43 protein-coding genes (1 of these 43 running past the window's edge) are annotated in these 57671 nt (G+C 71.0%); 12 read left to right on the plus strand and 31 right to left on the minus strand.

The window, feature by feature from the left end; genetic code table 11:
* Positions 1-109 precede the first annotated feature (109 nt).
* Both gmd and JOF37_RS06645 read left to right on the plus strand, forming a co-directional pair.
* Entirely contained in the window at positions 110-1135 is a 1026-nt protein-coding gene (gene gmd, locus JOF37_RS06640) for a GDP-mannose 4,6-dehydratase (RefSeq protein ID WP_210006129.1), read from the plus strand.
* Positions 1132-2109: a GDP-L-fucose synthase family protein gene (locus JOF37_RS06645; protein ID WP_210006130.1), complete on the plus strand. Its 978-nt coding sequence runs from the start codon at positions 1132-1134 to the stop codon at positions 2107-2109. The genes gmd and JOF37_RS06645 overlap by 4 nt, the downstream gene beginning before the upstream one ends.
* On the opposite strand, the gene JOF37_RS06650 is transcribed toward JOF37_RS06645, so the two are convergent.
* Positions 2041-3534 (minus strand): hypothetical protein, encoded by a 1494-nt coding sequence (locus tag JOF37_RS06650; RefSeq protein WP_210006131.1) that lies wholly within the window; start codon positions 3532-3534, stop codon positions 2041-2043. The two genes, JOF37_RS06645 and JOF37_RS06650, sit on opposite strands and share 69 nt — an antisense overlap.
* Before the next feature lie 101 nt (positions 3535-3635).
* Here JOF37_RS06650 and JOF37_RS06655 point away from each other — a divergent pair, with 101 nt between their 5' ends.
* Positions 3636-5114, plus strand: coding sequence for a tyrosine-protein kinase domain-containing protein (locus JOF37_RS06655; RefSeq protein ID WP_271174974.1), 1479 nt, complete (start codon positions 3636-3638; stop codon positions 5112-5114).
* 15 nt (positions 5115-5129) lie between these two features.
* Here JOF37_RS06655 and JOF37_RS06660 read toward each other — a convergent pair whose 3' ends face one another.
* Positions 5130-7142: a glycoside hydrolase family 71 protein gene (locus JOF37_RS06660; protein ID WP_210006133.1), complete on the minus strand. Its 2013-nt coding sequence runs from the start codon at positions 7140-7142 to the stop codon at positions 5130-5132.
* Positions 7143-7797: 655 nt separating this feature from the next.
* On the opposite strand from JOF37_RS06660, the gene JOF37_RS06665 reads away from it, so the two are divergent.
* Positions 7798-11739 (plus strand): IPT/TIG domain-containing protein, encoded by a 3942-nt coding sequence (locus JOF37_RS06665; protein ID WP_210006134.1) that lies wholly within the window; start codon positions 7798-7800, stop codon positions 11737-11739.
* An 81-nt stretch (positions 11740-11820) separates the two neighbouring features.
* Here the strand turns inward: JOF37_RS06665 and glmM are convergent, their stop codons facing one another.
* Genes glmM through rplM form a run of 3 tightly spaced genes read right to left on the minus strand, consistent with a single transcriptional unit; the run spans position 11821 to position 14152 of the window.
* The gene (gene glmM, locus JOF37_RS06670; protein ID WP_210006135.1) at positions 11821-13179 is read right to left on the minus strand and encodes a phosphoglucosamine mutase; all 1359 of its coding nucleotides are present in this window, start codon (positions 13177-13179) and stop codon (positions 11821-11823) included.
* A 5-nt stretch (positions 13180-13184) separates the two neighbouring features.
* Entirely contained in the window at positions 13185-13676 is a 492-nt protein-coding gene (rpsI, locus tag JOF37_RS06675; protein ID WP_023954328.1) for a 30S ribosomal protein S9, read from the minus strand.
* A gap of 29 nt (positions 13677-13705) precedes the next feature.
* A complete protein-coding gene (rplM, locus tag JOF37_RS06680) occupies positions 13706-14152 on the minus strand; it encodes a 50S ribosomal protein L13 (protein WP_112617876.1) in 447 nt (148 codons plus the stop codon).
* A gap of 231 nt (positions 14153-14383) precedes the next feature.
* On the opposite strand from rplM, the gene JOF37_RS06685 reads away from it, so the two are divergent.
* A complete protein-coding gene (locus JOF37_RS06685) occupies positions 14384-16060 on the plus strand; it encodes a sensor histidine kinase (RefSeq protein ID WP_210006136.1) in 1677 nt (558 codons plus the stop codon).
* 5 nt (positions 16061-16065) lie between these two features.
* Here JOF37_RS06685 and JOF37_RS06690 read toward each other — a convergent pair whose 3' ends face one another.
* The 9 genes from JOF37_RS06690 to JOF37_RS15765 form a co-directional block, all read right to left on the minus strand.
* Positions 16066-18648 carry a helix-turn-helix transcriptional regulator gene (locus JOF37_RS06690; RefSeq protein WP_210006137.1) on the minus strand — a complete coding sequence of 861 codons (2583 nt, stop codon included), beginning with the start codon at positions 18646-18648 and terminating at the stop codon, positions 16066-16068.
* Positions 18649-18687: 39 nt separating this feature from the next.
* Entirely contained in the window at positions 18688-19746 is a 1059-nt protein-coding gene (locus tag JOF37_RS06695; protein ID WP_210006138.1) for a hypothetical protein, read from the minus strand.
* A complete protein-coding gene (locus JOF37_RS06700; protein ID WP_210006139.1) occupies positions 19743-20675 on the minus strand; it encodes a signal peptidase I in 933 nt (310 codons plus the stop codon). The genes JOF37_RS06695 and JOF37_RS06700 overlap by 4 nt, the downstream gene beginning before the upstream one ends.
* Positions 20676-20786: 111 nt before the next feature.
* Entirely contained in the window at positions 20787-21596 is an 810-nt protein-coding gene (locus JOF37_RS06705; protein WP_210006140.1) for an alternate-type signal peptide domain-containing protein, read from the minus strand.
* 80 nt (positions 21597-21676) lie between these two features.
* The gene (locus JOF37_RS06710) at positions 21677-22579 is read right to left on the minus strand and encodes a hypothetical protein (protein ID WP_210006141.1); all 903 of its coding nucleotides are present in this window, start codon (positions 22577-22579) and stop codon (positions 21677-21679) included.
* Positions 22576-23307 carry an alternate-type signal peptide domain-containing protein gene (locus tag JOF37_RS06715; protein ID WP_210006142.1) on the minus strand — a complete coding sequence of 244 codons (732 nt, stop codon included), beginning with the start codon at positions 23305-23307 and terminating at the stop codon, positions 22576-22578. The genes JOF37_RS06710 and JOF37_RS06715 overlap by 4 nt, the downstream gene beginning before the upstream one ends.
* Positions 23304-26126 carry a right-handed parallel beta-helix repeat-containing protein gene (locus JOF37_RS06720; protein WP_210006143.1) on the minus strand — a complete coding sequence of 941 codons (2823 nt, stop codon included), beginning with the start codon at positions 26124-26126 and terminating at the stop codon, positions 23304-23306. Before JOF37_RS06720 ends, JOF37_RS06715 begins: the two co-directional genes overlap by 4 nt.
* A 171-nt stretch (positions 26127-26297) precedes the next feature.
* Positions 26298-27974 carry a sensor histidine kinase gene (locus JOF37_RS06725; protein ID WP_210006144.1) on the minus strand — a complete coding sequence of 559 codons (1677 nt, stop codon included), beginning with the start codon at positions 27972-27974 and terminating at the stop codon, positions 26298-26300.
* Between the two features lie 93 nt (positions 27975-28067).
* Complete coding sequence (locus JOF37_RS15765) at positions 28068-28904, minus strand: CPBP family intramembrane glutamic endopeptidase (protein WP_210006145.1); 837 nt, start codon at positions 28902-28904, stop codon at positions 28068-28070.
* Between the two features lie 54 nt (positions 28905-28958).
* Here JOF37_RS15765 and JOF37_RS06735 point away from each other — a divergent pair, with 54 nt between their 5' ends.
* From JOF37_RS06735 to JOF37_RS06745, 3 genes are all read left to right on the plus strand, one after another.
* Positions 28959-29567, plus strand: a complete 609-nt coding sequence (locus JOF37_RS06735; RefSeq protein ID WP_210006146.1) for an arsenate reductase/protein-tyrosine-phosphatase family protein — start codon at positions 28959-28961, stop codon at positions 29565-29567.
* A 95-nt stretch (positions 29568-29662) separates the two neighbouring features.
* A complete protein-coding gene (locus tag JOF37_RS06740) occupies positions 29663-31222 on the plus strand; it encodes a tyrosine-protein kinase domain-containing protein (RefSeq protein ID WP_210006147.1) in 1560 nt (519 codons plus the stop codon).
* A gap of 6 nt (positions 31223-31228) precedes the next feature.
* Positions 31229-32152 carry a hypothetical protein gene (locus tag JOF37_RS06745; protein WP_210006148.1) on the plus strand — a complete coding sequence of 308 codons (924 nt, stop codon included), beginning with the start codon at positions 31229-31231 and terminating at the stop codon, positions 32150-32152.
* Positions 32153-32154: 2 nt separating this feature from the next.
* Here JOF37_RS06745 and JOF37_RS06750 read toward each other — a convergent pair whose 3' ends face one another.
* The 4 genes from JOF37_RS06750 to JOF37_RS06765 form a co-directional block, all read right to left on the minus strand.
* A complete protein-coding gene (locus JOF37_RS06750; protein ID WP_210006149.1) occupies positions 32155-33807 on the minus strand; it encodes an alpha-amylase family protein in 1653 nt (550 codons plus the stop codon).
* Positions 33804-34811, minus strand: coding sequence for an LLM class flavin-dependent oxidoreductase (locus JOF37_RS06755; protein WP_210006150.1), 1008 nt, complete (start codon positions 34809-34811; stop codon positions 33804-33806). The genes JOF37_RS06750 and JOF37_RS06755 overlap by 4 nt, the downstream gene beginning before the upstream one ends.
* A gap of 138 nt (positions 34812-34949) precedes the next feature.
* Positions 34950-35120 carry a CsbD family protein gene (locus tag JOF37_RS06760; protein WP_210006151.1) on the minus strand — a complete coding sequence of 57 codons (171 nt, stop codon included), beginning with the start codon at positions 35118-35120 and terminating at the stop codon, positions 34950-34952.
* Between the two features lie 142 nt (positions 35121-35262).
* A complete protein-coding gene (locus JOF37_RS06765) occupies positions 35263-35466 on the minus strand; it encodes a hypothetical protein (protein ID WP_210006152.1) in 204 nt (67 codons plus the stop codon).
* Positions 35467-35568: 102 nt separating this feature from the next.
* On the opposite strand from JOF37_RS06765, the gene JOF37_RS06770 reads away from it, so the two are divergent.
* Complete coding sequence (locus JOF37_RS06770; RefSeq protein ID WP_210006153.1) at positions 35569-36468, plus strand: hypothetical protein; 900 nt, start codon at positions 35569-35571, stop codon at positions 36466-36468.
* Between the two features lie 24 nt (positions 36469-36492).
* Here JOF37_RS06770 and JOF37_RS06775 read toward each other — a convergent pair whose 3' ends face one another.
* From JOF37_RS06775 to JOF37_RS06800, 6 genes are all read right to left on the minus strand, one after another.
* On the minus strand, positions 36493-36966 hold the full coding sequence (locus JOF37_RS06775; RefSeq protein ID WP_210007702.1) for an ASCH domain-containing protein: 474 nt from the start codon (positions 36964-36966) through the stop codon (positions 36493-36495).
* A 103-nt stretch (positions 36967-37069) separates the two neighbouring features.
* Positions 37070-40066, minus strand: coding sequence for an alpha-mannosidase (locus JOF37_RS06780; RefSeq protein ID WP_210006154.1), 2997 nt, complete (start codon positions 40064-40066; stop codon positions 37070-37072).
* Between the two features lie 48 nt (positions 40067-40114).
* Positions 40115-41404: a glycoside hydrolase 5 family protein gene (locus JOF37_RS06785; protein ID WP_210006155.1), complete on the minus strand. Its 1290-nt coding sequence runs from the start codon at positions 41402-41404 to the stop codon at positions 40115-40117.
* Positions 41405-41504: 100 nt separating this feature from the next.
* Complete coding sequence (locus tag JOF37_RS06790) at positions 41505-42416, minus strand: carbohydrate ABC transporter permease (protein WP_245338112.1); 912 nt, start codon at positions 42414-42416, stop codon at positions 41505-41507.
* The gene (locus JOF37_RS06795) at positions 42413-43390 is read right to left on the minus strand and encodes a carbohydrate ABC transporter permease (protein ID WP_210006156.1); all 978 of its coding nucleotides are present in this window, start codon (positions 43388-43390) and stop codon (positions 42413-42415) included. The genes JOF37_RS06790 and JOF37_RS06795 overlap by 4 nt, the downstream gene beginning before the upstream one ends.
* Positions 43391-43399: 9 nt before the next feature.
* Positions 43400-44671, minus strand: a complete 1272-nt coding sequence (locus tag JOF37_RS06800) for an ABC transporter substrate-binding protein (protein ID WP_210006157.1) — start codon at positions 44669-44671, stop codon at positions 43400-43402.
* A 142-nt stretch (positions 44672-44813) separates the two neighbouring features.
* Here JOF37_RS06800 and JOF37_RS06805 point away from each other — a divergent pair, with 142 nt between their 5' ends.
* Complete coding sequence (locus JOF37_RS06805) at positions 44814-45875, plus strand: LacI family DNA-binding transcriptional regulator (protein ID WP_210006158.1); 1062 nt, start codon at positions 44814-44816, stop codon at positions 45873-45875.
* Here JOF37_RS06805 and JOF37_RS06810 read toward each other — a convergent pair.
* From JOF37_RS06810 to JOF37_RS06840, 7 genes are all read right to left on the minus strand, one after another.
* Complete coding sequence (locus tag JOF37_RS06810) at positions 45845-48949, minus strand: glycoside hydrolase domain-containing protein (RefSeq protein ID WP_210006159.1); 3105 nt, start codon at positions 48947-48949, stop codon at positions 45845-45847. The two genes, JOF37_RS06805 and JOF37_RS06810, sit on opposite strands and share 31 nt — an antisense overlap.
* Before the next feature lie 76 nt (positions 48950-49025).
* Positions 49026-49940, minus strand: coding sequence for an endo-beta-N-acetylglucosaminidase H (locus JOF37_RS06815; RefSeq protein WP_210006160.1), 915 nt, complete (start codon positions 49938-49940; stop codon positions 49026-49028).
* A 127-nt stretch (positions 49941-50067) separates the two neighbouring features.
* Positions 50068-51078: an SDR family oxidoreductase gene (locus tag JOF37_RS06820; RefSeq protein WP_210006161.1), complete on the minus strand. Its 1011-nt coding sequence runs from the start codon at positions 51076-51078 to the stop codon at positions 50068-50070.
* Positions 51079-51212: 134 nt separating this feature from the next.
* Entirely contained in the window at positions 51213-51584 is a 372-nt protein-coding gene (locus JOF37_RS06825; RefSeq protein ID WP_210006162.1) for a hypothetical protein, read from the minus strand.
* A gap of 30 nt (positions 51585-51614) precedes the next feature.
* Entirely contained in the window at positions 51615-53084 is a 1470-nt protein-coding gene (locus tag JOF37_RS06830) for a UDP-N-acetylmuramoyl-L-alanyl-D-glutamate--2,6-diaminopimelate ligase (protein ID WP_245338113.1), read from the minus strand.
* A 132-nt stretch (positions 53085-53216) separates the two neighbouring features.
* A complete protein-coding gene (locus JOF37_RS06835) occupies positions 53217-54710 on the minus strand; it encodes a UDP-N-acetylmuramoyl-L-alanyl-D-glutamate--2,6-diaminopimelate ligase (protein ID WP_307803443.1) in 1494 nt (497 codons plus the stop codon).
* Positions 54711-54812: 102 nt separating this feature from the next.
* Positions 54813-55109, minus strand: coding sequence for a DUF7882 family protein (locus JOF37_RS06840; protein ID WP_210006165.1), 297 nt, complete (start codon positions 55107-55109; stop codon positions 54813-54815).
* Positions 55110-55234: 125 nt separating this feature from the next.
* On the opposite strand from JOF37_RS06840, the gene ulaA reads away from it, so the two are divergent.
* Both ulaA and JOF37_RS06850 read left to right on the plus strand, forming a co-directional pair.
* Positions 55235-57052, plus strand: a complete 1818-nt coding sequence (gene ulaA / locus JOF37_RS06845) for a PTS ascorbate transporter subunit IIC (RefSeq protein ID WP_210006166.1) — start codon at positions 55235-55237, stop codon at positions 57050-57052.
* Positions 57043-57671 carry the 5' portion of a sugar isomerase domain-containing protein gene (locus JOF37_RS06850; protein ID WP_210006167.1) on the plus strand. It continues 73 nt past the right edge of the window, so 629 of the gene's 702 nt are visible here — the first part of the coding sequence; its start codon is at positions 57043-57045; its stop codon lies beyond the right edge, outside the window. The genes ulaA and JOF37_RS06850 overlap by 10 nt, the downstream gene beginning before the upstream one ends.

The raw sequence follows: 57671 nt of genomic DNA on the forward strand, positions 1-57671 counted from the left end.
CCCTATACTCGCAACACCGTCGATTTGGGGATCGGCACGCGCCGAGCGGAGGGGTCCGCTCGGGTCGCGCGACGGTGCTGCAGCGCCGAGGCTTTGGGGGAGAACGCTCATGAAGCGTGCATTCATCACCGGTATCACGGGCCAGGACGGTTCCTACCTCGCCGAGCTGCTGCTCGCGAAGGGGTACGAGGTCCACGGCCTGGTCCGCCGAGCGTCGACGTTCAACACGTCGCGCATCGATCACCTGTACGTCGATCCGCACGAGGTCGGGGCACGGCTGTTCCTGCACTACGGCGACCTGAGCGACGGCGTCCGCATGACGACGCTGCTCGCGCAGATCCAGCCCGACGAGGTGTACAACCTCGGCGCCCAGTCGCACGTGCGGGTCTCGTTCGACGAGCCGGAGCACACCGCCGACACCACCGGCACCGGATCGGTGCGACTGCTCGATGCCGTCCGCATGGCCGGCATCCAGACCCGGTTCTACCAGGCCTCCTCGTCGGAGCTGTACGGGGCCACTCCCCCGCCGCAGAACGAGAGCACGCCCTTTTACCCGCGTTCGCCGTACGCCGCGGCGAAGCTGTACAGCTACTGGATCACCAAGAACTACCGCGAGGCGTACGACATGTTCGCCGTCAACGGCATCCTGTTCAACCACGAATCGCCGCGACGCGGTGAGACGTTCGTGACCCGCAAGATCACGCGGGCCGTCGCAGCGATCGCGTTGGGGACACAGGATCACGTGTACCTCGGCAACATCGACGCCGTGCGCGACTGGGGGTACGCCGCCGAATACGTCGAGGGCATGTGGCGGATGCTGCAGGCCGACGAGCCCGAGGACTTCGTGCTCGCGACCGGCATCGGCATCACGGTGCGCGATTTCCTCGAGGCCGCGTTCGGGCACGTCGGCCTTGATTGGCGACGCCACGTCCGCTTCGACGAGCGCTACCTGCGTCCGACCGAGGTGGACGCCCTGATCGGGGACCCGAGCAAGGCCGAGGAGAAACTCGGCTGGAAGGCCACCGTCGGGCCCCTCGAGTTGGCGCGCATCATGGTCGACGCCGACATCCGCGCCCTGGAGTTCGCGGGTCGGCCGTGGATCGACACCGTCGCCCTCTCGGGCTGGGCCGCGTGAGCGACGATCTCGCCTTCGTCCCGAGCCGCCTCGACCGACACGCGCCGTTCTACGTCGCAGGTCATCGCGGTCTCGCCGGCAGCGCCGTCGTGCGCCGCCTGGCATCGGAGGGCTTCGACCGCATCGTGACCCGGAGCTCCTCCGAGCTCGACCTGACCGAACGCCAGGATGTCTTCCGGTTCTTCCGGGAGCAGCGGCCACGCTACGTCGTGCTGGCGGCGGCGAAGGTCGGCGGCATCCTGGCCAACAGCACCTACCCCGTCGACTTCCTCAGCGTCAACCTCCGTATCCAGGCGAACGTCATGGACGCGGCGGCGGAGACGGGCGTCGAACGGCTGGTGTTCCTCGGCTCGTCGTGCATCTATCCGAAGCTCGCCGCTCAGCCCCTACGCGAAGACAGCCTGCTGACCGGTCACCTCGAACCGACCAACGACGCCTACGCGATCGCGAAGATCGCCGGCATCCTGCATGCCCAATCGGTGCGCCGCCAGTACGGGCTGCCCTGGATCTCGGTCATGCCGACCAACCTCTACGGGCCGAACGACAACTTCTCGCCGCTCGGATCGCATGTGCTGCCGGCACTCATCCGCCGGTACGACGAGGCGGCCGCATCGGGCAGCGCCGTCGTGACCAACTGGGGGTCGGGCAACCCGCGGCGGGAGTTCATGCACGTCGACGACCTGGCCTCGTCCATCGTGCACCTGATGGAGCACTACGACGGCGCCTCGCACGTCAACGTCGGAACCGGTCGGGACCTGACCATCCGGGAGGTCGCCGAGATGATCGCCGAGCTCGTCGGCTATCGCGGCGAGACGCGCTGGGACACCTCTCAGCCCGACGGCACACCGCAGAAGCTGCTCGACATCTCCCTGCTGCGCTCGACCGGATGGACGCCGGGCATCGGGCTACGCGGGGGGTTGGCCCGCACGATCGCGTGGTACCGGCGCACCGACGCCGAACTCCGCGTCGCCTGATCCCTCGTCGCCGGGCGTACCCGACCGCCCGGCGACGAGCAGGAGGCACGCGATCATCACGGTCGTCGCACCGGTGGCCTGCAGGAGCGATCCGCGCATGAGGATCGTCATGTACACCGGGAGCACGGCACCGACGATGGCCCAGACGCCGCCGGTCGCGAATGCCGGCACGACCCGCACGTCCATCGCCCGCAACACCATGCCGAGCCCGATGAAGACAATCACGACGGCGATGACGCCGCCGTTCACCATCGCCTCGGCCCACAGCGGTGCCGACAGGTTGTCGAAGGCATACCCGCGATACTCCGCCAGCACGATCCCCGTGTCGGTGGGCTTGTCGGGCCAGATCGTCCGTGGCACCCAGAACAGGATGCTGCCGAGGAACTGCCGCGCCGGCTCGACGAGACCATCGAGCCAGTACGCGAGCGAGTTGGCGATCTGCCAGAACGCGTCGTAGTCGGGGTTGGCGAGGTATTCGCCGAAGAAACTCGTGCGGTTGACGCGCACCTCGTCCGTGCGGAACGCGTCGGCGATCGGGAAGACGAACAAGAACGCGACGATCGCCAGGACCATCGTGACCCGCGCCCGCAGCCGCGTCGCCGCGGCGCCCGCGAAGATGGCCAGCGCGACGGCGACGGTGCCGAAGGTGTAGCGGGCGCTCGCGATCGGATTGACGATCAGCAGCAGGACGACCGCAGCCGCCACGGCGGCCGCGGAATAGGCGACGCGGCTGGCGCGGGAAATGGCGGCCCGCCGCAACTGGGTCATCGCCCCCGTCGCGATCAGCAGCGGGTACACCGCCGCGGCATACATGACGGCGCGGATCGACGGGTCGGGCCAGCGTGCCTCGCGGGCGGCGAACGCGGCCTCGCGACTGCCGAGGGCCGCGGCCGGTCCGAGCTGAGCGACGAAGAACGCGCTGATGCCGAGGCCGACGACGGCGAGCCCGATGGCCCGAGCCGGACTGACCGCGCGCGGCGCACCGGGGGCCTGCGGCGGATGCGCGTGCTGCCGGAGCATCCAGATCGCCCGTGCGACCTCGTAGCATCCGATACCCAGCGCGACGATCCCCGCCGTCGGGAGGTCGAACGCCGGATCGATCCCGGGCGTGGTGGTCGACACCGCGTCCGCGCGGATCTGCGCCGTCGGCGCGAGCCCCATGAAGATGTAGCCGAAGACCCAGAAGAAGAAGTCGAAGAGATGGGGCCGTCCCGACACCCACGCCACCGACAGACGGATGCCGCCGTAGATCATGATCAGCAACGTGACGATCCACGCGTCGCTGCGGCCGCGATCGGGGATGTCGGAGACGAGCGCCACCGGCAGGACGACGCTCAGCACGCCGACCGATACGGCGAGCAGGGCGATGCGAGCACCGACGGCGCGTATCTCCGCGCCGTCGAACATTCCGGTGTGCTTCCCCACGAGCCTCCCCCTCGCATATCATGACAGACGGGGGTCCGCGTGTCTTACGCGCGGCATATTGGGGCCGCGTCGACGCAGTCGATGCGCGAATGGGGGACGCTATGGAGTCCAACCGTGTTCTGCGGGTGATTCGCTATCACTGGATGACGGTGATCGTACTGATGGCGTTGGGCGCCGCGGGCGCGCTCGCTTATGCGTGGTCGGTGCCACGGGAGTACACCGCCCGCGCCGACGTGTTCGTCGCGGTGACCGGCAGCTCGACGACGGGCGAGCTGGCTCAGAGCAGCAACTTCTCGCAGCAGCAGGCACGCAACCTCAGCACCGTCGCGACTCGCGAGATCGTGCTGGCGCCGGTCATCGACGAGCTGGGGCTGGAGGATTCCACCGTGCAGCTTCGCGCGCGGGTGTCGACCGCGGTTCCCCTGAACACGTCGATGATCTCGATCTCCGCCGTCGACCCGTCTCCCCGCGAAGCGGCCCGCATCGCGAATCTCGTCGCGGCCGAGCTCGCCGAGGTCGTCCCGACGCTCTCTCCGCAGGTCGACGGCAGCTCGCCCATCCGCCTGCGCGTGATCGAGAACGCCGTGCCCCCGAACCTGCCCTCTGCACCGCAGACGCCGATGCTCGTCATCCTCGGAGCGCTCGGCGGTCTCGTGGTGGCGGCGGTCGTCGTGCTGCTGCGCCTGATGTTCGGCACACGCGTCCGCACGGTCGAGCAGGCCCAGGAGACCGTCGGAGCCGCCGTGATCGGAACGGTGAGCGCCGACCGCACCGCGGACCGGGCACCACTGGCCCTCGTCACCGCGCCGCACTCGTTGCGCGCGGAGGACTATCGCCGGCTGCGCGGCAACCTGCGTTTCGTGCAGGCCTCGCAGGAGCACCGGGTGTTCGTGTTCACCTCGTCCGTTCCGAGCGAGGGCAAGAGCACGACGGCCGCCAACGCCGCCGTCGCGCTCGCCGCCACCGGCGCCTCGGTGTGCCTCGTCGAGGCGGACCTGCGGCGTCCGAGCCTGAGCCGCATCCTGGACCTGCCGCCCGACCTCGGTTTCACCAACGTCATCGCGGGTGAAGCGACGCTCGACGACGCGCTCGTGGCGTGGGGGCCGGACCGGCTGCACGTGCTGCTGGCGGGCCCGGTGCCGCCTAACCCGTCGGAGCTGCTCGAGTCCGATCGAGCCCTCGACGTCCTTGAGAGCCTGCGCGCAGCCCACGACATCGTGCTGATCGACGCTCCCCCGGTGCATCCCGTCGCCGACGCCGCCGTCCTCGCGCGCCTGTTCGGCGGGGTCGTGCTGGTGGTCGGCGCCGGCCGCGCCCGAGAGCGGGACGTTCGACGCGCCGTCGCGCGGTTGACCTCGGTGGGCGCCACCATCCACGGCATCGTGCTGAATCTCGCGCGCCCGTCGCGCGCGGATCGACGCAGCTACGCGACCTACGCCGTCGCTCCCGACGCGGGCCGCCCGGCACGCGTCAACCGCGGAACCACCCCCCGCTCCGGGCCCGGTACGTCGACTGCTGCACACGAGCGCCCCGCGGCCGACGGGCTCCGAGAGGAACCGTCGACCGCGGGGCGGCGGTGACCCGGTCGCCGTGCGTCAGCGGACGCTGCTCACTCCGTAGTAGCTGAGATCCTGCACCGGTGGGGTTCCGACGACCCGGTACGGGGAGGTCAGCGAGATCACCCGTGAGCCGGCGCGGTCGATGCTCGCCGACACCGAGCCGGCCCGCAGCGGCACCGTGTACACCGACCGACCCGCCGGGGCCTCGAATCGGGTCGCCGTGTCGCCGACCGTGACCGTGAGGGTCGCCGGAGCGGTGAGGTAAACGACGGCCTCCACCTCGTCGGTCGGAGTGGCGGAGGTTCCCCCGAGCGTCGGCGTGGCCAGCAGGTGGCTGAGGCTCGGTCGGGCACCGACCGCCTGCGTGCGGTGCACGAGGAAGGCCTGGTCCTGAGCCACCTTGGGCTGCGTGCCGCTGTGGAACCAGTCAAGGTAGGGCCGGCTGATGTCCAGGAACGTGTCGCCGTGGTCGGCCGACGGCGCGAACTGCGTGCTCTCGCTGTAGTCGTTCCACGTCACCAGCTGCACGTACTCGGCGCCGTCGTCGATCGCGCGCCGCCACGAGGCCCGCAGGTTGTCGGTGTTGCCGGACTCCGCGAATACTCCCGCGCGCGGCCGGTAGTCCTGTACCGAGACGGGAGCCATCCACGTCTTCCCCAAGGCTGCGGCGCGCGCGGCGTAGTCAGGACCGTTGGCGGTGTGCCACTGCGTCCGCACGCCCCAGTTCCCGTAACCGTCGGCGATCCCGCGGAAGGCGGACATGTTGGCGTCCGAGGCGTTGAGGAACACGGCCTGGAACGTGACAGGCACGCCGTGCACGCGCTTCAACCGGTCGATGATGCGCGACCACCAGTCGACGCTGCGTCTCTCGGCGGCGAACGACGACAGCAGCATCCGGTCGCCCGCTCGGAACGCCGCCTTCGACCGGTAGAGCTCCGCAAGACGGTCGGCCACGGTCGCGGGATCGGCGGCGGCCACTGAAGCGGACGCGTCGATCATCGGGACCACGACGAACCCGCCCTCACGTTCCGCGGCGGCGAACAGGTTCTTCGTCGCCTCCCAGTTGGTCCCGCTCAGGCTCATGATGTTCACGGTGAAGCCGTCGATACCGGCACTCTTCGCCTGCGCGACCTCACGCCGCAGGTTGTCGAGCCGCCACGACAACGAGCTCGCGGGCGCGACGGCGAGCGGCCGGTCGCGCAGCAGCCCGCCGTATCGAGCGTGCCTGCCGCCCTCGCCGTCGGGGCTCAGGTAGTTGCGTGCGTAGTAGTCGCTCGCCGCGGGCTTGTTGTCGATCGAGAGCGGGTACGGCGGGAAGTAGTGGGCGAATACCTTCCGCGGACTGTCGACCGTCGGCGGCGGCGCGGGCTGACTCGGGGGTGCGGGTGCGCTCGGCGGCGTCGTGGGCGCCGCAGCAGGCTTGCGCGTGTAGGTGATCGTCAGCGCCGGTGCCGTGTCGCCGGTACGGACGAACGTCGTGGAGACGTGCTTCTGCCGGTACATGAGCCGGAGCGAGAGCTGGCCTCCGACGGCCGTCCGCGCGACGTCGCCGAGCGCGAACGTCAGCGCCGAGCCGGTGCGCGCCGTGCTGGTCGACTGCGCGAGCCGGACTCCGGTCTCGGCGGGGCGGTTCGCGTACGTCAGCGTCGACCCCGACCAAACACCGCTTTCCGCGTAGACGTCTACGCCGCTCGCGGTCGCCGTCGAGTGGCGCACCATCACCGACAGCGACGCGGAGACGGGCTGCGTGGTGTCGACGTCCGCCGGCAGCGTGAAGCGCGCGTAGCTGCGGTCCTGCGTGGACGTCACGCTGAGCGCCTCGGTCTTCAGGACTGTCTGGGGTGTTCGCGACGAGACGGTCGCGAGATCGCTGGGTGCGACCGTCACCGTCACTGTGCTCGGCGCCGTCGCCTGGGGCGCGATGTCGTCGGCGGCCTGGGCCGATGCGGCTGCACCGACGACGACCGCGAGCGCGGACAGGGCGGCGACGACGACTCGCGCCGATCGTCGTGGGGGCGCGGTTCGGGAACTGTGATTGGCGGGTTTCATGTCTTCCTCGTGGGTAGCAATCACCTCGACGAGCATGCACCGCCCGTCGAGTCCCTCCCCCAGCAATCCCCCCGAGTGTGTCACGAAGCCCCGAGCGAGCAAAATGCGCGCGACGGTGCCGCAAGATCACCACAAGGAGACCTCAACGTTCGCTCAACGTTCCGCGAAGCCCCTGCGCGCGGCGGCGCCGCGGCCTACTCTGAGGTCAGTTCCGAGACCGACCGGGTCGTCACCCGATTCGACCCCTGGCTCGGGTCCGTCCGCTGATTTGGGGCCAGCACGACGGACTGACCCCCTGCACCGAGGCTCGAGGGGACGAGCGCCGGCGCAGGGGGTCCTCGGAACGGGTGCGATCCGCGCATGGCAGAGCCGCCGGATGCCGCATCGGCACTCAGTCGAAGCTGATCGGATTCTGATGATTTCCTCAGGGTCTGTCAATGGCCTTCGCGCGTGTTCCCGCGTCGCTCTAGTTTTCCCGCGGAGCGAGTCAGCCCGACGACGGGCACTCGTTCGCCACGTGACAGGTGGTCGCGTGGCTCCGTTCAATGACGAGGGGGACCCGGTGGTCGAAGCGAGCACGGGCAGCAGGATGCGCAGGACGTCGAGACGAGGAGGGCGGGCGCCGGATCGTCCACCGCGGCGGTGGCTTCCGCTCGTGGCGGCGGGCACCAGTCTCGGCCTCGCGGCCGGTTCGTTCGGAGCCGGGGCGGCCTTCGCGGCTCCGACCGATCGGGCCGAATCCGAGGCTGTCTTCCTGTCCAGCAGCGGAGCGCTCGATCTCGACAGTGTCGCCGCGCTGGCCGGGGCTTACGGCGCGTTCCCGCCGGCGACCGAGTCGTCGAGCGCGATCGACCTGTCGCTGCTGAGCGCGATCGACATCGGTCTCGGGCTGCAGCTGTTCGGACCGAACAGCGTCATCTCTCTCGGGGCGACCGAGCAGTACCAGCGCAGCACCGCGGGCGAGGCCTACGCGGCGACCGGTCTGCTCGCCGCCGACGGCGCGATCGCGGTCGGCGACGGCGGCGCGGGTCAGAACACGACGCTCAACCTCACACCTGTTCTCGGGGCGGTGGGAGCGGACGGGCTGCTCAGCCAGCTGTCGATCGAACTCGGCGCGGTCTCGGCCTCGGCGCTGGCGACACGTGCCGCCGACGGTATGACGACGTCGGGCGACTACCAGATCGCGAGCGGACTCATCACCGCCAACGCGCCCGCTCTCGCCGCGCTCGCCACCGCGTTGGACGCCGACCTCACCACCGCGGGCGAGACCGTCACCGGGCTCGGTGTGGCCGGAGGCCCCATCGACACGACGGTCGGCGGGCTGCTCGGCGGGATCGACACGGTGCTCGAGGCCGCCGTGGGCGGTCTCGTCGACCTCGAAGACCCCGCAGTGACCACGGCGCTCACCCTCGACCTCAGCGGCGTCCTCGAGACCGCGACCGCGACGCCGTTCGTGTCCGGCCCCGTCACCATCACGCTCTCGAACGGCGAGATCCTCATTGACCTCGACGAGGTGTACGAGCTGAACAACCTCCCGCCGGGCACCGAGATCATCGACGCGGCGACGCTCAACGGCGAGGTGACGGCCGCGATCAGCGACATCCTCACCACGCAGCTGCCGGCGCGCATCGGCACCGCCGTCACCGCGGCGGTGAACGGCGCGGCCCTCGACATCACGATCGACAGTGGCGTCGCCGTCGAGCTGCCGCTTCTGCCGCCGAGCATCGGCGACCTGACGATCGAGGTCGACGGCACCGTCGGCGGGCTGCTGGGCACGCCGGGCGCCGCCGCACCGGTCGTGACCGCCGACGGCACAATCCTCGGCGCCCCTCTCGGCCCGCTCGCCGACCCCATCGTGGGAGTCGTCGTCGACACGATCCTGCCCGCTGTCGGCGATCTCATCGAGACGGTGTTCAGCACCGACGCGGTCGAGACCTTCGTCACGACCGCCGCCACGGGAGTCGTCTCGACGCTCGCCCCGCTCGTCGACGTCCTCGGCGACGTCGTCTCGCTCACGGTCAACGTGCAGGAGACCCCGGGCGACTTCCGCGATCCGCGCGGCTTCGACGAGGGATCGTTCACGCAGCGCGCACTCGTGGTCGGGGTCGCCCCCGCGCTGCTGGGCGTCGAGCTGAACCTCGCGTCCGCCACCGTGCGGGCCGTTCCTCTCGCCCTTCCGGCCGACCTGGCCATCGACCCCACCCGGGGGCCGGTGACCGGCGGCACCGAGACGACGATCTCGGGCACCGGGCTCGACTCCGTCACCGCCGTCGAGTTCGGCGGTGTGCCGGCGACGTCGTTCACGATCAACTCCGACGGCACGATCACGGCCGTCACCCCGCCGCAGGCCGCGGCGGGCGTGGTACCGGTGACGATCACGAACATCGACGGCGCGGACGCGTCGCTCACGTTCGAGTACTTCGACGTCACCGCGGTCGACGCGATCACGCCCGAATCCGGCACGACGTTGGGCGGTGACCCGGTCACGATCACCGGCGCCTGTCTCACCGGCACGACCGCCGTGCTGTTCGACGGCGTCGCCGGAACGGACCTCACCGTCGTCAGCGACACCGAGCTGACGGTGACGACGCCGGCGGGAGCCGCGGGAGCCGTCGACGTCGAGATCGTCAACCCGACCGAGTGCGGTGGGACGGTGGTCGAGGACGGCTTCGTCTACGTCGAGCCCGGCGCACCGACGCTCGCCTCCATCGCGCCGGAGCGCGGCACCGAGCTCGGCGGCACGGTCGTCACGATCACGGGCGAGGACTTCACCGGCACGACCTCGGTGACCTTCGACGGTGTCGAGGCGGCCGACTTCACGGTGGTCAGCGACACAGTCATCGAGGCGACCACCCCGCCGCACACCCCCGGCGTGGTCGACGTCGTGGTCACGAACGAGGCGGGCGCTTCGGCACCGCTGGACTTCGAGTACTTCGACGTCGCCGAGATCGACGATGTCGCTCCCGGCAGCGGGCCCGAGGCAGGTGGGAACACCGTGGTGATCACGGGCGACTGCTTCACCGGGGCCACGGGCGTCACCTTCGGCGGCGTCCCGGCGACGAGCTTCACCGTCGACAGCCCGACCCAGATCACGGCGGTGGTGCCCGCGGGCACCGCCGGCACCGTCGACGTCGCCGTCGTCGGCGCGGGCGACTGCGGCACCGCCGAGATCCCCGACGGCTACGAGTACGTCGCTCCCCCGGTCGTCACCGACCTCGACCCGGTCACCGGGCCCGAGACCGGTGGCACCGTCGTGACGATCATCGGCGAGGGCTTCACCGGCACCACCGGCGTGAGCTTCGGCGAGGCCGACGGCGTCGACCTCGAGGTCGTCAGCGACACCGAGATCCGCGTCACGACGCCTCCGGGTGCGCCCGGCACGGTTCCCGTCGTGATCGCGCACCCCGGTGGTGAGGTCGTCGCGGGCGAGTTCGAGTACCTCGACGTCCCCGCGATCTCGTCGCTCGACCCGAGCTCGGGACCGGAGGACGGCGGCACGGTCGTCACGGTCCTCGGCGAGGGCTTCCTCGGAGCCACCGCCGTGACGTTCGACGGGCTCGCGGGCACGGATCTCGAGGTCGTCAGCGACACCGAGATCCGCGTCACCACACCCGCCCACGCGCCGGCCCTGGTCGACGTCGTGGTGGTCCACCCGAACGGCGACAGCGCGCCGTTCGACTTCACCTACGTCGCCGGCACCGAGATCGACGCCGTGACGCCTCCGGGCGGTCCGGAGGCAGGCGGCAACACCGTCGTCATCACGGGTTCGTGCTTCACCGGCGCCACGGCCGTCCTCTTCGGCGGAGTTCCGGCGACGAGCTTCACCGTCGAGAGCGACACGCGGATCACCGCTGTCGTGCCCGCCGGCACGGGCGTCGTGGACGTCGAGGTCGTCGGCTCGGCGGCGTGCGGATCCGAGACGCTGCCCGACGGGTACGAGTACACCGACGAGCCGGTGATCGGAACGATCGACCCGGCCCGCGGTCCCGAGACCGGCGGCACCGTCGTCACCATCACGGGGTCGAACTTCATCGGCGCGACGTCGGTGACCTTCGACGGCCAGCCCGGTTCGAACCTGACGGTCGTCTCCGACACCGAGCTGCGGGTCACCACGCCCGCGGGCGCCGTCGGCGACGCCGACGTCGTGGTCACCGGCCCCGCCGGGTCGAGCGACGCGGGGGTGTTCACCTACTACCGGGTGGCCGACATCGGCGGCGCGACCCCCGGCACGGGTCCGATCGGCGGCGGCACGGTCGTCACGATCACGGGCCAGTGCTTCACCGGCGCCACGCAGGTGCTGTTCGGCGAGGTGCCCGCGCAGTACGTGGTCGTGAGCGACAGCGTCATCCGCGCCATCGCGCCCTCCGCGGCGGCGACGGGTGCCGTGTCGATCACGGTCGTCGGGGCGGGTGAGTGCGGGACGGCGGTCGAGTCCGGCGCCTTCACCTACACCGCGGCCGGCACTGCCGCCGGGGGCGGTACCGGCACCGGAACGCTCGCCTCGACCGGCGGCGACGGCCTCGGCACGCTCGCCGCGGCGGCACTGCTGCTGATGCTGGGCGGTGCGATCGCGATCGCGCGACGCCGGACCGCGTGATCCGGCGTGACCGCGTCAGCGTAGCGTGACACCAGAGGCCCCCTCCGTCGACTCAGACGGAGGGGGCCTCTGCGGTGGGGGTCAGAGCGCGAGGCGCTCCCGCACGACGTCCGCGAGCTGCTCGGCGACGGCGGTCGCTTCCGCCTCGCTCTCGGCTTCGACCATGACCCGGACGAGCGGCTCGGTGCCCGAGGCCCGCAGCAGGACCCGGCCGGAGTCGCCCAGGCGCGCGGTCGCCGCGGCGACGGCATCCTGCACGCCGGGATCGTCGTTCACACGGTCGCGGTCGACGCCGCGCACGTTGATCAGCACCTGCGGGTACACCGTCATGACGGCGGCCAGCTCGGCGGCCGTCTTGCCCTGACGAGCCATCTCGGCCGCGAGGTGCAGTCCGGTCAGCAGGCCGTCGCCGGTCGTGGCGTACCGGCTCATGATGACATGCCCGCTCTGCTCGCCGCCCAGACCGAAGCGGCCCTGGTTCATCCGCTCGAGCACGTAGCGGTCGCCGACCGCGGTCTGCTCGACGGTGATGCCGTGGTCGGCCATCGCGCGGTGCAGGCCGAGGTTGCTCATCACGGTGGCGACGAGCGTGTTGAAGGGCAGACGCCCCCGCTGCTTCATCGCCACGGCGAGGATCGCCATGATCTGATCGCCGTCGATGATGCGACCGTCCGCGTCGACCGCGAGGCACCGGTCGGCGTCGCCGTCGTGGGCGATGCCGATGTCGGCGCCGGTGCGGACGACCTCCGCCGCGACCCGATCGAGATGCGTCGAGCCGACGCCGTCGTTGATGTTCATGCCGTCGGGGTCGGCCCCGATGACCGTGACCTTCGCGCCGGCATCCCGGAACGTCTGAGGAGAGACGCCCGCGGCCGCACCGTTTGCGCAGTCGAGCACCACGTGCAGTCCGTCGAGGGTGTGCGGCAGCGAGCCGAGCAGGTGCACGACGTAGCGGTCCTCGGCGTCGGCGAAGACGCGGATGCGGCCGACGTCGGCGCCCGTGGGCTGCAGCTTCGGTCCCGCGAGGGCGGCCTCGATGCGCCGCTCGACCTCGTCGGGCAGCTTCACGCCGCCGCGCGCGAAGATCTTGATGCCGTTGTCGGGCGCCGGGTTGTGCGACGCCGACACCATCACGCCGAAGTCGGCGTCGATGTCGCCGACGAGGAACGCCGCCGCGGGCGTCGGCACGACTCCCGCGTCGAGGACGTCGACGCCGGACGAGGCGAGCCCGGCGGCGACCGCGGCGGACAGGAACTCGCCCGACACGCGGGGATCACGCGCGACGACGGCGGTGAGCCGCTTGCCCGCGGCCTTGCGTGCCTCGGCGATACGGCCCTGGCCCAGGACGACGGCAGTCGCCTGGGCCAGGGTGAGTGCGAGTTCGGCGGTGAGGGGGCCGTTGGCCAGCCCCCGAACACCGTCCGTACCGAACAGCGCCACGGAGCTTAACGCTTCGAGTACTGAGGTGCCTTACGGGCCTTCTTGAGACCGGCCTTCTTGCGCTCCTTCACGCGAGCGTCGCGCGAGAGGAAGCCGGCCTTCTTCAGGGTCGGGCGGTTGTTCTCAGCGTCGATCTCGTTCAGCGCACGGGCGATGCCGAGGCGCAGCGCGCCGGCCTGGCCCGAGGGGCCGCCACCCGAGATGCGGGCGATCACGTCGTACGAGCCGGCGAGCTCGAGCACCGTGAACGGGTCGTTGATGAGCTGCTGGTGCAGCTTGTTCGGGAAGTAGTCCTCGAGCGTGCGGCCGTTGACCGTGATGGTGCCCGAGCCGGGGATCAGGCGCACGCGGGCGATGGCCTGCTTGCGGCGACCCACGGCAGCACCGGGGACGGACAGCACCGGACGCGGGGCGGCGGCGGCAGCGGCCTCCGACGCGGGCGTCTCGGTCGAGTAGTTCTGGGGGGTCTCCTCGAGGGAGTCAGCGATCTTCGCCATCAGTGTTTCCTTGAGTGTTTTCGCGGCGCTTACTGGGCGACCTGGTCGAAGGTGTAGGTGGTGGGCTGCTGAGCAGCGTGCGGGTGCTCGGCACCGGCGTAGACCTTCAGCTTCGACAGCTGCTGACGGCCCAGGCTGTTCTTCGGGAGCATGCCGCGGATGGCCTTCTCGACCGCGCGGACGGGGTTCTTCTCGAGCAGCTCCTCGTAGGAGACCGACTTGAGGCCGCCCGGGTAGCCCGAGTGGCGGTAGGCCATCTTCTTCTGGAGCTTCTGACCGGTCAGGGCCACCTTGTCGGCGTTGACGACGATGACGAAGTCACCGGTGTCGACGTGAGGGGCGAACGAAGCCTTGTGCTTGCCGCGGAGAAGGACCGCGGCGTGCGAGGCGAGGCGGCCGAGGACGACGTCGGTTGCGTCGATGACCAGCCACTCGCGCTGGATCTCGCCAGCCTTGGGGGTGAAAGTGCGCGTCACAGTAGTGCTGCTTTCTTGAATCGAACGGAGGAGTTCGTGAATCCCGCTCCGGGGTGGTTCTCCTTCGAGAACACGCCAGTGGAGGGCTCACGTTCGTGGCGCCCAGCCCGTGGGCTGCGGGCACCAAAGAGACAGCGTACGCTATCCACTGACGTTATCAAAGCCGCACCTCATTCCCCCGGGGCTGCTCTTCGATCTCGGATGCACCGACCGGATCGGAGAGGAAGACCCGTGCCCCTGTTCCAGATGCAGCGCGCCCGCCGAGGGCGCCTGCGCGTCTTCATGCGCGCGCAACTGCCGTTTCTCGTTGGCACGCTGCTGGTGTTCACCGGCCTGGCCGTCGCGGTGCCCGACGCCCTGTCGACTCCCCTCGTCGTCATCGCGGCTCTGCTGATCCTCGTCGCCTCGATCGCCGCGGTGTTCGTGCCGTGGGAGCGCTTCTCTCCGACGTGGTTGATCGTCGTCGCGATCGCCGACATCGTGGCCGTCGCTCTGCTGCGCACCGAGCTGCGCGCTCTGCTGCCAGCCGTCACGATGCTCGCCATCTTCCCGATCCTGTGGATCGCCTACGCCTTCCCGCCGGTGGCGTTCATCGCCGCGGTGGGCGGCGCGGCCCTGATGACCTCGCTGCCGTTCCTGACGCGGGGCTCGTGGCCCGAGACCGCATTGGACTGGGTCAACGTCGTGACCCTGCCGGGCCTCATCCTCGGCGTCGCGGTGATCGTCAATCTCGCCGCGCAGCACCTGCGTCGCAACGCTGCGCGCCTCCGGGCCGCCCACGACGCCCGGGCCCGCGCACTGACCCGAGCTCACGACAACGAGCTCGTGCTGCGCACCGTGCTCGATACTGTGCGCAGCGGCGTCGTCCTCTACGACGGGCAAGGCCGGCTGGTGCTGGCGAACCGCACCGCCGAGGAACTGTCGCAGGCCATGGGCTTCTCGCTCGATCAGCCGCCCTATGCCGGTGACGCGGTGCTCGCGGCGGACCGATCGACGCCGGTGCCACCGCACGACCAGCTCATCCCGAGGGCCCTGCGCGGCGACCGGATCAGCAACGCGGTCGAATGGGTCGGGCCGCCCGCGATGCAGCGCGCCATCATCGCCGACGCCGACAGCGTGCGCCGCGCCGACGGAACCCTTCTCGGCACTCTCATCGCGGCCTACGACGTCACCGACATGGCGGATGCCGCGCAGATCCGGCATGACTTCCTCCGCACGGTGTCGCACGAGCTGCGCACGCCGCTGACGAGCGTCACCGGGTACCTCGACCTGCTCACCGAGCACGTCGGCGCTTCCGACCCGGCCGCGGCACGGTACCTGTCGATGATCGAGCGGAACGTCCTGGTGCTGCGCGACCGGATGAACGAGCTGCTCGCCGCGGCGTCGTCCGAGAGCCCGATCTCGCCTCGCGCCGTGGTGCTGAGCGACATCATCGACTCGGCCGTCCGCGCGGTCAGTCCACGAGCGGAACGTCGCGGCAGCTCCATTCAGCAGATCGGCGCGACGGGCGACCGGGTCGTCCTCGATCCCGTCCGCATCCGCCAGACACTCGAAGAACTCCTCGTCAACGCCGTGAAGTTCAGCCCGCCCTCGTCGGCGGTCGTGGTGGGCCAGCGCATCGACGACACCGGCATCCACATCGCCGTGAGCGACAGCGGACCGGGTCTGACAGCGGCCGAGCGTTCCCGTGTCTTCGACCCCTTCTATCGCACCGACTTCGCGCGAGAGAACGCCATTCAGGGCTTCGGCATCGGCCTGTCGGTCGTCCGCAACGCCGTGGTCGCCCACGGCGGGAAGATCCGCGTGGGACCCTCCGCGGCGGGCGGCACGGCCATGACGGTCACGCTCCCCCGCCGCTTACCCGAGGACGCGGACGACACGGCGGGACGGGTGGATGCCGCCGGCTGACGCCGTCACGCCGAGCCGTTGACCCCTGCCAGGCGCGGCCCGATGAGCTCGCGCGAGCCGACCTCGAGCTTGCGCATGATGCGGTAGACGTGACTTTCGACCGTCCGCACGCTCACGACGAGCGTCGAGGCGATCTCCTGATTGTTCATACCCGCCGCAACGAGGTCGGCGACCTGCCGCTCGCGCTTGGTGAGTCGCGTCGCCTCCACCGCGAAGCGCGCGTGATTGACGGCGCGGCTGCCCCGTCGCGCACGCAGCGCACGCTCGAGCTCGGCGGCATCGGCCTCGCCTGCGGCATCGCGGTCCTCGCCGGCCCAATCGGCCAGCAGGCGATAGGCGGCGATCGCCAGCCCGTAGCGGCCGTGCTGTTCGAGCGACCGTCCCGCCGCTCGCAGAGCCACCGCGTCGCGTCCGTTGCGGGCGGCGAGGTAGTCGGCCTGCGCACGGAATCCGAGCGTGTCAGGCGCCGCGTCGAGCAGCCGCTGCGCCTCGGCCAGACGCTCGGCGTTCGGGGCGATCTCGACGGCGGCGAGCATGCCGAGCTGCGCGGCGAACACGGCCCCCCGGTCGCGCAGCGCGACGGAGTCACGCCAGAGGGCATCAGCTCCGTCCTCGGGCCGCCCGTCCAGGGTGGCCAGAGCGGCATCCATCCACGCCAGCGACTGACCCGGGAACGCGCCATCGACGACCCACTCCTGACGCGCCCGCGCGGCGTATTTGGTGGCGAGCTCGATCTGCCCGCGCCCCGCCGCGAGGAGGACGGCGGCGACGAGGATCGAGGCGCGACCACCGGCGGGCAGCGGCGCGAGCGCCCCCGTCGAGAGACAGACGTCGATGAGGTCGCCCAGCTCGGTCATGTCGCCGGCATGCAGGTGGCCGTAGACGGCCCCGCACGAGAAGGCGCGGAACATCTCGAGGTCGAGCGCTCCGCGGGCCTCGTCGAGCCCGCTGAGCAGGTCGCGGTAGCCGGCGTCGAAGGAACCGCCGACCAGGCGCCCGACGTCGGCCAGGATGCGGGCCGCGTAGCTCTGCCGCTGCGGGTCGAGACGCCCCAGCTCGCGGTACGCCCGGTCGGCGTCGCGCAATCGCGCCGCCACGGTGAACACGTGCACGCGCGCCTCGAGCAGCGCGACCTGGACGGGCACCGGCTCCCCGTCCGAGATGTCGAGGTCCGCCTCGAATCCGTCGGGCACCGAGCGGAGGTCGGCGAGGATCGACAGGCGCGTGGCGTCGAGGATGCGCCCGTAGACCGACAGCTCCGGCGCCTCGGCCTCGAGCAGGGCGATCGCACCGTCGACATCACCGCAGGCGTACGCGAGCCACCGAGCGCGCACGCGGCAGTACTCCGCGCGCGAGGCGATGTCGCCGCTGCGCGGATCGGTCTCGGCGATGACCCGTGCGATCGTGGCCGGTGCCTCCGACCCCTCACTCTGCGAGAGCGATGCGATGTATGCCGCTGCCGTGCGTGCGGACGGGTTCTGCTGCCACTCGTACGCCACCGCAGCGGCGCGGCCGGCCGCGTTCTCGCGGAGCATGCCGGCGAGAAGCGCGTTCTGCTTCGTGCGCACCGGCAGGATGTCGCCGTCGCCGCAACCGGCCACGGCGCCGCCGTCCTCGCCCAGAGTCGCCGCGATGCGCTCGGTCAATCGGATACGGCGCGCCGTGAGCGGTTCGTGTCGGAAGTAGCTGACGAACAGCGGCGGGATGACCGAGACGAGAGCGCCGGGAACAGCGGGCACGACGGCGATGAGGGCGCGTTCCTCGAGGAACTCGAGCGTCTCCCAACCGACGAGCCGGCGGACGATGTCGAGCTCGGGGCTCCCGATGATGGCAATCGTCTCGAGGGCATCGCGCGCGGCCGGGGAGAGGCCGTCGAGATGCATCTCGACGGCCGTTCGGAGGCTGGAGCACCACAGATCCCCCGCTGCGGTCCACCACTCTCCTCCGGCCCGGACGAGCCGCCCATCGCGTACGGATGCGTCGACCATCGCGAGGGCGAGCCCGACGTTGCCGCCCGACATCGCGTACACGCGCTGCGACGTTGCGGCGTCGACCGGGCCGCCCAGCGCCGCGCCGACGATGTCGTCGAGTTCTTCGAAACGCAGCGGCGTCATGTCGATCGAGGAAGTCCGGGCGAGCGTCGATGCGGACAGGCCGCTGGGGGTGTGGCGGGCGGCCAGGCCGCGCAGCCGCGCGATGACGATCGGCACCCCGGTGACGCTGCGCACGTACTCGATCACGCCCCAGGAGGACTCGTCGAGATCGTTCCAGTCGTCGATGAAGATGGTCGTCCGCTGTTCGCGCACCTTGTCGAGCAGGCGATGTCCGACCCGCTCGGCGATGGCGTCGCTGCGTTGTGCCGGCGGCGTCTCGACGACTCCGGCCAGTGCGATCGCGGCGAACGGCGTCGCGCGCAGCGATGCGACGCCTCGGATCATGAACACGGTCCACCCGCGGTCGCGCAAACGCTCGCTGAGCGCTCGGAAGAAGGTGCTCCGCCCGCTGCCGCGACTGCCCACGACGTCGATGCTGCGCCCGGCTTCGATGAGACTCTCAGCCCTCGCGAGGCTGCGCTCCCGACCCCTCATCGGAGATCCTTCCTGGTGCGGTGCCAGCGAGACGATGGGTCACGCTAGCAGCGTGGTCGCACTCTCGCTGCGGCCTGTGGATTCAGCCCATGACCGGCTCGCGGCACAGTCCGAGCACAGGGTCTCGGGTCGCTGCTGCGGGGTGCGAATGGTGATCCGTGGCTCGTCGGACGGGATGTCGCGGTCGCAGTCGTCGCAGCGGCGGTCACGGCGTCGCAGCGCGAGCAGCAGCAGGCCGAGGAGGGTGAGGGCGACGGCCGCGGCGATCGCGGCGAGGGCGAGCTGCCCGCCGCTGACGGCGAGTCCGGGCGGCCGGGGCCCGCCGGCACCGGGTCCGCCGACACCGGGTCCGCCGGCACCGGCCTCGTCGCGCATCTCGATGCCCACGTCGAAGCGGAGCAGGGTCGACTCGGCGCCGAGAGACCGGGAGCTCTCCACCTCGTGGGGCATCTCGAACCCCATGGTGAGCTGCACCGTCTCGTCCTGGTCCAGGGCGAGCTCGGCGATCTCGACCCGGTCGTTCGCGGCCAGGGCGGAGAAGCTCTGCTGGCCCGTGAGGTCGCCGAGCTCCCAGAAGATCATGATGTCCTCACCCAGGCGGGGGTTCCGGGCTCCCGCGGGAATCTGCTCGTCGAAGTCCACGACCACGCTCATCACCCCGGTCGCGGGGCCGGCGTTGACGATGTCCAACGTCCGCACCGTCCGGTCACCGGGGACGGCGACGCGATCGCCGACGAAACTCGTCTCGGCGCGGGCATAGGGCACGCCCTGCCAGTCGAGATGAACGGCCGGGCCGTCCCAGTGCGCCTCGATCACCGGCGCGACCGCACCACCACTGACGATGGGCTCGGCGCCGCGCCGGTCGGTGCCGACGGTCGCCGTTTCGCTCTGAACCGCACCGACGGCGGCCCTGTCGTCGGCCGCCCGAGTACCCAGGGTCGGGAGCGCCTCCGCCGCGGCGAGGACCGCCGTGGCAGCGAGGAGGATCGCCGTCGCCAGCAGCGCGGCGATCGCCCGCCCGCGAGGGCTGAGGCCCGACGAGGTGATCGGGATCGCGGGCTCGACGCGGGCGGGGCCGGGAACACGGGAGACGGTCATTGCTCGCTCCTAGGTGGGGTCGGTGAGGAGGACCGGGTGGTCGTGTCGGGTGCGGCGTCGCGCAGGATCCGCTCGAGCGCGTCGACGGTGGTTGCGTCGAGGTCGGCGCTGGCGGAACCGGGCGTCCATGGGTCCGGCGCCGTCATCGGAACCTGCGGCTCACCCGCCCGACGAAGGGCCAGATCGAGCTCCCGTTCGCGCAGTTCGAGTTCGCGTTCACGGAGGGCGAGCTCACGCTCGCGCAAAGCCGTGTCGACGTCCGAAGACGCGGCGATCATCGGTGAGGAGGAGGGAGGTGCTGCGTTGGCGGATGCAGCATCGCTGCGGGGCACGGTGATGACCGTGGAGCGGGAGCGGCGGGGCGCGAACAGCATCCATCCGATGACGACGGCGCCGATGCCGGCGGCGAGGAGGAGCGGGTTATCGGCCACCCACTGTCGGAGCCAGCCGAGTCCGGGCACGCCGAACAGGAACACTCCCCGCACCTGCTGGGGTGACACGGGGGCGTCGGCGGTGTTGTTGGCGTCGCCCTGGGTGATCAGGCGGCAGTCGGTGCCGTCGTCGAAGGTGCCGATGGTCTTGCCGATGACGCGGTGGGTGATGAGGGTGGGGTCGTTGGGTTCGGGGAAGAACGTGACGATCGACCCGATGGACACGTCGGAGCAGACCTTGCGTTCGTCGATGCCTCGAACGACGATGACGTCTCCGGCCGAGAACGTCGGTTCCATCGACCCGGACAGGACGGTGAGCGAGTCACCGCCGGTCAGGCGCGGCACCGCCACGAGAGCGACCAGAGCCGCGACGACGACGATCACGACCGCTGACGAGACCGCGCGGGCAGCGATGCGCCAGGGCGAGTCGAACCACGGCGTCGCGGTCGCGCGCACACGCCGCCGGGGCCGTTCGCGCGATCGCAGAGCGGGTGCCATGGCTTCTCTTCTCCGCGACCCGAGGGCCGCTGATGAGGTCGGTGGGGGCCGCGCAGCCCGCCGTCGGGCACGGCGGGCTGCGCGGGGTCGGAAGACCCGGGACGCGTCAGATCAGCTGAACTGAGCGCCCGTGTCACGCACCTGCGTCAGGTTCAGCGTGAGGTCCGCGATCGTGTTCGCGAGGGTCACGTAGGTGCGGTCGGTGACGGTGACGGAGTTCTCCGTGTAACGGAACTCGCCGTCGACGTCCTCGTAGAACGAGGCGTACACCACGACGTTCAGGTCAGCGGTGGTGCCGGGCATGCCGAACACCGCCGACTGCGCGTCGAGCCCGTCGACGGGCTGAACATCGCCGAGCGTGCCGTGGGTCGCGTCGTCCTGACCGCTCGCCTGGCCCTCGGTCGAAGCCGCCAGGTACAGCAGCGGCGCGTCGGCACCGGTGGGCAGCACCGTCTCGTTGATCAGCGGCTGACCGTCGAAGTAGACCTCGTAGCTGTAGTACAGCCCCGGGATCTCCGACTCGAGCTGGTCGAGGCCGTCCAGACCGACACGGGCGACGAGGTTGTCACCCTCGAGGGTGACCGTGGTCTCGAACGACGCCGCGACCTTGTCGCCCGGAGCGATACGCCACGTGGCGATGTCATCGATCCGGTGACCCGGCTGCGAACCGTCGGTCGAACCGACCGTCTCCGTCGCGTCCAGACGGTCGTTCGACACGTCCCAGAACGAGGTGTCTTCGAGCTGCGCGATGTTGAGGTCACCAGCGGTGATCGTGCCGCCCGAGAAGGTGTCGGAAGCCGACCACAGGGCGAAGGTCGAGCCTCCCAGCAGCAGCGCGGACGCACCGGCGGCGACCCACACCACGCCACGGCGGCGCTTCTTCTCCTCCGTGACCACGAGGATCTGATCGTTGTTCGTCATGTCGTTGTATCTCCTTGGTGGTGAGCGCGGGACAGGTCAGCGGTATCGGCGCTCGTCGACACCGCCGAAGGCGGAAAGAGTCAGGGACTCGGTGAGAAATCGGGGTTGAGGTTCGTGACGGTCGGACGCAGAGCGATCACGACATCCGGCTCGGTCGAGCCGTCGGGATAGAGGTCGGCCTCCCACGCGTCGCGGCCGGTGACCGAGGCTCCGTTCTCGCCGACCCCCTCGGCCTCGGCGAAGCTGCGGTACGTTCCGACCATGTCGAGGGCGGGCGGTATGCCCACGAGGCTGTGCCAGTCGTCGACGGCTCCGGCGCGTGCGCCGTTGTCGGTCACAGCGACGACCTGCACGCTGTTGCGGTAGCGGCCGTCCTCTTCGGCATTCCACTCGACCGCCGCGCACCACTCCTGCTCGGTCGATTCGCCGGGGATGCCGGCGCCGGGCTCTTGCAGGACGTGGTCGTCGCCGTCGAACACGTAGATGTTGCGGCCGTCCGCGTCGTCGGGAAGCGCGGGGATCGCCGAGCAGTCACCGCCCAGTCCGGCGCGGTAGATCTTCATCGTCGAGTTGCCGAGCACCGTGTTGGGCTGAGCGTGCCCGGACGCCAGATCGTGGACGTCGTCGCCGAAGCGCTGTTCGCGGACCTCGACGTCGTAGTCCATGCCCGCGATTCCGAGGGCCGAGCCCCGCGCGGTGAAGCGCCAGATCAGCGGTTCGGCCTTCTCTTCGGGCGGCGTGAGGAGCTCAGCCAGCCGCGAACCGGGCAGCACGACGGTGACCGCCTCGCCGCCCGTCGACGACACCATCGCCTGCGGTGAGCTCGACGGGTACGCCCCGAAGGCGACGGATCCGACCGGGAACGAGGGCACGCTGATGCGGGTTGAGGCGTTCCACAGCGCGTTCGCGAGCGCTGCACCGGTAAGCACGAGCCCGACGGCGACGCCGCCCGCGACGACCCGCTGCGTCGTCGCGCGCTTCACGAGGGTGCCCCCTTCGCCGACGATCCCGGACGGACCTGATCGAGCGAGACGGTCAGGTCATCCAGCGTCCACGCTGCGGGCCCGACCGTCGCGACCGGACGCCACAGGTAGTCACCCCGGATCTCGGTCGTGACGATCACCAGCCAGTCGTCGGTCCGCCCCGCGGACGAACCTTGGAGGCCCGGCACCGTGGTCGGCGTCCCGACGGGGATCTGCTCGGTCACGGGACTCGAGGTGCCGTCCTCGTCCGCGCGCTCGACACGGTAGGTCGCGACGACGCTGCCGTCGGCCAGCTCCGAGGTGAGGGCCGGCCGCGAGTCGACCGACAGCTCGGCCTGCAGGTTCTCGCCCTGCAGGGTCGTCTGGATCGGGATGACGACCTCGACGATGTCGCCGGGCATCGAGGGGAAGTCCGCTGCCGCCAGCTCGAGCGAACCGGACGCCGGATCGGCGACGCCGGGGGTGACCTGCTGCCAGTAGCCGTCGCCGCGGGTGATGTTCAGATCGCCCGCCGTGATCGGCGCCCCGGCGAACGTGGCCGAGCCCGACCACAGCGCCAAGGTCGCCCCGCCTGCGCCGAGCAGCAGGGCCGCCGCGGCGCCCCCGGCCAGCAGCACACTCGCACGCCGACTGAACGGCCAGGTCCGTGCCCGTTCGCCCGCGGGACGGACGTGCTCCGAGCGCAGCTCGCGGCGGGTGGGGCCGGCGGCGTTCGCCGCCCCGGTCACCGGCTGCTTCCCGTCGTCGTGTCGACCGGGATCAGGGCCCCGCACGCCGACAGGTGCGCGTACTCGCCGATCTCGAGCCGGTCGATCCTCCCGATGACACCGTCCTCGCCGAGGCGGGTGTCGCTGTCGGTGATGACGAGATCACGCAGCTGCGTCGCCCAGTCATCGGCCGACACGTTCGTGACGGTGTAGACGAAGCAGACCGCCTGCCCGTCGGTCAGCCGGGTGCCGGTGAGCGCCTCGGTGCCCGTCGCCATGATCTGCTGCGGGGAGGACGAGTCGGCCACGTCGACGAACGCGCGCTTCTCGATGCGCAGCGACGGATCGGTCGAGAACAGCCGAACGAGGACGGACGGCACGACCAGCTCGTCGTAGTTCCTGTCGTCCGAGACCACGGTGCTGCCGATCACCACCGGCGTGTTCGCGGGGACGTTCCCGTCCTCCGCCGTCACGCGGATGGGAGCGGATGCCGTGGCCCCCGGCCCGATCACGGGGATCGGGTCGCTCAGGCTGACCCCGTGAACCACACCGGCCTCGTCGACGGCGGACGAGAACCGCACCTCTGCCGTCGGCTCCGGCGCTCCGGTGCGCAGATCGAACGTGAACGTCTGACCCTCGGCGTCACCGGTCACCACGGTGAAGTCCGACGGAGACGCGACGATCGGGTTCGTGAACTCGATCCAGGCCTCGTCGTTCACCGCCGGTTCGGGGTTCGTCATCCCGCCGACGCCCGACACGCGATCGGCGGGGATCGCGACATCGACGCGGGCGGAGTCGTCGACCCGCACCACGGCGGTGAACTCGCGCGAGGACGCGCCCGCGACCGGCTCGACCGAGATGATGCGCGGGTTCAACCGGGCCTCGTCGATGGTCTGCTCGACCGCCTCGGTCGACAGCTCGAGCGCCTCCGCCGACACCGAATCGGGGTCCAGGGGCACCGACGAGGTGATCGTGAAGTGCAGGTCCCGCGCGAGGGTCGGGTTGTTCTGTCCCTCGGCGCGTTCCACCGTCAGCTGCGGGCGGCAATTGCCGCTCAGCGGCACCACACGCGAGTACTGCGATGACTGCGACGTGGAGGTCTGCGTCTGCACGCGGAGGTAGCCACCGACCGCGCCGGTGTCGGGGTCGGCGATCGTGACGTCGCTCATCACGTCGGGGTTCGTCGTGGGCAGCTGCACGGCACCGACCGGGAGGTCGACCTGGATTGTCGCGCTGTCGCCCGAGATCGCGGACGCGCGCCCGAGGTAGACCTCGGCCGTGCGGTCGGCGGTCCAATACACGTCGAGATCGACCTCGCCGGTCGCCGCCGCACCGCTCCGCGGCGGCGACACGTCGAACAACGCGGGACACATGGCCCGATCGGCGAACGGCGACTCCGCGGTGGCGGCCCCCTCCGGGACGTCGCCGGTGAGCACCGTGGCGTCGGACGACGGGAACCAGGTCAGGACGTTGCCGTTCGCGTTCACGGCGTTCGCCAGTAGCGCCGGCGTAAGGTAGGACATCTCCTCGTCGAGGGCCGGGCGCGGCTTGCTTCCGCTGCGATCGCCGAAGGTGTTGCGCTCGACGGTGACGTTTCCGGTGCGGTTCAGATAGATCGACGCGAGGTCGAATCCGTCGAAATGGTTGTCGCTGATCTCGAGGTTGCCGGCGTTGCCGGGCGAGGTGAGCCCGTCCCACGAGATCGCATAGCCCTGCCCGCTGGCCGCCCGCACGAACTCATTGCCGACGATCCGGTTCTCGCCGCCGAGTTCCCCGTGGGGCAGGGCGATGAGGGCATCGGTCGTGGCGCGCCACACGCCGCGGTGGTTGATGAAGCGATTGTGCGAGATGTCGATGTTCGACATCCGGATGTCCTGCGAGATCGCGCCTGTGGCGAACTGGAACGAGAACCGCTCGGGGAGGTTGGTGACGCTGCTGTTGACGAACGTGAACCCGTCCACGACGCCGCCTCGGCCGCGCGGCTCGAACTGGACGAAGTCTGTGGCGCACCCGGCCCCGTTGGTCGCGGTGCACGAGCCGGAGGTCGGATACGTGATGTGGAAGTTCTCGACACGGAAGTTCTCGACCGGAGTGCTGTCGCGCAGGTTGAAGTGGAACACCGCCGTCCGCGGACGCGCCTGAGCGAAGCCCTGGACGCGGTAATTGCGGATGGTGACGTTCTTCGCACCCTCGGTCAGCAGGACGAACCGCTCGGGGAAGTTGTTGCGGGTCGCGATGGTCGACCCGCCGTCCAGGATGAATCCGTCGGCCCGCGCACCGAACGAGAGCGATGTGCGACCCGAGAGCATCTGGGTCATGTTGCGGAATTCGATGTCGGGCCCGTTGATGTAGAACAGGGCCGAGGTCGTACGGGAGCTGGTCTGCATCGTGATGCGGTTGTCGAGATCGAGGATCACGGGCGCGGTGACGGCGAAGTGTGCGCCGCCGTCCCAGCTGTTGATGCTCCCGTTGTGCATGCGCACCGTCGTGCCGTCGGTCGCGTTGATGTTTCCGCTCAGCCCCTCGGCTGCGGTGATGAGAATCGAACCCTTCGGCAGATTCAGCGCATTGGCCTCCTCGAGCGCGGCGCGGAGCGTGCACGGACCGGCGACGCTCCGACAGACACCGTCGCCGACGTTGGCCCCGCGGGCGTTCGCGGTCGTGATGAGCGACTCGATGACGAACGTGTGGGTCACCGCCTGCGCGCTCGCAGCGGCGACCAGCGACCCGCCGATGAGCGCCGCAGTGGTGGTGATCGCGGCCGCGATACGCTTCCACCTGCGGGTGGCGGTGCCGCCCGCGCGTGCGGCGCGCTTCGCAGACTTGTCGCGTCGTTCCATGCCGATCCTCCGTGTCGCTGTGCCCGATTGCGTGAATAGCTTTCGAGCGCGACAGCGGCGAATCCATGCCATATGGCGTACTGAGGTGGTCAGACCACAGAAGTTCAGAACGTTTCCGTGTGACGTACGAGGCCGGCTCGGGCCGTTTCAGTACGCGGGACGAGGGGCGCGTCAGGAGTGCGGAGTGCGGGGCGCGACGGCATCCGCGACGGTGATCTCGAACACCACATCGTCGCCGTCCTGGAAGAGCCGGATGCCGGGCTGATTCGTGCCGAGCCCCGACCGTCGCGACGGAGCGAGCCGGCCGGGGGATGTCACGCGCACCCGCAGCGCGCCCGCCGGCGTGCGGTCGACGCGGACGTCCGCCACCCGAGCCGCCGAGTGCTTGACGGCGTTGACCAGCGCCTCGTTCACCGCCGTGACGATGCGATCGGATGCCGCCAGGCCGGCGAGCATCGCGGCGGCGTCGGCCTCGACCCGGCACGAGACCGTCACCGCGGAGCGCCAGGCGTCGACGAGCCCGTCGAGCGCGTCGCGCGCCGTCGCGGGGTCGGTGTCGGCGGGGTGCAGCAGGGCGTGGAAGGCCGCCTCGGTGCGCCCGCGGAAGTCCGCGACCTCGTCCGCCGTCGGCTCCCGGTCGTCGACCCGCGCCGCGAACACGACGCACGCTCCCTGCGCCCGCCCGTGCAGGATGTCGACCGCGCGGCGCACGGGCGCCTGCGCGCGCACGTCGGCGGCGGCGGCTTCGCGCGCGGCGTCGGCGAGTCCGGTCGTCGCGCGGCGCTCGTCGGCGCGCGCTCGCGCGAGGGCGTCACGACACAGGCTGACGAGCACCGCCACGAGCGGCACCGCGAGCACCGGGACGAGCCCGAGCGTGCCGATGGCCGGCAGGAACGCATACGTCACGCCGGCCATGCCGACACCGGCGACGAGCCAGACGGCGACGAACGCGGCTCCGCCTCGGGGCGCAGCCGCCCAGCGCCGGGTGGCGGCTCCGGCGAGGAGGTCGACGAGGATGCCGCCGGCGAGGCCGCCCAGCCCCACCCCCACTCCCCCGGCGGCCACCGCGAACGGGAAGCAGCCCAACGCGTACAGCGGCGCCACGCTGAACCACGGCGGCGCGACGAGGCGGTGCGACACCGGCGGCGCCGGCTCGGGCGGCCGGCCCGGCCCCGCTCTCCGGGGCACCGGTGTGTCAGCGCGCTCGCGGAGACCGCGATCGAGCGAGTGGCTGACGGCGCGCACGCGCTCGGCGAACGCCCGCACGGCGTCGAAGTCCACGGGCCCGGCGAGCATCCGTTCCCGCGCCTCACGCAGATCGGTCACCGCTCCCGCGATCTCGCCGCCCACCGCGCGTGCGCGCTCCTCGCTGCGGGCCCGGGCCACCTCGACGCGGTCGAGCGCATCGCGCAGGCGCTGAGCGGCGGCGAGCGCGGCGGCGTGGCGCGAGGTGATGACCGCGACGATCGACAGCAGCGCGAACGCCGTCACGAGGTTCGTCGCGATGCGGGCTCCCGGCATCCCGTGGGGCGCGAGACCGAAGAGGGCGACGCTGACGGCGTCGTTCACGCTCGACCGGCACGTCGCCACCGCGACGAGCGAGCCGAGCACCACGACGGCGCGCGCGGGCCGCGCACGCAGCATCCGTTCGGCGACGGCGGCCGGCACGAGTGCGGCCGCGAGCACCGCCCACCCGAGGCCGGCGACGACGACGCCGCGCAGGTAGTCCTCGGGACGGGTGCCCCCGATCGAGGGCACGGAGAACAGGCTCGCCACGAGCAGCGACAGCACGGCGCTCCAGCGGGTGTAGAACGCCCCGCCGGTGACCGCGTTCCACCAGATCCTCATCGCCGGAAGCGCATTCCCCTGAACGACCCAGCCGTCGGGTACGCCTGATGTCGGCGCGATGCTACCAGCGCGCGGCCGGGCCGCGCGGACTCATTACGCGGCGAAGGTGCCGATCAGCACGAGGCCCACCCCGGCGACGTTGTAGACGACGTGCGCGAGGACGGCGGGCCAGATGCGCCCGGTGACGAGCACGAGCATCGCGCACACGACCCCGACCAGGCCGATCGACAGCACAGCGTCGGCACCCAGACTGCCGTCGACCAGGTGCACGACGACGAAGACGGCCGACGAGATGAGCAGGGCGGCCAGTCCGGCGACGACGTGACCGGCGGGACGCCGCAGCACCGTGTAGATCGCGACGAGCAGGACGACGCGGAAGAAGAACTCCTCGATGACCGGCCCGATCACACCCGCCGCGAGGGCGTCGGTGAACCACCAGCTGATCGGCAGCCGCCCGTCCACGAGCACCATGCCCGGGAACGCCGCCTGCCCCGTGACCGCCTGCTGGATGAGCCCCTGGCACAGCCGCAGGATGGCCCCGAACCCGAGCCCCAGCAGCACGTCGGACGGTCGGAAGCGCAGCAGCCCCGCGGGGCGCGAGCGCCGCAGCGCGATGACGATGGGTACGAGCATGCCCAGCCACAGCAGGCCGGTCGCGACCCATCCGGCCCAGGCGGCGGTCGGCTGCAGCGTGACGATGAGGTAGCCGGCGAGCACGCCCGCCCCGAGACCGAGCACCGACCACGCGATCAGCATCTCGCGCCACGTGCGGACGGTGGACCCGCCCTCGCGCCAGTCGGTGCGACGCCGACGGCGACCCGATGTGCGCCCGGGCTCGAGCGCTTCCGAGGGATCTGCGCTCGTGTCGTGCGCGAGCGACTCCTCCGCCGCGACGGAGGCCGGAAGCGGCTCGCTAGGGTGGGTGTGCACGCGCCCACGTTACCCGGCAGTCCGCGAACCGGCGCCCCGTCTTCGGAGGTCCCCTTGGTCGAGATCGTCACGATCTGCACGGGAAACATCTGCCGCTCGCCGCTGGCCGCGCTCGCGCTGCGCACGCGGCTCGCCGACCTGGGCGTCTCGGTCGTCAGCGCCGGCACCCGGGGTCTGGCCGACCACGCGATGACCGACGAGGCCCAGCGGCTCGCCGTCGCCCGCGGCATCCCGGCCGCCGACGCAGCCGCGCATCGGGCGCGGTTCCTCAGCGAGGCGCATCTGGCCTCGGCCGATCTCGTGCTCGCGATGGCACGCGATCACCGGCGCGCCGTCGCCGAACTCGCCCCCGCCCGATCGCGCGTGGCCTTCACCGTCCGCGAGTTCGCACGCCTCGCCGGATCACTCTCGGATGCGGCGGTGCTCGCGGCCGCGGCGGCGGCACCGGACCAGGATGCCGCCGGGCGGCTGCGCGGCGCGCTGACGGCCGTGTCGGGGCAGCGCGGGCTCGTGCTTCCTCCCGCCGACCCGGCCGACGACGACGTCATCGACCCGTATCGGCGGTCCTGGGCGACGTACGAGCTGTCGGCCGTGCAGCTCGATCCCGCGCTCGACGCGGTGGTCCGCATCGTCCGCCTGGCGGTGGCACCGACTCCGACCTGATCCGTCCGGCGATGTTTGACGCAGGCCGGAAACATGCCTGTGGCAGACTGATCCGAGTTTCCGACGTCGCCCCCGGGCGCGCACCGAAGGGCAGCATGGAGCTCTCCGACTACATCCGCATTCTCCGGAAGAACTGGATCGTGATCCTCGTGGTGACGCTGGTCGGCGTCGGTGCGGCGGCCGCGTACTCGCTCACCCGGACTCCCACCTATGAATCCTCGAGCACGGTCTTCGTCTCGACGCAGACCTCCGGCAGTGTCGCCGAGCTGCAGCAGGGGTCGACCTTCGCGCAGGCGCGCATCAACACGTACGTCGGACTCGTGTCGACGCCGATCGTCATGAACCCCGTGATCGCCGAGCTCGGCCTCGGCATCACGGCGGGACAGCTCGCCGAGAAGGTGAACGCCAGCGCCGCCCTGAACACGACGCTCATCACGATCAGCGTCGAAGACACCGACCCGGTCGCCGCGGCGGACATCGCCAACGCGCTCGCGGCGAGCCTGTCGGCCGCGGTCCCCGCGATCGAACCGGCCAGCGACTCGGGCGCGAGCCCGATCCAGCTCTCCCGCGTCCGCGACGCCCAGCCCGCGCTGAGCCCGTCGAGCCCCAACGTCCCGCTCAACCTCGCGCTGGGCCTGCTCGTGGGCCTCGCGCTCGGCGTCGGCATCGCCGTGCTGCGGACCGTCCTCGACACCCGCATCCGCAACTCGCGCGATGTCGAGCAGGTCACCGACTCGCCGCTGATCGGCGCCATCGCGTTCGACCCGAAGGCGAAGGAGCGGCCCCTCATCGTGCACGCCGACCCGCTGAGCCCGCGCGCCGAGTCGTTCCGCGCCCTGCGCACCAACCTGCAGTTCCTCGACATGGGCGGCCGCGCGAGCTTCGTCGTCACGAGCTCGGTGCCCAGCGAGGGCAAGTCGACGACGACAATCAACCTCGCGATCGCCCTGGCCGACGCCGGCAAGAAGGTCGCGCTGATCGACACCGACCTGCGCAAGCCGAAGGTCGACGAGTACCTCGGCCTCGAGGGCGGCGCCGGCCTGACCGACGTCCTGATCGGCCGGGCCCGCCTCGGCGACGTGATGCAGCCGTGGGGCGGACGCAGCCTGTACGTGCTGCCGTCGGGCAAGATCCCGCCGAACCCGAGCGAGCTGCTCGCCTCGCCGCAGATGCACAAGCTGCTCGAGGTGCTCGAACGCGACTTCGACGTCGTGCTGTGCGACGCTCCCCCGCTGCTGCCGGTCACGGATGCCGCGATCCTCGCCCGCGCCACGAGCGGCGCGATCGTGGGCGTCGCCTCGGGACGCACGACCCGTCACCAGCTCAAGGGCGCGGTCGACGCGCTGCAGACGGTCGACGCGAAGGTGGCCGGCCTCGTCCTGACGATGGTCCCGACCCGCGGCCCCGACGCGTACTACGGCGGGTACGGCTACGGATACGGATACACCGAGCGCGAGAACGAGGAGCGCGCCGCCCGCCGGGGCGCTCCCGGTCCGCAGACCAAGAAGGCCAAGAAGGCGAAGCCGCCGCGTGGTCGTCGAGGCTCTGCGGCCGCGGCTCCGGTGCCCGCCGAGCCGGCACCGACGCTGAGCGACCTCGGTTTCCGCAGCCGCAGCGCGAACGACCCCGGCCGCGCGGGCACGACCGAGGGATGACGCGCCGTGGCGCGGCCTGACCTCAGCGCCTCACCGGCGGCGCGTGCGCTGGCGGTCGTCGCCGTGGCGGGGCTCGCGCTCGTCGTCGTCGCGCTCAGCGTGCTCGCCCTGCAGCGCGACGACGCCCTCGATCCGGCCGCTGCCACCCCGGCCCCCGTGCCGAGCTTCTCGTTCCGCGGGTCCGACACCCCGCCCCCCTCCGCGACGCCGACCGACGCACCGCCGCCGCCGATGACCTCCGGCGCCGACGAGCGATTCCTCGCGCAGTCCTCGGAGGGAACGCTGTGGCGCGCGACCGCCGGAGCCTGCGGTGGGACCGAGCCGCTCGTCGAGCGATCGGACGACGCCGGCGACTCGTGGGTCGACGTGACGCCGCGCTACCGCGGCATCGAGCGCGTCCGCGCCCTCTACGGGTTCTCGGGGACCGAGGCCGAGATGGTCGCCGACCTCGCCGAGTGCGAGCCCAAATGGCTCCGTACCTTCACGCAGGGCGACTTCTGGGAGCTGTACCCCGACCTGCTCGAGCAGGCGACGTACCCGGCACCCGACGACCCCGCCGTGCTGATCACCCCCGCGGGTGACGTACCGCTGCCGTGCGCCGCCCCGACCAGCATCCGCATCGGCTCGCAGCAGACCGCGCTGGTGTGCGACGGCGTACCGCAGGTGCGCATCGGGTCCGCCGCCTGGTCGCCGCTGCCCGTCGACCAGGTCGTCGCGATCGACGTGCTGGGACGATCCACCGCGGTCGCTCGCGTCGATCCCGAGGCCTGCGCCGACGGCCTCGCTCTGGCATGGATCGACGGCGATGCCGCCGTCGCCCCGGCGGGCTGCCTCGACGGAGCCGATCCCGCCGCCCCGACCGCGATCGCCGCCCTCGACGACGTCCTGGTCGTGTGGTCGGGCGACCGGGTCGAGTCCTTCACCCGCTGAGGTCAGCGCAGTCGGCCGTCGCCGGGACGGCACACGCGCATCCGGCGCGCACCGTACCCGTCGAGTGACATCGCGACCGCGCCGTCCTCGACGGCCCAGCTCTCACCCGAGGCGAGGCAGAGAAGCTCGGTGCCGACGGGCTCGTCGCCGAGCTCGAGGTCGAAGCTCACCGGCTCGCCGGCGAAGTTGTGCACCGCGATGAACCGGCTGTCGCTCGTGCGTGCGCCGTGCGCGAGCACCGTGGGCGCGGTGGCCGGCAGCAGCTCGAGCTCGCCCCAGCCGATCTCGGGCGAGAGGCGGTAGGTGCGGGCCAGCTCGCGGACGAACGAGAACAGCGAGTCGGCGGCCATCAGCTGCGACTCGACGTTGACATGCTCGGGGGCATACGGGCCGTCCGGCGCCGGCAGCGGGTGATCGGAGGCGGGTGCGGTCGAGAACCCGCCGTCCGGGCTCCATTGCATCGGGACGCGCACCGCGTCGCGCTCGTCGATGTCGAGGTTCTCGCCCATCCCGATCTCTTCGCCGTACAGCAGCACCGGCGTGCCCGGCAGCGAGAACAGCAGGCTGTAGACCAGACGAACGCGGCGCGGGTCGCCGCCCAGCATCGGGGGCAGCCGGCGCCGGATGCCGCGCCCGAAGACGCGCATCGACTCGTCGGGCGCGAACGCCGCGAAGACCTCGTCGCGTTCGTCGTCGCTCAACTGGTCGAGCGTCAGCTCGTCGTGATTACGGACGAAGTTCGCCCACTGCGACACTGCGGCGATCGCCGGCCGACTCTCGAGCGATGCCCGCAGGGGCTGCGGATCCTCGCGCGCGAGTGCGAGGTACAGGGCTTGGTTGCTCGCGAAGTCGAACTGCATGTGCAGCTCGCCGTCGCCGTCCTCTCCGAAGAATGCCGCCTGCTCGGCGTGCGGCACGTTGACCTCTCCCACGAGCATCGCGTCGCTCGAACGGCGCTGCGCGAAGCGTCTCAGCGCCCGCAGCACGTCGTGATCGCGCTGGGGTTCGCGGCGCTCAGGCGACGAGACGAACGACGGCACCGCGTCGACGCGGAAGCCCGAGACGCCGAGCTGCAGCCAGAAGCCCATCACCTTGGCGAGCTCGCGCTGGACGTCCGGGTTCTCGACGTTCAGGTCGGGCTGATGGGAGTAGAAGCTGTGCAGGTAGTACTGCCCGCTCGCCTCGTCCCACTCCCACACCCCGTCCTCTTCGCCGGGGAACTGGGTCTCGCGCGGGTCATCGGGGATCTCGTCCCGCCAGACGTAGTAGTCCCGGTACGGCGACGTCCGACTGCGGCGTGCCGACGCGAACCAGGGATGCTGATCCGAGGTGTGGTTCAAGACGAGATCCACGATCACCCGGATGCCGCGGTCCTCGGCCGTGCGGATCAGCTCGACCAGGTCGCCGTGCGACCCCAGCCGCGGGTCGATGCCGTAGTAGTCCGAGACGTCGTAGCCGTTGTCGCGGTCCGGCGTCGAGTAGAACGGCATGAGCCACAGGCAGGTCACCCCGAGGTCAGCGAGATAAGGGAGCCGGCGCGCGAGGCCCGGCAGGTCGCCGACCCCATCGCCGTCGTCGTCGAGGAACTTGTCGACGTCGACGCAGTAGAGCACCGCGTTCTTCCACCACAGATCGCTCGTGTCGACGATCTTCATCGGCTCGCTCCCGTGGCGGACGCCTCGCCGAGGCGGTCCCGCAGGGCGGCGAGCAGCCGGGTCGCGCGTTCGCCGAGGAAGGCGCGCTGGTCCTGTGCGATCTCGTGGATGTACAGGCGGTCGAACCCGGCGTCGACGAGATCGGCGAGGCGGTCGGCGAGCGCAGCGATGCCCTCGTCCGAGTCGTCGGCGATCATGACGTGCTCGGCGAGCTCGGCATCGGTCGCGTCACCCGCGCGCGCCGCGAACTCCTCGGGCTGCGCGATGTCCCACGCCTCCGGCGGTGTTACGACACCATGGATCCACTGGTCCCGCGCGACCGCGACCGCCTCGGCGACCGACCCGGCGAGCGAGATGTGCACCTGCAGACAGGTCGGGCCGAGCCCACCGGCATCCAGGTAGGCGTCGACGATCTCGGCGACCTGCTCGCGCTCGGTGCCGACGGTGACGAGGCCGTCGGCCCAGCCCGCAGCCCAGCGCGCGGTCTCGGGCGAAGCGGCCGTTGCCATCAGGGTCGTCGGTCCGGCGGGCAGGCTCCACAGCCGCGCCTCGTGCACGCGCACACGCCCCTCGTGCGTGACCGTCTCGCCGGCGAGCAGGCCGCGCATGACCTCGACGCATTCGCCCAGCCGGGCTGTGCGCTCGTCCTTCGCAGGCCATGGGTCGCCGGTCACGTGCTCGTTGAGCAGTTCACCGCTGCCGAGGGCGGCGAAGTACCGCCCGGGGAACATCTCCGACAGGGTCGCGATCGCGTGCGCACTGAGCACGGGGTGGTGGAGCTGACCGGGTGTGGCGACCGAGCCGATCGGGAACCGCGTCGAGGCCAGCGCCGCCCCGAGCCAGGCGATGACATTGCCGGAGTGCCCCTGTTGCGGCGTCCACGGTGAGATGTGATCGGCACTGAAGGCGCCGTCGAAACCGATGCGTTCCGCCGCGATCACGGCCTCCAGCAGCGCGCTGGGCGCGAGTTGTTCGTGCGAAGCGTGGTATCCGATGAAGGCCATACTCCAGTGTTCCCGAGGTGCCGCGATGACCCTCGCGGGTTGCCTCACGCGCAGCGGTGCGGTATCGCGAAGCATCCCACCCACAACGCAGAGCACCCCGGGTCGAGATGACCCGGGGTGCTCACGTGAAGGAGCGTCTTACTTGAAGGCGTCCTTGACGTTCTCGCCGGCCTGCTTGACGTTGGCGGCGGTCTGGTCCTTGTGGCCTTCGGCTTCGAGACGCTCGTTGTCGGTCGTCTTGCCGGTGGCTTCCTTCGCCTTGCCGGCGACGTCCTGAGCGGCGTTCTTGATCTTGTCGTCGAGTCCCATAATCGGCCCCTTCCCTCGATCTGCGTCCGGGCCTGTGTGCCCGGATGCCGGGACGGTTCATCCCGGTCCTTCCACGGTAGATCGGGCCGATCCGTACCCGCACCCACTCGCGTTCCGGCGGCGAATGAGGTAAACGCGCGCGTCAGCGGCGAGGCGGACCGTCCCCGCCGCGTCCGCCGCGGCGTCCACCGCGCAGACGGATGACACCCACCACGACGAACAGCGCCGCTGCGACGAGGTTCAACGTGCCCGTACCGGTGGATCCGTTCGCGAGCGACAGGATGCCGGCGAGCGCGAACAGCACGGCTGCCGCGAAGGCGAGGATCATCACGGTTCTGTTCGTCATCGGTGCCCCGTTCTCGATGGGCCGCTGAGCGGCCACGGCGGCAACGCTACGGCATCCGCTCGTTCCCAGGTTTCTCGTGCGAGCGTGCGCGACGATCGATGCATGGCCGCGCGATCCCGGATGACGCAGCGACGACGTCGCCGCATCGGGATCATCGCGACGCTGGTGTCGGTGCCTATCGTGCTGGTGGCGCTGATCGTCGCCGTCGGGATCACCGCCGCCAACGTCGTGTCGTCGCTCGGCCCCTCGACCCCGCCGTTGCTCGGCGACGAGCCGCGCGCGCTTCCGCCCAACGCCGGGCAGATCGAACCCGGCAACCTCATCGACGACGAGCTCTTCTTCGACCGCGATGCCCTCTCGGCCGAGCAGATCCAGCGCTTCCTCGACGAGAAGATCGGGGACTGCGCCAACGGGCGGTGCCTGAACGTCGCGACCGCCGGCATCTCGTCACGCGAGGAGCGGGTGTCCGAGCGCACCGGCGAGGTCATCTGCCGGGCGTTCGAAGGCGGCGAGCTGCCCGTCTCGGAGATCATCTACCGCGTGCAGCAGGCGTGCGGCATCTCGGCGCGGGTGATTCTCGTGACGCTGCAGAAGGAGCAGTCACTCGTCGAGGGCCGCGCCGCGCGGGCGCCCTCCGAGGGCCGGCTGCGGGCGGCGATGGGCGCGAGCTGCCCCGACACCGCTCCCTGCGACCCGCAGTACGAGGGCGTCGGCGCACAGATCGTCGCGGGCGCCACCGACCTGGCCTCGTACCGGGCTTCGAACTTCATGCGCCAGCCCGGCACGCACTTCATCGCCTACCACCCGAACAGCGCCTGCGGCGGGACGGATGTCGCTATCGAGAACGACGCGACAGCGGCGCTGTACAACTACACGCCGTACCAACCCGACGCTGCGGCCCTGTCGTCCGGTTGGGGCACCGGCGGCCCGTGCTCGTCGTACGGCAACCGCAACTTCGCCTACTACTTCGCCCTCTGGTTCGGCTCCGTCCGAGCGGGGTGACCCGGCGCCGGCACGCCCGGACGGTTACAGCGCGGTCGTCGCGCGGTCCGCGTGCTCAGGAGGCCAGACGACCGCGAAGCGCTCGAACACGATCTCCTCGTCCTCCGACCACTCCGCGCCGCGCGCCGCGGCGACCCGCGTCCAGTACCGTCGATGCTCGCGTCGCCAGCTTTCGAGCGTGCCGTCGTCCTCGCCCTCGTCGGCGGCGAACGCGGCGTCGGCACTGGCGAAGGGGCCGAGCCGCAGCTCGATGCTGCGGATGACGATCCGCGGCGCGCCCGAGCTGTCGCATGCGATCCAGTGCGACCCGATACGGGGAATGCGATCGCCGCGGGCCACGAAGTCGGCCACGAGCTCGGCGGTGGCGCGCTTGCGTCCCGACAGCACGACCGCGAGCAGCTCGTCCGCGAGCCGCGCCGAATCGCCGAAGTGCTCGACGGTGTACTCGGGCGCGGCGAGGACCGCCTCGGGGTGCGCTGCGCGGTACTGCTCCCACATGGCGGCGGCCGCGTCGGAGTCGAGGGGCAGCGCGTGCGACGACAGGGCGGTTTCACTCACCCTCCGATCCTGCCACCGCCGGCTGCCCCGTCCCGACACCGCCTCATCTCACTCGGTAGGTGCGCACCTCGAAGGGGCGCAGCTCGACCGGGATGCGCCCACCCTCGTGCTCGACGACGTCGGCGGCATCCTCGATGAGCGACGCCTCGCGGACCTCGCGCGCGCCCTCGACCGTCATGTCGCCCGTGACGCGGCGACCGTATGGCTCGTAGACCCGCACGATCAGGTCGCCCGACCGGTCGGCGGCGAGCTTCACGCCCGAGACGACGATGCCCGCGGTCGCCCTCACGAGCGGCGCGACGGGCGACCCGGCGCGCTCGCGCACCGCGGTGTTGAGGGCGATGCCCGCCGCCGTCGCCTGCTCGATGTCGGCGCCGATGACGAACCCGTAGCGGTGGCTCTGAAGGCCCTGGTCGGTCTCGGGGTCGGGGAACCGGGGGGCCCGCAGCAGCGAGAGCCGGACCGTCGTGACGATGCCCGTCTCGGGGTCGGCGTCGCGCGTGACGTCGTACCCGTACGTCGAGTCGGTCACCAGCGCCGCCCCGAAACCGTCCTCGGCGATATGCACGAAGCGATGCATCGACGTCTCGAACTTCGCCGCCTCCCAGCTGGTGTTGGTGTGCGTCACCCGCTTGGCGTAGCCGAACTGTGTCTCGGCGGCCGTGTGCTCGGCCTGGATGGCCAGCGGGAACGACACCTTGAGGAACTTCTCGACCTCGTGCCAGTCGGTGACCTGCGAGATCTCGATGGCACGAGAGCCCGGGCGCAGCACGAGCTCCTGCGAGACCGTCGACTGCGAGAACGACCGCACGATGCTCACGTGAGCGACGCCGCCGCGCTCCTCCACGGTCAGAGCATCGAGTCCCGTGAGGTCGGTGACCCGGTTGCGGTAGAAGCGGTCGACGTCCCACGCATCCCACATGTTGGGGAAGTCCTGGTGCAGCTGCAGCAGGTTCGCGGGCTGACCCGCTGCGATCGACTCGCGCCCGCTCGCCAGGTCGATCGCCGAGGTGATGAGGCCGCCGGCAGAGATCGTCACGCGCACGAGGTCGTTGGCCAGCACGACCCCGCCGTCCTGTTCGACCACCTCCACCGCCCCCGCAGGGGGAACGACTGCCGCGGCGCCGAGACCCGACACGCCGTCGCGGGTGAACGGTGCGGCGTTGAACGCGATGGGCTGGTCCCCCTCACCGGCGAGGATCTCCTGCGCTCGGTCGATGAGCGCTTCGGCGGCGGCCGCGACGCGCGCGTAGTGCTCGGCCGCCTCGCGGTGCACCCAGGCGATCGAGGTGCCGGGAAGGATGTCGTGGAACTGCTGCAGCAGCACCTGCTTCCACAGCGCGTCCAGCTCGTCGTAGGGATAGTCAGCACCGGTGCGGCGCGCCGCGGTCGCCCACCACAGCTCGGCCTCGACGAGGAGGTGCTCGGTCAGCCGGTTGCCCTGCTTGGTCTTGTGCTGGCTGGTGAGGGTCGCCCGGTGCAGCTCGAGGTACAGCTCGCCGACCCATACGGGCGGTTGGGGCAGCTCGGCCATCGCGCGCTCGAAGAACGCATCGGGATGCTCCCATGCCACCCGGGCGCTTCCTTCCAGGTCGGCCAGGCGCGCGGCCTTGCCGGTCATCTCGCGCGTCGTGCCGCCACCGCCGTCACCCCACCCGACGGGGGCGATCGAGCCGGAGGCCACACGAGACTCGCGGAACTGCCGCGAGGCCTTAGCGACCTCCATGCCCGACAGCTGCGAGTTGTACGTGTCCATCGGCGGGAAGTGCGTGAACATCCGCGACCCGTCGATGCCCTCCCACGCGAAGGTGTGGTGGGGGAACTTGTTCACCTGGTTCCACGAGATCTTCTGCGTGAAGAACCACTCGAAGCCCGCCCGGCGCATGAGCTGGGGCAGCGCCGGCGAGTAGCCGAACGAGTCGGGTAGCCAGACGCCGCGCGAGCGGATGCCGAACTCCTCCTCGAAGAAGCGCTGGCCGTAGAGGAACTGCCGCGCGATCGCCTCGCCGGTGGGCATGACGGTGTCGGACTCGACCCACATACCGCCCAGCGGCAAGAACCGGCCGTCGGCGACGGCCTCTTTCACCTTCGCCCACACCTCGGGGCGGTGCTCCTTGAGCCACGCGTATTGCTGCGCGCTCGACATCCCGAACCGGAAGTCCGGGTCCTCGCCGAGCAACTCGGTCATGGTCGTACTGGTGCGCGCTACCTTGCGGATCGTCTCGCGCACGGGCCAGAGCCAGGCCGAGTCGATGTGTGCATGACCCACCGCCGAGATGCGGTGGGCGCTGGCCTCGGCGGGCGAGGCGAGCACCCCGGCGAGCGCGGCGCGTGCGTCGGCGGCCGTCTCGGCGATCCGCTGCAGATCGAGCCGGTCGAGGGCGTCGTCGAGCGCCTGCAGGATGCGCATGCGGCGTGGCGACGTCTCGGGCAGTTCCGCCTGCAGCTCGACGAGCACCTCGAGGTCGAGCGACAGCTCGTGCACCTCGGGCTCGAAGACGGCCAGGTCCATGTGGCGAACGGTGTACAGCGGTCGAGGCGACGAGGTCTGGATGTCGCCTTCCTGCGTCGGCAGGAAGGGGTGGTAGTCCAGCAGCACCGGGTTCGCGGCCGCTTCGATGAAGAACTCGACCTCTTCGCCTCCGACCGCTCGGTCGGCGATGCGCACCCACTGGTTCCGCGGGTTGAGCGACTTCACCGGCTCCCCGTCGGGCAAGTAGACGAGACCTTCGCATTGGAAGCCCGGCATGTTGGGGTCGAAGCCCAGGTCGACGAGCGCCTCGACGCGACGACCGGCCCACTCGGCGGGCACGCGCCCGCGCACGCGGAACCATGTCGTCGACCAGGCCGGCCCCCACGGCGAGCCCGACGCGAACGGTTCGAACTCGAGCGCGAGCCCCTCGGCGGGCGGCACCGGTTCGCCCGGCAACCGGGTCGCGGCGATCTCGAGCGGGATGCGGGCGGAGTGGATCGCGGGTCGGATGCGCTCGGTGAGCACGCGAGCGGCGCGGCCGGTGGTGAGGGGGATGTCGTCGTGCATGGGTCGAGGGGTCCGTTCGGTCGTCGGGTCGGTCGGTCGGTTCGTCGGTCAGGGCTGGGGGGCGGGGTCGGGCAGCGTCGCCGCCGCTCCCCCGCCGAGGGCGGCGGGCACCCCGTCGGCGGCGGCATCCGGCGTCTCCGTCCGCTCGATGCCGCGCGCTGCGAGCAGAGCGGTGTCGTCTCGGCGCGAACGGAGCACCACTTGCGGGCCGCGTCCGTCGCGCTCGGCGGTCCGCATCCACGACTCGAAGAACGAGCCACCGGGCGCGCAGTCGGCCCGGTACGGCCCGGCATCGTCGAGGACGAGGCCCACCGGCGCCGGTGCGGGCCGCGGCGACCGACGCAATTCGCGCGCCAGCTCGGCGAAGCGACGCCCCGTCGGCTTGACGCGGCCGTGCTCGTCGATCAGCCCCAGGTCGTACTCGACGGGCGGGAAATCGAGCATCGAGCGGGCGACGTCGTGCGAGCACCACCACGTGATGCCCGAGAGGGCCGCGACGTCGGCGGCGTGCCGGACGGTGCGTTCGAGGAACTCCGCGGCATCCTCGCGGTCGACGACGGTGACGGGCACCCCCACCTCCTGCAGCCAGACCGGGCGGTCGGCGGTCGCGTGCCACGCGGCCGCGAGCTGCGCGAGGTATTCGGCATGCCGCACCGAGCCGATGCCCAGGCCCCCGTGGATCTGGGCGGCACCGTTGAACACCCAGGAGTGGACGACGGTCTCGTCGCCGTGCTCGGCGGCATGCCGAGGCAGGAACGGCTGCCGTTCGTCGTACCAGGTGGCGTCGTAGGCGGCGTGCGTGATGAGCCCCGGAGCGCTGTCGCGGGCGACGCCCAGCAGGCGGACGAGCCACTGCTCGGCCTGGCCGTCGTCGATCGGATGCGGGTGCGGGTGGGGCTTCGCGGCGAACTGGTTCACCTCGTTGCCGAGCGTCAGCCCCAGGACGTTGGGCCGGCCCTGCAGCACGGCACCGAGCGCGCGCACGTACGCCTCCTCGCCGGCGAGCGCGATGGGGTCGGTGAACATGTTCCGCTCGTGCCAGGTCGTCACCCACGCCGGGAGGAAGTCGAAGCTCGACAGGTGCCCCTGCAGGGCATCGACGTTGACGTCGAGACCGAACTCGGCGGCGGCGTCCACCACCGCGCCGATCTCATCGAGCGCGGCCGGCCGGATGAGTCCGCGGTTGGGCTGTACGAGGTGCCAGAGCGGGAACAGCCGCACGTGGTCGGCCTCGAGTTCCGCGATGGCGGCGAAGTCGCGCCGCACCTCGTCGAGGTCGAGGTCGAGCCAGGCGTGGAACCATCCGGCTCGCGGTGTGTAGTTGACGCCGAATCTCATCGCGGGACCTCCCGCCCGAGGCGGAGCGCGAGTCGAGGGCGAGGACGGTGGGGAGACATAGGGCCTTCCGGTGTCGGGGGGATCGTCGGGGCGGTCGGGCTCAGCCCTTCACGCCGCCCTCTTCGACGCCCTTGAAGAAGTGGCGCTGCAGCACGGCGAACACGATCGCGATGGGGATGAAGGCGATCATCGAGCCGGCGGCGATCAACCGCTGGTCGTTCGAGAATGTGCCCGACAGGTACTGCAGCCCGATCGTCAGAGTGAACTGGTCGGGACTGGTCAACACGATGAGCGGCCAGAGGAAGTCGTCCCACGCGCCGATGAAGCTGAAGATCGCGATGACGGCGACCGTGCCCTTCACCGACGGCAGCGACACGTTCCAGAACCGCTGCAGCGCGTTCGCCCCGTCGATGACCGCCGCCTGGTCGATCTCGTCGGGCAGCACGCGGAATGCGTTGTACATGAGCAGGACGTTCAGTGTGGCGACCATGCCCGGCAGTGCCACGCCGAGCAGCGTGTCGGCGAGGCCGAGATTCCGGATCGTGACGAAGTTCGCGATGATCGTCGCCTCACCGGGCAGGATGAGCGTGGCCAGGAAGAGGCCGATGACGATCTTGCGTCCGCGGAACCGCAGTCGTGACAGCGCGAAGCCGGCGAGGGTGGAGAACACGACGTTGCCGCCGACGGCGAAGACCGCCACGAACAGCGAGTTGCCGATGAACTGCCAGACGGGGATCGCGTCCATGACGCGGGCGTAGTTGTCGAGCGTGGGCTGGCTCGGCCACAGTTGCGGGATGCGCGTGTAGATGTCCTCGCTCGTGCTTTTGAGCGACGTCGACAGCTGCCACAGGAAGGGCCCGATGCTGATGAACAGCACGAACACCAGCAGGGCGTAGCGCGCGACGATCTCGCGGGGACGCATCGACCCGAATCCGCCGCCGCCGCGCCGCCGCCGCGGCTTCCCGACCGGCACGGGCCCCAGCTCGGCCTGCTCGCGGGTGACGGTGCTCATTCGCTTCTCCTGCTGTTGATCTTGGCCAGCACGAGCATCGGCACGAGCGTGACGATGAACATCAGGATGCTGAGGGCGCTGGCGTATCCGAGGTCGCCCGAGAATCCGCGGGCGTACTGCTGGATGAGCATGACCATCGTCATGGCCTCGCCGCCGGCGCCGCCGGTGCCGCCGGTCATGATGAACACCTCGCTGAACACCCGCAGCGCCGCGATGCACACGAGGACCGCGATCAGGAACATCGCTCCGCGCACCGCGGGCAGGGTGACGGAGAAGAACCGGCGCACGGCGCCCGCTCCGTCCATCGCGGCGGCCTCGTGGAGGTCGCGGCTGACGTTCCCGAGGGCGGCGAGGTAGATGATCATGTAGAACCCGAGTCCCTTCCACACCGTGAGGCTGACGGCGCTCAGGATGATGAGCCACCGGTCGGTGAGGAACGGCAGCGGCTCCTGGATGATCGACATGGCCTGGGCGAGGCCGTTCACCAGGCCGCGGTCGTCGAGCATGAACGTCCAGATGAGCGCGACGACGACGGCCGAGGCGATGACCGGCGTGTAGAACGCGGTGCGGAAGAAGGCGATGCCGGGCAGCTTCTTCTCGACGAGCACCGCGATCAGCAGCGGCAGGATCGTCAGCAAGGGCAGGCAGACGAGCATGAACACGACGCTGTTGAGCAGCGCGTTCATCACCTGGTCGTCGCTCAGGATCAGCTCGAAGTTGCGGAAGCCGACGTACTGCTCGTTGCCGCCGAGCGGCTTGGCGTTGGTGAAGGCCATGCGCACGGTGTTGAACGACGGCCAGATGGAGAACACCGCGAGCCACAGCAGCGCGGGGGCGAGGAAGATCCAGGGCGTCCACGCCCGCGTGGCGTTGGCGGGGCCGCTTCCGACGGGCCGGCCGCGACGACGCGGAGCTTCGGGGGTGGTCCCCGCGGCCGGAGCGATGCCGGCCGCGGGGAGGTTGGTCACGGTCATGACCGTCGCTTACTGCCGGGCCAGCAGGTCGTTGAGCTTCTCGACGGACTTGTCGAGGGCCTCCTGCCCCGAGATGTCGCCGCGGATGGCGAGGGCGATCTGCTGGTTGAGGTAGTCGTTCATCGCGCCGTTGACCGAGTACGGCGTCAGGACCTCCGCGGTCTTGAGCGACTCGAAGCCGATGGTGCGCGCCTTCGCCGAAGGGGTGCCGTCGTCCTCGGTGAAGTAGGGGTCGGCATCCGAGCCCTGCGTCGACGGGAAGACGTTGGCGATGTGCGCGAAGGCGTTCTGGTTCTCGGCGTTCGTGACGAACTCGGCGAAGGCGAGGGCCGCGGCGAGGTTCTCGCTGGCAGCCGAGACGCTGAGGCCCTGCACATACAGCGGCGAGATGTTCAGCGCGGGGGTGATGGCGACGTTGCCCTTCAGGCTCGGGTTGTTCTCCTCGAACGAGTCGATGGCCGTCGCGCCGCCGGTCGTCCAGGCGACCTTGCCCTGGGTGAACAGCTGCGCGTTGCCGAGGTAGTCGGCGTTGAGGACCGTCGGCGGCATCTCGCCGTTGGCGTAGGCCTGGGCGTAGCGGTCGACGAGCGCGGCGGCATCCGGGGTGTTGAAGACGAACTCGGTGCCGTCCTCGTTGAGGATGTCGACGCCCTCGAGGGTGAAGTCGCCGATGCCGGGCACGCGGCTGATCAGGTAGTTCTCGGGGCACGCGTCCGCCATCGTGGCCGCTTGGGCGAACAGGTCGTCGGTCGTGGCGGGCGGGTTGGCCGAGTCGAGTCCGCAGGCGTCGAGCTGCTGCGCGTTCCAGTAGTTCACGTCGGTGCCGAGGTACCAGGGGTAGCCGTAGACGCCGTCGACACCGTCGAAGCGGTAGGCCTCGACGGATCCCTCGAAGTACGTCTCGGCGAGGTCGGTGGCCTGGCTCACGTCGTACAGCAGGCCCTGCTGAGCCAGCGGCAGCGCGAAGTCGGGGGGCAGGTTCACCACGTCGGGCAGGGTGTCGGTCGAGGCCTGCGAGAGCACCTTCTCGGAGTATCCGTCGCCGGGCTGATCGAGCAGCTCGACGGTGACATCGGGATGCTCCTCCTCGAAGGCCGCGATGACGCCGTCGAGGTACTCCGAGTAGGTCGGCGTGAGCGACCAGGTCTGGAAGCGGATGGTCCCGCTCACCTCGCCGTCGGGGTCCGAGCCGGTGGCGGCTCCGCTCGAGCAGCCGGCCAGCAGAGCGGATGCGGTGAGCAGTCCCAGGGCGGCCAGGACCGGTGTGCGCGGGTTCCTCATGGTGTGCAACTCCTTCGTATGCAGACGATGCGCGGCGCTTTCTGCGGGGGGAGCGCGAAAGCGGCGTCGGGGTATAGCCTGAGCAACTAAACCGAGTAAGTCAAGGAACTGCTTATTCGGTTCAGTAGATTCGAGGAAGCCGATGACGACACCCCGCAAGCGCGCTACGATCGCCGACATCGCCCGCCGACTGGGGGTGTCGAAGGCGGCGGTGTCGTTCGCTCTGAACGACAGACCCGGCGTCAGCACCGACCTGCGCGAGCGAGTGCTCGCCGTCGCGGCCGAGCTGCGCTACCGCCCCAACTCGGCAGCGCTCGCCCTCGGCCGCGCGCGCGTCGACGTCATCGGGCTCGTGCTGAACCGGCCGGCCCGCACGCTCGGCACCGAGTCGTTCTTCCCCGAGCTCATGGCCGGCATCCAGGCCGGCCTGGCCGAGACCCACACGGGTCTGCAGACGCTCGTGGTCGCATCGCTCGACGAGGAGCTCGCAGCCTACGGAACGTGGCAGTCGGCCCAGCGGGTGGACGGTGTGATCGTCGTCGACCCGCGGCGCGACGACGCCCGCATCGCCCTGCTCGACGAACTCGGCCTGCCCGCCGTTCAGATCGGCAGCCACCCGAGCGACGATCCGCTCATCCCGAGCGTCTGGATCGACGACCATGCGGTGGCGACGGCGCTCTTCGACACGCTCTTCGAGCTCGGGCATCGCCGCGTCGCGCATGTGATGGGCCCGCTCGACTTCGAGCACACGGAACTGCGGCGCGCGGCATTGCGAGAGTGCGCAGGGCGCTACCGCGCGCCCGAGCCCCGCTCGGTCGAGACCGACTACTCGGCGGAGCAGTCGGCCGAGGCGACGCGCTCACTGCTGCAGGACGGGGGTCGGCCGACGGCGATCGTGTACGACAACGACGTCATGGCCCTCGCCGGCCTGCGCGTGGCGCAGGAGCTGGGGGTCGCCGTTCCCGCCGACCTGTCGCTGGCGAGCTTCGACGACTCCATCGCGATGCGTCTGGTCCGCCCGTCGATCACGGCTCTCACCCGCGACACCTATGCCTTGGGCGAGCTCGCCGCACGCACGCTCATGGACGTCATCGCGACCGCGGGCCCCGTCAGCTCCGTGCCGGCCATGCCGCCCACCCTGTCGGCGCGCGAGAGCACGGCACCGCTGACCGATCAGCGCGGCGGAGCGAACACCTCGAGCTGAGCCAGCCGCAGCGCGGACACGGCGCAGAAGCGCACCGCGGTGATCGCGGCATCCCGTCCGGCGGTCGTGAGGAACGGGCGCGTCTGGGCCGCGACCTCGAACACTTCGTCACTGCGCGCGTCGAGCTCGATCCACTCCCCCGCCACCGTCCGCGCCTCGAGGCGCCACGACGCCGTCACGGTGGATTCACCCGCGACCGGCGCCGGCAGCGGCACCGGCTCGCCGGCCGGGGTCACGGCATAGAGGCCGACACGACCGGGCTCGGCGAGCGGCAGCTCGATCCGATCCCCGGGCGCGAGCTCCACCGGAGCCGCGCCCGCGTCGTCGGCGACCGATCCCGGCCGCGTCTCGAGCAGATCCACGAGCGGGTCGACGCCGGCCTCGATCGAGAAGGACGAGGGCCGGGATGCCGCCGCCCACCCGGTCGGATCCTCGGAGAGCACCATCTCGATGCGGTCGGCGGTGAGGATGACCTCGGCCGGCACGGCGATCTGATGCCACGGCCGACCATCGATCCGCACCTCCCGGATGTACGGCGCCCCCGCTCCGACGGCGACGATCTCGAGGGGCCGTTCGCGCCCTTCCGGGTGCAGCACGACGCGGGGCAGCAGCGGCGGCGTCAGCACGAACTCGCCCGACCCGGGGACGAGCGGATACAGGCCGAGCACGGCGAACAGGTACCACGCCGACATCTCGCCGTTGTCCTCGTCGCCCGGATAGCCCTGACCGAGGTCGGAGCCGGCGAACAGGCGGTCGCGCGCTTCGACGACGATCCGGTGGGCGTCGTCGTGGCGGCCGGCGAAGCAGGCGGTGAGCGGGATGTGGTGCGCCGGCTGATTCGACAGGCCGAGCATGCCCATGCGCACGTCGCGCGCCTCGCTCATCTCGTGGATGACGAACCCGTACGAGCCCACGAGCGCCGGATCGGCCGTCTCGGGCGTCGCGAAGAACGCCGCGAGCGCGGCGGCCAACCCCTCCTCACCCCCGTGGAGGTCGGCCAGCCCCGCACCGTCGTGCGGCGCGGTGAACATCGTGCCCCACGCGTTCGTCTCGGTGTAGTCGTGCCCCCACTCCGCCGGGTCGAAGGCCTCGGGGCCGACGCGCCACGAGCCATCGGGCCGCCGCCCCACGAAGAACCCGAGCGGCCGCCCCGAGACCTCGTGCAGTCCGCGGCGGAAGACCGCGCGGTAGCCGAGCGCGCGGCGGGACAGGTACTCGCGCTCGGCCTCGAGCCGGTCGCGCTCGGCGGCATCCGTCGTTGCCTCGAGAAGCGTCTGGGCCAGCCGCGCCGCGGCCGCGTCGTTGATCGCGTTGTCGAGGGTCCACGACATGCCCTCGTGGGTCGCGGTGTCGATGTAGCCGCGGAAGATGCCGGGGCGCAGGCCCTTGCGCCCGACGCGCGCGTCCGCCGCCGGCACGGTCGCGTGGCGCAGGGCGGATCGATACGCCTCGTCGGTGCGCAGCGGCACGCCGAGCGCGGCGAGGCCGGCGAAGACGGTGTCGCTGGTGGTGCCGGTCATACTGTCGACGGGGCCGGGGGCGCTCCAGCGGGCGACCCAGCCGGCATCCGTGAAGTGCTGCACGAAGCCATCCGCGAGTGCTCCCGCCGTGGCGGGGGTGAGCAGTCCCAGCAGCGGCCACGCGGTGCGATAGGTGTCCCAGAACCCGTTGTTCGACGCATACGGACCGGCGCGCACGACGCCGTCGACGGGGCTGCGGTAGCGCGGGCCGTCGGGGGTCGGCTCGTCGTGGGCGTTCGGGTAGCTGAACACCCGCGCGAGGGAGCCGGCGATCGACCGCATCGTGTCGTCGCCGACCTCGGCCGCGTCCGGGATCTCGACCCGCCCCAGTACCCGCCGCCACGCCGTCGCCGCCCGTTCGCGCATCGTGTCGATGCCACCCGCATCGCGTGCGTTGCGGACGGCCTGCTCCGCGTCGATGGTCGAGACGCCGACGATGGCGTCGGTCGCACGACCCGAGAACCGGATGACGCCGCCGAGGGCTCCGCCGCGCAGCCGCAGGTCGTGCCCCGCGGCGCCCGGCAGGACGGCGTGGACGTAGTGGTCGGGGCGGTCGCCGCCGTCGCGCAGGTGCACGTCGAGGTGCAGCGCGCCGTCTCGGTGCGCCCACGATGCGTCGACCGCCTCGCCGAGGTGGTCGACGACGACGCTGAGCGTCTCGCCGCGTGACCGGAAGCGCATGCCGACGGCATGGCGCGCGGCGGTCAGCAGCACCGAGACGCCGTCGAGCTCGACACGGTACTCGTGCGGCCCGGCGTGCTCGCTCTCGCGGTCGAAGCTCCGCGCACGCTTGCGACGATCGCGCGCCGGACGCGCCTCGGGGCTCGGCATGAGCTGGAACACGCCGCGGTCGCCGATCCACGGACTGGGGATGTGGCTGGTCGCGAAGGCCTCGATGCACGGCGCGTCGGCCTGCCACCGGTACGGCCAGTTGCCGGCGCTCGCGTCGGTCATCGGCAGCGCGAAGACGCCGCCGTGGGGCAGGGTCACGATCGGCGCGGTGTTGCCGCGCGAGAATCGGTCGGATCCGCGGGTGCCGCGCCGCGTGTCGACCCACCCGAGCATCTCGGCCGGTCGCTCGGGCGCGCGCACGACGACGGGCGGTTCGACGAACACCGTGCGCGTCTCCGCGCCCGGGCCGACGATCAGGCGGATGCCGCTGACGCGGCGCCCCGCGAACGCCGACAGGTCGACGGTGCGACGGTTCCACTGGTCGACCCAGAACCGTTTGGCGTCGGCCTGCGCCGCCGGATCCAGCGCGGTGCCGTACTGGTCGCATGCCCCGGCGGCGCCGGCGGTGGTGCCGTCGTCGAAGGCGACGTCGACTGTCATCGCCGTCGCCGCGTAACGATCGCCCGCCGCCGCGACGGGGAACAGGTCGCACACGAGGCGGTCGCCGACCGCGATGCGGTGGCCGGCGAGCTCGGCTACATCGACGGCGCCGCCGTGCGGTCCGGCGTCGACGCGCAGGCACCGCCGGCGATCGTCGAACGGAGTGTCGGCGGGGGCCGAGGCGGGAACGCCGCGGCTGATCTTCGGTGACGTCGAGGACACGGGTGGATGGCGGCTTTCCGATGGAGGGCGGGGGACGGGAGGTGGGGCGGGCGGCGATGGCCGCCCGCCCCGGGCGTCAGCCGACGTAGACGGCGTCCTGGCCCGACAGCACGCGGGTGAATGACGACACGTAATCGCTGTGGTCACCCGCGGTGAGGTTGTAGGTCACGTAGACGCCGAAGCCGTCCTGCACGGTCCGCCGGGCGAGGTTGGCCGCCGTCGCGGCGGAGGTCTGCGTGAGGTCGATCGCCGCGGCGCCGAGCCGGTCGGCCCCGACGCCGGGGTAGGCCGGGACGTTGTACTGGCCGTAGTAGGGGTTCCAGATGTAGTCGAGCTTGTCGAGCACCGAGGCCGGCGCCGTCTTCAGGCTCTCGGCCGTCTCGCCGATGTCGTACAGCGAGATAATGCTGCCGGCCGGCAGCTTCGCGTCGAGCGCCTCGACGAGCCAGCGGGCGGATTGGTCGTTCGCTGCCGGCACCCCGGGGGTGCCGTAGGCGACCCACTCGTCGTCGATGTCGACGCCGTCGAGCCCATACCGGGTGACGACGGCCGCCACCTCGTCGGCGAAAGCCGCCGCGGCGGCCTGCGTCGGGAAGTTCGCGAAGCCCGCCGCCTGGTGGTTGCCGAGCAGCGAGAGGGTGACCTTGATGCCCTTCTCCTGCAGGGGACGGATCTGCTCGTCGGCGTTCTCGAGCGTCGCGGTCACCCGGTCGTTCAGGTGCAGCGTCGCCGCGGTGCCGTCGTGGTTGATGTTGGCGGCGAAGATGATCGCCAGGTCGAAGGCGTTCGAGCCGTCCGCGAGTTCGTAGTCCCCCACCGCGCGCAGGTCGCTGCTGTTGACCTCGACGTAGGCGACCGTCAGCGGATCGCTCGTCGAGTCTGCGGCAACGGCTGCCGGGGCGGCGGTGACGGCGGCCGCGGCGAGCGCCGTGGCGGCGAGTGCGGCCACCGCGGCGGGCCGACGGCGGAAGGGATTCGTGATCCTCGACATGATGCTCCTCGTTGAGTTCTCAGTCGCCGGCCGGATGCCGACGCGAGTCAGCGAACATCACTTAACCGGATTAGTCAACGATCGCCCGGGACCGCCGGGCCCTCGCGGGCCGGGCGGACTCCCTGCCTCAGCGACGGCGCAGCAGCGACACCGCCCCCGCGACGACACCGCTCGCCGCTGCGGCCGCGGCTGCGTAGAGCGGCGTGCGATGCCGAATCGCCCAGGTCTGGATGCTGCCGGAGCGGGCGCGGTCGTCGAACACGCCGTGGGCGCCGTGATCGCCGGCCACGGGCTCGTAGAGGTTGGGCGCTGCCCCCGAGGGCGTGGAGCCCGGAGCGAACTGACCCTCCCACGCGTTCTTCGCGAGGTACCAGTCGAGGAAGCGTCCCGCGACGCGCGTGCCGAGGATGAGACCGACGGTCGACTCCCCCACCCACGTGCGACGGCGCGGCTTGTCGGCGACATCCGCCACGGCGCGCGCGCCGACCTCGGGCTGGTAGATCGGCGGCACCGGCTGGGGGTGGTGCGGGAAGTCGGACTTCACCCAGCCGAACTGCGTCGTGTTGAGGGCCGGCATGTCGACGATCGAGACGGCCACCTGGCTGCCCTCGTGCGTGAGCTCCGAGACGACCGAGTCGGTGAAGCCGTGGATGGCGTGCTTGGCTCCGCAGTAGGCGGCCTGCAGCGGGATGCCGCGATGGGCCAGCGCCGACCCGATCTGGATGATGTGTCCGCGGTCGCGGGCTCGCATGCGACGCAGGGCCGCGCGGGTGCCGTTGACGGCCCCGAGGTAGGTGACGGCCGTGGCGCGGTCGAAGTCCTCGGCCGAGGTGTCGAGGAACGTCGAGATCGCGCCCGACATGACGTTGTTGACCCAGAGGTCGATCGGCCCGAGTCCGCGCTCGACCTCATCGGCGGCGCGATCGACCGCGTCGTTGTCCGATACGTCGACCGAGACGCCGAGCGCCCGCCGTCCCGCCGCCTCGACCTCGGCCACGGCGGCGTCCACGCCGTCGCGGCCGCGGGCCAGCACGGCGACATCCCATCCGCGGTCGGCGAGCTCGCGCACGATCGCGCGCCCCAGTCCCGCGCTTCCGCCGGTGACGACGGCGACGCCGCGTCCTTCTGCCTGAGCCATGACGATTCCTTCCACCGAGATATCCACGGTGGACTCTCGCGATCTCGCGACCATTGTTGGTCGGGTCGCGCGCGCGGGGGGAACCGTTGCACCTCGACCGCGGATGGTCTAGGCGCGAGCGGTGGGTGACACGCTCAGCGCATCCCCGACATGCGGTCCCACTCGATCGACTTGAACTGCAGGAAGGCGCAGAGGTTCGCGGCCAGCGCGACCTCGGCGGCGAGGCCGGACATCTGCTGGGGGTTGAGCGTGAGGTCGTCCGTGCGCGCCGTCAGGGTCGCCTCCCACTCGGGCTCGTCGAAGCCTCGGGGCTGCATGTAGATCTCCGCCGGGGCGTTGCGCAGATGCATGATGACCAGCCCGGTGTCGAGGCCGTCCGAGCCGTCTTGGATCGCCACTTTGACCGACAGGGTCTGCTGGGTCTGCTCCTGCGCGAGGAACTCCGCCACCCAGCCCTCGAGCAGCGTCTTGGTCCTCACCGGAACCCGAGGCACGTCGTCAGTCATCGACACGAATATGCCACACAACGAGCGCGGTCAGGGCAGTGCGGATGCGGCGATCCCGACGTCATCGAACGGCACGGCCTCGTTGCCGACGATCCGCACGGATTCGTGCCCCTTTCCGGTGATGAGGACGATGTCGTCGGGGCCCGCGGCACGGATCGCGTCGCGGATGGCGGACGCGCGGTCACGGTCGACGTGCACGGCATCCGGCCGCGAGAATCCCGCGAGCAGGTCGGCGATGATCGCGTCGCCGTCCTCGTGGTGAAGGTCGTCGTCCGTGAGCACGACGCCGTCGGTGCCGGCTTCGGCGATGCGCCCCATCTCGGCTCGCTTGCCGCGGTCGCGATCGCCCCGGCCGCCGAAGACGAGCACGAGCTTGCCCTCGCGTGAGGCGAAGGCGTCGAGGGCCTGCCGCAGGCCGTCGGGAGTGTGGGCGTAGTCGACGACGACTCGCGGCGCACCGTCGCCGCCGGGATGCACGACCTGCATACGGCCGGGCACGCGGGCAGTGGTGCCGACCGCCGTCGCGATGTCTGCGGCATCCAGCCCTTGCGCGTGGAGGATGGCGGCCGTCATGACGATGTTGTCGACGTTGAAGCGGCCGATCAGCGGCGAGCGCACCTCGATCCGTTCGCCGTCGACGTCGAGCGTGAAGTCGGCTCCGTCGGGGCGCAGCCGGATGTCGCCGGCGCTGACCTCGGCGGCACCGATCGCGCTCGTCGACACCCCGACGCGGCGAACCCCCGCGGGCGGCGCGAGCGATCCGACGAACGGGTCGTCGAGGTTGAGGACGGCGGAGCGGATGCCGGGCAGCTCCAGGATCCGGCGCTTTGCGGCGGCGTACGCGTCCATCGAGCCGTGGTAGTCGAGGTGGTCGCGGGTGAAGTTGGTGAACGCGGCGATGTCGAAGCGGCATCCGTCGGCCCGCCCCTGCGCGAGCGCGTGGGAGCTGAGCTCGATGCCGACGGCGCGCGCACCCGCGGCCCGCAGGTCGGCGAGGAGCTCGTGCATCTCGACGACCGAGGGTGTGGTGAGGGCAGTCTCGGCGAGCGCACCGTGGACGCCCGCGCCCAAGGTGCCGATGCTGCCCGCGGTGATGCCGATGCGATCCCAGCTCTGCGCGAGCAGCTGCACCGTCGAGGTCTTGCCGTTGGTGCCCGTGACGCCCACGAGTGTCATGTCGGCCGACGGCCGGCCGGTGTAGTCGTCGGCGAGCGCCCCGACCACGTCACGGAGACCCCGGATGCCCCGGACGCGCGGGTCTGCGCTCGCGCCGTCGCGCTCCACGACCTCGAGGTCGGCCAGCACGACAGCCGCCCCGCGTTCGAGCGCCTGCGCGATGTGCGCGCCGACACGGTCGTCGCGCCCCGAGGCCACGAAGACGTCGCCGGCCTCGACCGTGCGACTGTCGCTGCGCAGCCGCTTGCCGGGTACGCGTTCCCCGGCAGCCCCGGCCGCCCAGCGACCGAGATCGAGCGTTCGGTTCTCGTCGACGTCTTCCATGCACCACTCCATCGACGTTGTCGATCGATGGTGCCCGACCGCCGGTCAAGCGACGGTCAAAAGACGGTCAACAGCGCCCATTTGCGGCCGGAGTTGGCAGAACGTCGCCGCCACCGGGGACGCGCGACGGCGTCAGCTCGCCGACCACGCCCCCGCGAGCGCGTTGTGGAGAGCGGATGCCGCGATCCCGGCGTCATCCGATGCGATGATGCCGTCGCCCACGACCTGCACCGCTTCGTGGCCCTTGCCCGCGATGAGCACGGTGTCTTCGGGCAGCGATGACGCGATCGCCGCGCGGATGGCGGACGCCCGGTCGCGGTCGACGACCACGGCCCCGGGTGCGCGGAAACCGGAGAGCACGTCGGCGATGATGGCGTCGCCGTCCTCGTGGTGGACGTCGTCGTCGGTGAGCACGACGACATCGGCGCCGGCTTCGGCGATGCGCGCCATCTCGGGCCGTTTGCCCCGATCGCGGTCGCCGGTGCAGCCGAACACGAGCACGAGCCGGCCGCGACGCGACGACAGCGCCTCGAGCGCTTGACGCAGCGCGTCGGGAGTGTGCGCATAGTCGACCACGACGAGGGGGCCGCCGGCGTCGGCGCCCACCACCTGCATGCGCCCGGGCACGCGGTCGGTACGGCCGACCGCGGTCGCGATGTCGGCGGCATCCCTGCCCTGGGCGTGCAGGATGGCGGCGGTCATCGTGAGGTTGTCGACGTTGAACCGGCCGATGAGCGGTGAGCGCACCTCGATCCGCTCACCGTCGACGTCGAGGGTGAAGTCGGCGCCGTCGGGGCGCAGCCGGATATCGCTCGCGCTCACCTCCGCCGAGCCGAGACCGCGCGTCGACACCCCGACGCGCCGCAGTCCCCCGGGCACCGAGAGAGAGGCCACGAACGGGTCGTCGACGTTCAGGACGGCCGCGCGGATGCCGGGCAGCGCGAGGATCCGCCGCTTGGCCTCGCCGTACGCCTCCATCGACGCGTGGTAATCGAGGTGGTCGCGGGTGAGGTTGGTGAACGCGGCGATGTCGAAGCGGCATCCGTCGACGCGCCCCTGGATGAGGGCGTGCGAGCTCAGCTCGATTCCCACCGCCTCGGCTCCCGCGCGCCGCACGTCGGCGAGCAGCTCGTGCATGTCGGTCACCGACGGCGTCGTCAGCGCCGTCTCGGCGAGGGCGCCATGCATGCCCGCTCCGAGCGTCCCGATGCTCGCCGAACCCATGCCCAGGCGGTCCCAGCTCTGCGCGAGCAGCTGCACCGTCGAGGTCTTGCCGTTCGTGCCCGTCACCCCGACCAGGCTCATGTCGGCCGACGGGCTGCCGGTGTACTCGTCGGCGAGCGCGCCGATGACGTCCGAGAGATGCGGGATGCCGCGCACCCGCGCGTCCACGTGCGTGACGGAGTCGTCGGTCAGCACGAGCGCGGCGCCGCGCTCGAGCGCCTGCGTGATGTGATCGCGCACGCGCGCGCCCCGTCCGAGCGCGACGAAGACGTCGCCGTCCTCGACCGTCCGACTGTCGCTTCGCAGCCGACCGGCCCGAATACGTTCCCCGGCGACCCCCGTCGCCCACCGATCAGGGTCGAGAATCCGACCCTCCCCCGTGTCTTGCATGCACCGCCCCATCGCTGCCCTGGGGTCGATCGTGCCCGTGTGCCGGTCAAAACCGGGTGAAGGACACGATGCGATTCCCGAGGGGCACGGTAGCGCATCCGGGAGGACGGCGGATCAGCCCTGGGGCTCGGGCACCATCCGCAGGCCGTCGGCGCTGTTGGCCGATTCCATGAGGGCGTCGATCCAACGCGGGTTGATCTGCGGCTGGCGGCTGCCGGCGAACTGGAACTGCACCGAGATCGTCGGGTGCAGCCAGAAGTCGCGGCGGCTCGTGCCGTGGGGCGAGCTCGTCTCGAACATCAGCGGCTCGCCGCGGCGCAGCTTGGTCATGATGACCAGACGCAGGTGCGCGAGAGCGCGGTCGTCCATCTCGACCGAATTAGTCACGTTGTCGTAGAAGAATCTGCCCACCGCGCCAGCCTAAGCGGCCTCCGATGGACCGGGGTCGATCAATATGATGCGCGCGCCCCGAATGGGCTATACCATTGCCCGCAAGCTCCATCACCGTCCGCGCCCGCTCCGACGTCAGGGGAAGCATGCCCACCTTCGAGGACCTCGTCGAGGTCATCACCAACAACCTCTTCGGCCAGGTCGCCGTCCTCATCGGCATCATCGCGATCGTGGGTCTGGCGCTGCAGCGAAAGCCCGTCGAACAGGTCATCGCCGGCGGCCTGCGGGCGACGATCGGCGTCGTCGTGCTGAACATCGGCGTCGAGATCTTCACGGGCGGCCTCTCGAGCTTCCAGGTCATCGTCGCCAGCGCGCTGGGCCTCGACCCGCCGGCATCCGACGCCTCGCTGACCGATTTCACCGCCGGGCAGGGATCCGTCGTGCCCCTCATCATTGCGGGCGGCTTCGTGGTGCACCTCGTGCTGGTGCGGATCTTCCGCGCGGCGCGGTTCGTCTACCTGACGGGCCACCTCATGTACTGGATGAGCGTCGTGATCGCCGCGAGCCTCGTCGAGGCGTTCGGCGACGTGAACCGCTGGGTGCTCGCCGGTGTCGGCTCGCTGCTCATCGGCTGCTACTGGGTGCTCCAGCCGCTGTGGACCGCGCCGTTGATGCGCCGGGTCATGGGCGACGACGAGGTGGGCCTCGCCCACACCGACTCGACGATCGCGATCGCGGCCGGGTACGGCGCCCGGGCGCTGCGGCTGGGCGACCCGAAGAAGCACGACTCCGAGAACCTCAAGCTGCCCCGCGCCCTGTCGTTCTTCAAAGACATCAACGTCTCGACGGCCTTCGTCATCGGCGTCATCATGCTCATCGCCATCCTCTTCGCCGATCAGGGGATCGTCGCCGAGCAGATGGGCGACGCCACGGTGCTCCCCTGGGTGTGGGCCCTGCTGCAGGCGCTGCGGTTCGCCGCCGGGATCGCGATCCTCCTGTTCGGCGTGCGCATGTTCCTCTCCGAGATCGTCCCCGCCTTCAAGGGCCTCTCCGAGCGGGCGCTGCCGGGCGCGAAGCCCGCCCTCGACCTGCCGGTGACCTTCACGCGCGCACCGACCGCGGTCATGATCGGCTTCCTCGCCTCGACCGTGACGTTCCTCGCGCTCATGGTGCTGTTCGCCGGCGCCGGCTGGTTCGTGCTGGTGCCGCCGATGATCATGCTCTTCTTCGGCGGCGGCGCCGGCGGCGTCTTCGGCAACGCGGTCGCGGGCTGGCGCGGCGCCGTGTTCGGTGGCGTGCTCAACGGTGTCGTCCTCGCGTTCGGTCAGTGGATCGGCTGGGGCGTGTGGGGCGGCACCGCGCCCGAGCTGGCGACCCTCGCCGACGCGGACTGGTTCGTCGTCGGCTGGACCCTGCGCGGACTCGGCGGCCTGCTCGCGCCGCTCGGCACCACCGCGGCGCTGTGGATCCTGGCGGCCGTCGTCGTCGCCGCGACCGTCGCCGTGCTGCTGATCCTCGGTCGCCGCTCCGGCCGCACGCCCGAGGCGGCATCCGGCAGCACGTCCGTGACCGCGACCGTCCCGGCATCCGGCACCGCGACCAGCGCCGCGGCCGAAGCGCAGCAGGCGTCGGCCCCCGTGTCGGCGCCCGCGGCGATGCGGGTGACCGACCGCCCCGAGAATCTGACCGTGCTCGCGGTGTGCGGCGCCGGCATGGGATCGAGCCTCATCCTGCGCACGACGGCGCAGCGCGCATTCGAGCAGCTCGGCATCACGGCATCCGTCGACAACACCGACATCGGATCGGCGCGCGGTCAGCGCCCCGATGTCGTCATCGGCCAGCCGTCGTATCTTTCAGAGGTCGGTGAGATCGCGCCTGTGACCGTCGCCATCACCCACTTCGTGGATGTCTCGCACGTTCGCGAGCAGATCCGCGCGGGACTCGAGAAGAAGGGATGGCTGTGATGACCAGCCTGGGAGAGTTCGTCGACGGCGTCGGCGAGCGCAATGCCACGCAGATCGATGAGGCGGCACGGGCGATCGCCGCGACCGCCGCAGCCGGGGGACTCGTCCGCCCCACGGGCGCGGGTCACTCGCTCGCGGCCGTGCTCGAGACGTTCTTCCGGGCGGGCGGGCTCGCCTTCGTGCGCCCGATCTGGCACCCCCGGATCCTGCCCCTGACGGGGGCGGCGGCCGCGACCTCCGCCGAGCGCGAGGTGGGCCTCGGGGCAGAGGCGGCGCGCGCCGCGGGCATCGAGGCCATCGACACGGTCATCGTGTTCTCGAACTCCGGCACCAACCCGTTCCCGGTCGAGGTGGCCGAGGCCGGCCAGGCCGCCGGAGCCACGGTGATCGCGGTGACGTCCCGCCGCTCGAACGAGGCTGCTCCCCGGCGCGCGGCGCACCGCCTCATCGATGTCGCCGACATCGTCATCGACACGGCCGTGCCGCCGGGCGACGCGACGTGGCCGCCCGAGGCGCCCGTCACGGCGCCCGTGTCGAGCCTGGCGACCAACACCGTGTGGACGCTCGTGCTGCGCCGCGTCTACGAGCTCGCGCCCGAGGCGCCGCGGTGGCGCAGCGC

It is taken from the genome of Microbacterium imperiale (genome assembly GCF_017876655.1).
Classification (GTDB): domain Bacteria; phylum Actinomycetota; class Actinomycetes; order Actinomycetales; family Microbacteriaceae; genus Microbacterium; species Microbacterium imperiale.

Bases quoted from the DNA above. Each gene is read 5' to 3' on its own strand.
- gmd (WP_210006129.1), top strand. From the start codon at position 110: ATGAAGCGTGCATTCATCACCGGTATCACGGGCCAGGACGGTTCCTAC.
- JOF37_RS06655 (WP_271174974.1), top strand. From the start codon at position 3,636: ATGGAGTCCAACCGTGTTCTGCGGGTGATTCGCTATCACTGGATGACG.
- JOF37_RS06660 (WP_210006133.1), bottom strand. From the start codon at position 7,142: ATGAAACCCGCCAATCACAGTTCCCGAACCGCGCCCCCACGACGATCG.
- rpsI (WP_023954328.1), bottom strand. From the start codon at position 13,676: ATGGCGAAGATCGCTGACTCCCTCGAGGAGACCCCCCAGAACTACTCG.
- JOF37_RS06690 (WP_210006137.1), bottom strand. From the start codon at position 18,648: ATGAGGGGTCGGGAGCGCAGCCTCGCGAGGGCTGAGAGTCTCATCGAA.
- JOF37_RS06695 (WP_210006138.1), bottom strand. From the start codon at position 19,746: ATGACCGTCTCCCGTGTTCCCGGCCCCGCCCGCGTCGAGCCCGCGATC.
- JOF37_RS06700 (WP_210006139.1), bottom strand. From the start codon at position 20,675: ATGGCACCCGCTCTGCGATCGCGCGAACGGCCCCGGCGGCGTGTGCGC.
- JOF37_RS06705 (WP_210006140.1), bottom strand. From the start codon at position 21,596: ATGACGAACAACGATCAGATCCTCGTGGTCACGGAGGAGAAGAAGCGC.
- JOF37_RS06720 (WP_210006143.1), bottom strand. From the start codon at position 26,126: ATGGAACGACGCGACAAGTCTGCGAAGCGCGCCGCACGCGCGGGCGGC.
- JOF37_RS06725 (WP_210006144.1), bottom strand. From the start codon at position 27,974: ATGAGGATCTGGTGGAACGCGGTCACCGGCGGGGCGTTCTACACCCGC.
- JOF37_RS06740 (WP_210006147.1), top strand. From the start codon at position 29,663: ATGGAGCTCTCCGACTACATCCGCATTCTCCGGAAGAACTGGATCGTG.
- JOF37_RS06750 (WP_210006149.1), bottom strand. From the start codon at position 33,807: ATGAAGATCGTCGACACGAGCGATCTGTGGTGGAAGAACGCGGTGCTC.
- JOF37_RS06755 (WP_210006150.1), bottom strand. From the start codon at position 34,811: ATGGCCTTCATCGGATACCACGCTTCGCACGAACAACTCGCGCCCAGC.
- JOF37_RS06760 (WP_210006151.1), bottom strand. From the start codon at position 35,120: ATGGGACTCGACGACAAGATCAAGAACGCCGCTCAGGACGTCGCCGGC.
- JOF37_RS06765 (WP_210006152.1), bottom strand. From the start codon at position 35,466: ATGACGAACAGAACCGTGATGATCCTCGCCTTCGCGGCAGCCGTGCTG.
- JOF37_RS06770 (WP_210006153.1), top strand. From the start codon at position 35,569: ATGGCCGCGCGATCCCGGATGACGCAGCGACGACGTCGCCGCATCGGG.
- JOF37_RS06775 (WP_210007702.1), bottom strand. From the start codon at position 36,966: ATGTGGGAGCAGTACCGCGCAGCGCACCCCGAGGCGGTCCTCGCCGCG.
- JOF37_RS06780 (WP_210006154.1), bottom strand. From the start codon at position 40,066: ATGCACGACGACATCCCCCTCACCACCGGCCGCGCCGCTCGCGTGCTC.
- JOF37_RS06785 (WP_210006155.1), bottom strand. From the start codon at position 41,404: ATGAGATTCGGCGTCAACTACACACCGCGAGCCGGATGGTTCCACGCC.
- JOF37_RS06790 (WP_245338112.1), bottom strand. From the start codon at position 42,416: ATGAGCACCGTCACCCGCGAGCAGGCCGAGCTGGGGCCCGTGCCGGTC.
- JOF37_RS06795 (WP_210006156.1), bottom strand. From the start codon at position 43,390: ATGACCGTGACCAACCTCCCCGCGGCCGGCATCGCTCCGGCCGCGGGG.
- JOF37_RS06800 (WP_210006157.1), bottom strand. From the start codon at position 44,671: ATGAGGAACCCGCGCACACCGGTCCTGGCCGCCCTGGGACTGCTCACC.
- JOF37_RS06805 (WP_210006158.1), top strand. From the start codon at position 44,814: ATGACGACACCCCGCAAGCGCGCTACGATCGCCGACATCGCCCGCCGA.
- JOF37_RS06815 (WP_210006160.1), bottom strand. From the start codon at position 49,940: ATGTCGAGGATCACGAATCCCTTCCGCCGTCGGCCCGCCGCGGTGGCC.
- JOF37_RS06820 (WP_210006161.1), bottom strand. From the start codon at position 51,078: ATGGCTCAGGCAGAAGGACGCGGCGTCGCCGTCGTCACCGGCGGAAGC.
- JOF37_RS06825 (WP_210006162.1), bottom strand. From the start codon at position 51,584: ATGACTGACGACGTGCCTCGGGTTCCGGTGAGGACCAAGACGCTGCTC.
- JOF37_RS06830 (WP_245338113.1), bottom strand. From the start codon at position 53,084: ATGGAAGACGTCGACGAGAACCGAACGCTCGATCTCGGTCGCTGGGCG.
- JOF37_RS06835 (WP_307803443.1), bottom strand. From the start codon at position 54,710: ATGGGGCGGTGCATGCAAGACACGGGGGAGGGTCGGATTCTCGACCCT.
- ulaA (WP_210006166.1), top strand. From the start codon at position 55,235: ATGCCCACCTTCGAGGACCTCGTCGAGGTCATCACCAACAACCTCTTC.